Source organism: Sporotomaculum syntrophicum, assembly GCF_009932395.1.
GTDB lineage: Bacteria > Bacillota > Desulfotomaculia > Desulfotomaculales > Desulfallaceae > Sporotomaculum > Sporotomaculum syntrophicum.
Window position 1 is genome coordinate 90,173 of the sequence record NZ_LSRS01000006.1, and the last position, 57,671, is coordinate 147,843.

Consider the following 57,671-nt stretch of genomic DNA (forward strand, 5'->3'; position numbering starts at 1 on the left):
TTCTTGTTGAACCGTCTTTATTTTTAAATGTTTTTGTTCTAGCATACATGGCACCTTAATTATAGCATGGCAATCCATATATTAAAAGTTATTATATGGAAAACGTGGCACTACGCTTTTTGAATTTCTCTAATATTGACCCTTGATTCTACTGGGTTTGTTGGAGGTTAGATTCGAAAAATGATGGAAAACTGTCAAACTCGAGTATAACATATGCATATGGCTGATGCCTTATTTTACCATTGGTTGGTGGAACCATGTGGGCGGTAACGGCAGGGGTCGCAGCCTATTCAGTAAAAAAATTGCGCAGCCGGCAGCACGTCAAGAGTCCGAAGCATTGATGAAAAAATGCGGGCTGGAAATGCCCCTTGGTTTGCAGGGGTGTCCGGTCTGTGGAGCAATAAAGCCTCATAACGTTAACCCACGCCAATGAGCGTGGGTTTTGTCGTGCTTTAGGAAACTATGCTTGCCACATTTATGGCAGGCGTTAAGGATCAAAGTACTAAAAAGTGCGCGCAGAGGGAACGAAAATGGGCGAGATTAGCGAAATTCCGCAAGAACCAAACCTGCCCTGGCATAACAATCCTTGTTGCATAAGAATAACTATAGAGGCAAATAATAGAATAAATCTTTTAATCAAGGATGGGATAATGATTAAATTCATTAAGCCACGTAGGTCTTGTTTGCAAAGGCGAGGTAAAAGCAAGCGCCAGGAAGAGCGCCCGGTCAATCAACCCGAGCAAACTGGTAATACTACCGGCTCCTTAAACAAAAAAATATTAAAAACGGACCTGGATTCCAACCTTAGGGAAATCAAAGCAATTTTAAGCAATTGCAGCGATGTGGTTTACCGGGAGTTCCTTTTAGCCCAAAATAAACAGCTCAGGTTGGCCTTGATTTATACTGACGGCCTGGCGGACAAAACACAGGTAAGCGACCAAATCATGCGCGCCCTTGCCCTGGAAGTACCAATGGCAGTTTCCGGCCAGCAGATTACCAAAGCAAGGGCGCTGGAATTTATCAAGCAGCGAGGCTTATGCATTCAGCAGATCAAGGAAAGCGAGTTATTGGAGGATATTATTCACGCCATTTTATCAGGTGATACCGTTTTGCTGGTTGATGGGCATGCAACTGCTATCATTAACGGGTCCAGGGGTTGGGAGAAGCGTAGTATTGTAGAACCGGAAGCCGAACCAACGGTGAGGGGGCCGCGGGAAGCGTTCGTGGAATCCCTGCGGGTTAATACCTCGCTGCTCCGGCGTAAAATAAAAAGTCCGAATTTAAAAACTGAAGCACTGCGGTTGGGCGAGGTAACCGACACTGATGTCGTGATTATGTATGTTGAGGGCATTGTCAACGAAAAACTGGTGGCGGAAGTAAAGAGCCGGCTGAAACGAATCAAGATTGATGGTATCCTGGAAAGCGGTTATATTGAGGAACTAATCGAGGATAACCCCTGGAGTGTTTTCCCCACTATCAACCACACGGAAAGGCCGGATCGGGTGGCGGCTATGCTCCTGGAAGGGCGGGTAGCCATTCTGGTGGACGGGACCCCCTTTGTTCTGATTGTGCCCAACCTGTTTGTTGAGTACCTACATGCCGGTGAGGATTATTACGAGCGCTTTTTATTCTCCTCGGCAGTGAGGATGCTCAGGTTTCTGGCTATGTTGATTACATTAACGCTACCCGGGTTGTATGTAGCTGTGGTCAGCTTCCACCATGAGCTGTTTCCAACAGCACTACTGTTAAGTATCGCCGCGCAGCATGAAGCGGTTCCGTACCCGGTCATAATTGAGGTGCTGCTCATGGAGGTGACCTTTGAGATTTTGCGGGAAGCAGGAATTCGTCTGCCTCGTCCCATTGGGCAAGCCGTAAGCATAGTAGGTGCTCTGGTTATCGGGGAGGCTGCGGTACAGGCCGGTTTGGTAGCTGCTTCCACAGTTATTGTTGTTGCCGGCACCGGTATTGCGTCCTTTGTGATATCCTATAACGTGAGCATTTCTTTGCGTTTATTGAGGTTTTTCATTATGTTTTTGTCGGCCTTTCTCGGCCTTTTCGGGCTGATTAGCGGGCTGGCGGTTATTGGGATCCACCTGTGTACCCTGCGCTCATTTGGGGTGCCTTACCTGTCCCCGGTTGTCCCTACCACTGGCATTGACCTGGCGGATACGGTTGTCCGTGCGCCCCTGTGGAGCATGTTATCCCGTCCCCGGCTGATCGCCAGGCAGAACCAGAAGCGGCAGGGTCAAGGGCTGAAACCATCCCCGCCACCACCTCGACAGAATGGTTAAGAGATTAGATTTGGTAGGTATTGCAAAGCATGGGACGGGGAATCCGTACGTGCGAAAATTAATATTCGTTCGTGCGGGAGAACGGCCTGAAGTTTAATAATAGTGAGGATAGGGATAACATGGTTTTTTTATTAATCCTGGCATTTATCGGAATCATTTTGTTTGAGATTCCCAGTCTAATCAAAAAAAAAATGTGGCGGGAACTGGCTGCTTTTTCCCTTTACCTGTCCATCGGTATGGCCCTGAGCATCCCGCAAGCGATGGGTATAATACTACCCAATCTGAGCAAAGCCATTGAGGTACTGATTAAACCCATATCAGAACTGTTGAAGTAAAGTGCACATAGAAGATACTTAAAAGCTAAGATCTATAAGGATGCTAAAGCCTATAAGCGGGTGGCTCTATAATCAATCCTTTAAGCTGGCCGTATGCAAAGAATTTATCATATAAATCTATCTCTTTTGTTAAATTGGTTTTAAATAGCTCTCTGAGTTTAGGTGAACTAGAATCTAGAAAAGCTGACGAAGCGAGGTGTATAAAGGAAGCAATCCCAGAAAGTATCCTGGTATAAATATATTCGTCGGTAACTACTTCTGATTTATATGGACTGTCGGAACCCGCAGGCGGTCTTTTAGGTAACGGTATACCATATGTCATCAATATTTTCTCCAAATCGGCAATTTCTTGTTCCAGTATCTTTATACCCTGACCTAAAATTATATTTAAATCAGGGCTTTTAACAAAGTTTTTAAAAATATTTGTGGTTTCAATTATCTGATATCTTGATACTAGCTGGTTCCATAAGTGTGTTACTTCCGAGACATTTATTTCTTGTTGCAATTCATTTATTGTATTGCCAATATCAGAAATTTTTTCCAATTTTTCTAAAATCCTCATATTTGTCTCCTCTGTTCTAAAAATTTTAAACCTATGTATTACTATGTTTTCTTTAAATAAGGCAAATATACATAGAAAAATATACTGTTCCGTCTTACAATCAGGTTGCCTTATGGTTAAACTATGAATACCAATATCAAGGAAGCAGACACAGATTAGGAAATATTTCACAATATAAAATGTACAAACCTCGGCTTAAGGAGGTTGATTTGGTTGTCGAGGAATGATTATGTGTATAGCTTCATGGAGATAGATAAATCAAGTTTGCCCAGCGTAGGAGGAAAGGGGGCAAATTTAGGTGAATTATGCCGTGTACCTGGAATTGCGGTACCGGCAGGTTTTTGTGTCACGACAAATGCTTACCGGGATTTCATTAACTCCAGCAATGAGTTTGTCGGGTTGTTGGAAGCACTTTCAATGATTGATTTTGAAGGAATTGAAGAACTGAGGACAGCGGGAGAGCGCATGCGGGCTCACTTGATAAATCTGGACATTCCCAAATCTATCGAGCAGGAAATTATCTCGGCCTGGCAGGAGACCGGTAGTCAATATGCCTATGCCGTTCGCTCTAGCGCTACAGCGGAAGACCTGCCGGGTGCCTCTTTTGCCGGGCAGCAGGACACCTTTCTAAATATTGATGGCGAAAAGAATATTCTTGACAGTGTACGCAAGTGCTGGGCATCTCTATTTACCGACCGGGCTATTATATATCGCCAAAAGAATAGCTTCCGTCATGAGCAAGTATTACTGGCTGTGGTGGTGCAGCGGATGGTCTTTTCTGAAGTGTCCGGGATCATGTTTACCGCCGATCCGGTTACCGGTAATAGAAATACGGTAGCCATTGATGCCGGATTCGGCCTGGGAGAAGCGCTGGTGTCAGGTATCGTCTCTGCAGATCTGTACCAGGTAAAATCGGGTAAATTAATTAAAAAGCAAATCGCCAGAAAGGAAACCGCCGTTTATGCCCGGCCTGAGGGTGGAACAAACCGAGTGGAGCTTCCAGCTGGGAAGCAGACCGCTCCGGCTTTGTCGGACGAGCAAGCTATTAAGCTGGCTCGTGTGGGTAAAAGTATCGAAGCACATTTTGGTTCTCCCCAGGATATTGAGTGGTGCCTGGCTGACAATGAAATATATATTGTACAGAGCCGGCCGATAACTACTTTATATCCTGTTCCTGTTACGGCTGATGATAAACTACACTTTTTTATGTCCCTCGGCCATGTGCAGATGATGACTGAGGCCATGAAACCGCTGGGGATTTCAGTGCTCCGGACGCTGGCTCCTATTGGCAAAAGTGCGCCGGAGGCAGAAAGCGATTTGCTGCAAGAAGCCGGTTGCAGATTATATCTCGATATCACCCGGCTGTTGGAGTACCCGCAGCTAAGCAAGCGGCTACCCGGGTTGTTGGTCAATGTAGATGAATTGATCGGTCGGGCGGTGCAGACATTCACAGAGCGAGAAGATTTCCAGGCAACGGTGAGACCTGGCCAAAAGCTGGATCCCGCCCTGATAAGAAAAGCCCTGCCTACGGTTTTAGCTATGCTGAAAACTATCTTGTACCGTGACAATTATCAAGTGATCGATGAACTGAACCGGTTTATCGCAGAAACAGTGGCGGAAAACAGGCGCAAGCTGCAGGCAGTATCAGGCGTAAACGCTATCGCACAGATCCAGGAAATATCAACCACTTTAATACCGACTTTTGTTTTACGTGTAGCCCAATATATGGGGCCTGCGATTGTTAGTTATAAGCTCATTGAGCACTTGTCCCAAAGGTGGCTGGGTGACGCGGTTCAACTGGGCAGCATCAGTAAATCGCCACCTGGGAATGTAACCACAAAGATGGCTTTGGTGCTGGGAGATGTGGCCGATGAAGTGCGCAATTTCCCGGGGGTAATTAAATATCTTAACCAGGCCGTTGACGAAAAATTTTGGGTTGACTTGAAAGCTGTGCCTGGTGGAGAAGATGTTCTGCCCGTTTTCCTGAAGTTCTTTGAGCTCTACGGGATGCGTGGGACCGGGGAGATCGATATCACCCGGCCGCGCTGGCGTGAGGTGCCGACCCAGTTAATTCCCGCCATACTAAATCATGTTTATTGTGTAAAGCCCGGACAGCATCGTCGTGAATTTTTGGCCGGTAAAAGGGAGGCCGAACTAGCTGCAGACAAGCTGCTGAGGCGTCTGGGGCAGAAGTCCCTGGGGTTCTTCAAGGTCAAATGTATGCGGAGGCTGGTCGAAGTGCACCGCTCATTGATCGGGATAAGGGAACACCCCAAATATTTTATTGTACAGCATTTGGATATGTTTAAACAGATAATAATGCAGGAGGCCGGTAAACTGGTAGCAGCCGGCATTCTAGAGTATCCCGAAGAAGTTTTTTGGCTGACGCTGCCGGAAATCAAGGAAACGATAGCAACGCAGCGGATAGACCGCAGTTTGCTTACCAGGCGCCAAGAAAAATACCGGCATGATAACAAGCTTACTCCTCCGCGGGCTATGACCAGTGAAGGAGAGATTATTACTGCTAAGCCGGTTGCCGATGTTCCGCCGGGTGCTTTGCCCGGGAGCCCGGTGTCGGCAGGAATCGCCGAGGGCAGAGCACGGGTTGTCCTCAAGTTGGAGGAAGCAAGAATGGAGCGAGGGGATATATTAGTGGCGCCATTTACCGATCCTGCCTGGACTCCGTTATTTACCCTGGCGTCCGGATTGGTAACAGAGGTCGGCGGTTTGATGACCCATGGCGCGGTGGTGGCACGAGAATACGGCATGCCAGCAGTGGTGGGCGTTGAAAATGCTACCCTCCTTATTCAAGACGGGCAAAAGATACGAGTAGACGGTACCCGTGGATTTGTTGAGATTCTCGAGTAGGTAATATAACGTCTAAAGTATACTTAATGGCGAAAGATTAGATAGGCAAGCCTATTGAGCTTTAATCTTTTTATCAGCAGTGGGATACCAAACGTACCGAATAGTACCATAAATATAGCAGTTAACATACCAACAGCTCCTTTTAAGCATTTGTATAGCACCGTCAAAATATATAAATTATATTTCTAGAATAGACGACATAATGTGAGGAATGTTCCCCGGTAAATTTGTTGCAAGTCTGCTGTCATTGTTATTGTCTAGACTTCGCTAACGCATTTATTCAGCATCCCCGGATTTTCAGTCAATCGATACAAGATAAGCGGAGGTATATCCTGGGATATCTGATAGTACCATTTCTCAGCGAATTTGGGGCGCCAGTATAAACTATAAAGCTAATTAATAAACAGAAATTTCTGATTATACTGATTAGACTGTTATATACAGTAATTTGTTCCCTGATTAACAAAATAAAATTTGAAGAACTGAACTGTTTCTATTAAATATTTTTTATACTAGATTTTTAGTACAAGCAGGTATAGACAATAGAAAACCTACTGAGTGGGGAGTTCCATTATTTAAGTTATGAACTTCATTCCAATACTTGACATGGCATTATAGGCAAGATAAAATCATAAACATAATCTGAACTGCGGTTCATTGCATGGAGAGATAAATGTGTTATATCAACAAAAAGAGTTGCATTTGAAGGATGCACTTTCATTTTGGCAAAGTTTTAAGCATGAAGAACGTGTTTTTTTCTATAATCCTTTGGAACAGAAGCTTATTATCGGGGCAAGACGTTTAAAAGCCTTACATGAAGGGGCAAGCTACCTTCAATTTCCTTATGTATTTTCTACTAGAACCTTCTTCCCAACCGTCAAGGAGCAAAAATGGGCCGGGCTAGGCAATGAAACAATTGCTTTTGCCAACTATTTAGTTGTCATGGACGGAAAGCAGATTTTATATAGCTATAAAGATTGTTTCCTGGGTTGGGACAATATCCAGGAGCAGGAACCTACGTCCCGTAGCCACGTTTACGAAATGATGACGGATGATTACGGAGATTGGCAGGAGCTATTTAATAATGTACAACAAGAAATAATGCTGGGGAAGGTAAAAAAAGTTGTAATTTCCCGGGAAATGAAGATTGCCTGTAATACGAGCGTTTCCGTAGAAAGCGTTTTGAAAAATCTTCTTGAGAAAAACCCCAACAGCTTTGTCTTTGCTTATTACAAAGAGGGCAAAACCTTTATCGGTGCTACACCGGAGGTACTGGTTTGCAAAGAAAAAGAACAGGTTATCAGCCATGCTTTAGCCGGGACAATTCTACGTAGCGAACCAGGCCAAGATGAAAAACAAAAAAATCTACTGCTAAACGATCCAAAAAACCGCCATGAGCATCAAGTGGTGCTTGATTACATTACAAGTGTGATGAAGAGGTTTAGTGACGAAGTGATTGTTGGGGAGACGACCACCTTGACGCTTAAAAATTTGCATCACCTTAAGACATGTATCAAAGCTAAGTCAGATGACAACAGTTCTTTGCAGGACTGGGTAGAAAGATTACACCCGACGCCTGCTTTGGGTGGTTACCCAGTGCGGGAGGCCTTAGAGATAATCTCCCGCTATGAAACACATGAACGGGGCTTGTATGCTGCGCCCATTGGAATGATTAATGAGCACGGGGACGGCATATTTGTAGTGGGCATACGCTCGGCGCTCATAGATAAAAATATGGTTTACGCATATGCAGGTTGTGGTATCGTGGAAAAATCGGAGTGTGCCCAGGAATATTTGGAATCAAATAATAAGATGAAGTCTATTTTGGAGAGTTTATGATCGAGGGTGAAATGCGTGACCAATTATATAGCCGCATTAATTGATGAGTTATACCAGCTAGGTGTGCGCGAGGTTGTAATTAGTCCAGGGTCCCGCTCAACCCCGTTAGCTGTTTTATTTTGCGAACATGAATTTGAGGTATTTGTTAATATTGACGAGCGATCGGCCGGGTTTTTCGCGCTAGGCATAGCGAAAGAAAAAGAACGGCCGGTTGTTTTAGTTTGTACCTCGGGGTCCGCCGTGGTACATTATTTTCCTGCTATTGTAGAAGCTAATTATTCAAGTGTGCCTCTAATCATTTTAACTGCAGACCGCCCCCATGAACTACGTCAAGTTGGCGCTCCACAAACCATCGATCAAGTTAAAATTTACCATGGGTACACTAAATTTTATGAAGAATTAGCCCTACCTGAAGAAACAGAAAGCATGTACCGGTATGTACGTGCAGTGGTACAAAAAGCTTATGTTAGCACAGTGTCTGAAGTATACGGTGTAGCGCACATCAATATCCCCCTGCGTGAGCCTTTAATGCCTGATTTAGACAAGTTAGATTTTAGCCTGGGCCGTTCAAAATACCCATTTAAATGGTTGAAGAACGATAGCCGAATAGCCTTTGATGATACTGTTTTCCAAGATCGAAAAGGGATCATTATCTGTGGCGGTGATGCTTACGCCAACTACCACCAGGAAGTACTTGCGTTGGCCGAACGCTTAAAAGCGCCTGTTTTAGCCGACCCTATTTCAAATTTTCGCAATTACGATAACGATGTGATTATTGACAGTTATGATGCCTTTCTTAAAAATAACGCCGCAAAAGAGGCGCTAAAACCGGAATTTATTATTCATTTTGGCCAAATTCCGGTGTCTAAGCGTTTGCAGCAGTTTATCACAAGGCACCAGGATGTCTTATATTTTCAGGTAAACGAGACTTTTGCGTACTGCAACCCTTCCTTAACAATAAACAGGTTTATTATTGCTCAACCGTCTGTTTTTGCCGAGTCTGTTGGTGTTCAAAATGCCAACAGTGCATACTTGAACCGGTGGCAGCATTACCAACAAATCATGCGCCGGCGACTGAAGCTAGCTAACCATGAAGCTGCTTTCTTTGAAGGGAAGCTTGTACAAAGGCTACAGGATATGTTGCCCGAGGGTAGTAGTTTAGTCATTGCCAACAGCATGGCGATTCGTGATATAGATTACTTCTGGGAAGCGCGCCGGCAAAATATCAAGCTATTGTGCAACCGTGGCGCTAACGGTATAGATGGGGTGGTTTCCACTGCTTTAGGTATTTCCACACGTCAACAGCCGACGGTATTATTAACCGGCGACTTAGCCTTTTACCATGATTTAAATGGCCTGCTGGTTGGTAAGACCCACCAGCTGAATTTGGTCATTGTTGTGCTGAACAATAATGGGGGAGCAATTTTTAAGTATCTACCGCAAAGCCAGTGTAAAAATTTTGATTACTTATTTATGACCCCTCACGGCATAAATTTCGCCGGGCTGCAAGCTTTATATAATGTAACTTATTTTGAACCCTCGGATTATGCTGTCTTCGAGCAGGATTTTCAGACAGCGCTGGGTATGCCGGGGGTAAAGGTGGTGAATGTTCATATCGATGCCGAGCTTAGTAAAGCTTTGCATGATTTATATACCTGTCTATAAATTAGCTATCGAGAGAAAACCGCTTGGGAGTAATAATGCATGTTCATAACCATTGATAACATTAGATATGCTGTGGTTACCAGGGGAACCGGTCCACCTATGCTTTGTTTGCATGGTTTTGCTGAAAATTTTAGTACCTGGGATTTCATTCATCTAGAGCACTGCCAAATGGTACTGGTGGATTTGATCGGGCATGGCCACAGTGATAAGCCTGAATCTCTTGCACCCTACCGTGTATCGGCGATCATTGGGCAGCTTCATAAACTGATGCAGCTATTAGGCCATCAGAAATATGCCTTAATGGGTTACTCGATGGGGGGGCGGCTTGCCTTGGCCTATACTCTGGCATATCCCCAGGAAATCACCAGGCTTGTATTGGAGAGTTCATCGTACGGCGAGTGCGATACTCAAAATAGAGCCCGGCGTCGTAATCATGATGTCTGGCTGGCCAAGGCAATCCTGGTAAATGGAATTGAATGGTTTAATGGCTACTGGTCCGGGCTGGATTTGTTCACTTCACAGCAAAATTTGCCCCATAATATTCGCGACAAAATCAGCGAGCGACGCCTGCTGAACTTACCCCATGCGCTGGCTAATACTCTGCTGGGCAACGGTCAGGGAAATTTCCCCTGTTTGCAGGAGCAAATTACGCATTTATCCGTGCCGGTACTATATATCAATGGCGAGTACGATGATAAGTACCGGAATATAGGTGCGGAGTTTGCCCAATTAAACCCCGGCATAAGGAGAGAAACCATCCGGGACGCCGGCCATAATAACCATATTGAAAAACCCCATTTGTTTAACGAAGTAGTTAACAATTGGCTGTTATATTAAATTAATAAATGGAGGGTTAACCATGAACTTCCCTTGGGAAAATACAAACATTAATTACGAAGATATTCTTTATGAGACATACGACGGCATAGCAAAAATAACGATTAACCGGCCGGAAGTCCGCAATGCTTTCCGGCCGAAAACCGTAATAGAAATGATTGATGCTTTTACCCGAGCCCGTGAAGATAATCAAATCGGGGTGATTATTTTAACGGGAGCCAACCATGGCCGAGGTCAGGATGAAGAAGCCTTTTGTTCCGGTGGAGATCAAAGGGTGCGGGGGAATGGTGGTTATGTGGGCGATGATCAAATCCCCCGACTTAATGTTTTAGATCTGCAGCATTTAATTCGCATTATCCCCAAACCTGTCATTGCTATGGTCAATGGCTTTGCCATTGGGGGCGGGCATGTATTACATGTGGTGTGTGATTTAACCATTGCTTCAGAAAATGCTAAATTTGGTCAGACCGGGCCAAAAGTTGGTTCATTTGATGCAGGTTATGGCGCCGGCTATTTAGCTCGCATCATCGGGCATAAAAAAGCGCGGGAGATTTGGTACTTATGCCGCCAATATACCGCTAAGGATGCGTTGGAGATGGGCTTGGTTAACACGGTGGTTCCCTTTGAACAATTGGAAGAAGAAACGGTCAAATGGGCTAAAGAAATCCTGCAGCATTCCGCAACAGCCTTGCGTTTCCTGAAAGCCTCGTTTAATGCCGATACCGATGGTTTATCCGGTCTGCAACAGTTAGCCGGGGATGCTACCCTGCTGTTCTACACCACCGATGAAGGTAAAGAGGGCAGGAATGCTTTTCTGGAAAAACGCAATCCTGATTTTCAAAAGTTCCCTAAATTTCCTTGAGTAAGGTGGACTTTCCGTGAATTGGCTTAGAATGCAGGCGCTGCAAAAACCAAATAAAAAGTTCATTAATGAACTGACCTATAAAGAAATAGATGCACAGGTTACTGATCTGGCCGGAAGATTGTATCATTATGTCAAAGACCAGCGCAGGGTGGCTCTTTTTTCTCACAACTCCGAGGAAATGGCTTTATTCTTTCTGGCTCTGCAAGCCATGCAAGTTGAAGTTCTAATGCTGAATGACCACTTAGTACCTGAGGAGATAGAAAAAAAGTTAAAATCTTTAAGTATCCGGGTTGTTTTTTCCCAAGATGACTCTTTTATTTCATTTAATGAGGTGTTACAAAGTGATAACAGGGAAAACGTTCAGTTTGCTGGAGATTTTAACCTGGAACAAATCGCGGTGATTATGGATACCAGCGCCACCAGTGGTGAATTTAAGTCGGTTCCTTTGAGGTGGAAGCAGTTTTATGCTCATGTACAGGCTTCTCAAAAAAGTCTGGGCATGACGGAAGAAGATAACTGGCTGCTGGTTCTGCCAATGTATCATATAAGTGGCTTAACGATACTGCTGCGTAGCTTGTACAATGGTACAAGCGTTACCTTGATGGAAAAGTTTGATGAGAAGCGTATCCTGCAATTGATTGAAGCTGGGACGGTTAATATGCTATCGATAGTGCCCACTATGTTAAATAGAATAGTTGAACGGATCAATGAGCATCATTTGCGGGTTGTGTTGGTAGGTGGTGAATTTATTCCTAAACCTTTGGTGGAAACTTGCTTGACCAAAAAACTCCCTATTTATAAAACCTATGGCATGACAGAGACAACCAGTCAAACTACTACGTTTTGTGTCTTAGATGCTCCGCTGAAGCTTGATTCTGTAGGTTTACCCTTGCCGGGAGTAACAATCCGCATTGCTCACCCTGATGAGGCTGGTGTCGGTGAAATTTTAATTCAAAGTCCCATGCTGATGGACGGGTATCTCGGGCAGGCACCGGTGGCTGGTTTTTTTAATACCCAGGATATTGGCTATGTTGACAAAGATGGTTATTTGTATGTCCTGGACCGGCGCAAAAATATCATCATCTCCGGTGGCGAAAATATTTATCCCCAAGAAATCGAAAATGTTTTATACGCTCACCCTGCTATATCAGAATGTGCCGTCGTGGGGATGAAGGATGGGAAGTGGGGTCAGGTACCTGTGCTATTTGTTGTTTCCTTGTTGGATGAGCGTAGTATAATAAACTATCTGGCCAAAAGAATAGCCAAATATAAACTGCCCAAGAGAGTAATTCATTTAGCTGAGCTACCAAAAAGCGCCACCAACAAAATATTAAAAAAGAATTTGGTTGAACAATATGTGGATTAAAAGCATTGAACTATTTCATTTGAGTATGCCTTTAAAGTTTACCTTTAAGACCTCTCAAACCAGCCTAAATCGACGAGAGACTCTCGTAATTAAATTAATGGATGATTTGGGTAATACTGGACACGGGGAAGTTGTGGCCTTCAATGAACCGTTTTATACTAAGGAAACACTGTCGGTTGCTAAGCGGAAACTAATTAATCGCTTGCTTCCCCGTCTGCTCCGTCAAGAAATTAAACAGCCCTTTGAAGTTCATCAATGGATGGATTTAACTCACCCGATGGCAACAGCCGGCCTGGAGAATGCGGTTTTAGATTTGTTTGCCAGGCGTCAACGACAGTCCATCATGGATCTGGTGTTTCATGAAGAAACCAGTGATAAGATTTACGCGGGTATCGTTCTGGGGGATTTGGATAGCCAAAGCTTGTTAAATCAAATTGAGGAATATGTAAATGAAGGTTACGTTCGTTTTAAAATTAAAATCAAACCGGAAGATGGTTATGCCAAATTAAAGCAGATCCGGGCAAAGTACCCGGACCTGATGTTATTAGCTGATGCCAATAACAGTTTTACGCTGGAACAGATGCGAGATCTAAAGGAAATTGATGAGTTGGGTTTGCTTTGTCTTGAAGAACCAATGACTTACGGGGACTTTTCAGCCTATCAAAAACTTCAAGCACAAATGAAAACCCCACTATGCCTGGATGAAAGTATTCAATTCATAGAAGATTTAAATACCGCCATTGCGTTAAAGGCTTGTCAGGTGGTTAATATTAAAGTTGGCCGGGTGGGAGGGCTGTATTACGCAAAACAAATGATTGATTTATGCCGCCGGCATAACATTCATTATTGGGTCGGCAGTATGATGGAAAGCGGTATATCCAAAATACTGCATGTCCATTTGGCCAGCCTAAAAGATAATTATATCCCTGGTGATTTATCTTCCTCCCGGCGCTACTTTGCTAAAGATGTCATTCAACCAGAAATAACAGTTCAGCATGGCCTCATTCTAGTGCCTAAAGGACCAGGTTTAGGTGTGGAAATTGATGAAGCTGCTTTAAAATATTTTACCATCGATCATACCATCATTGACGGAAGAACTTAGTTTGGAGGCTACCATGAATCTGCTTGAGAGCTTAAATATTGAATATTTTCGCCTGGATCCTGTTAATGGGGAATTTGAGGCCAAAATGAATTTAACTTCCTTTCACAGTCAACCCTTTGGTATGCTGCATGGCGGAGCCACCATTGCTTTTGGTGAGACGGTAGCAGCCATGGCTTCTAATTGTATGATTGAAAAAGATAAAATAGCAGTAGGTCAAACCGTGGTCGCCTATCATTTTAAACCGAAAAAGATTGAAGGCTATCTCCTGGCCAAGGGTATACTCATGCACCAGGGTAAGAGATCACATGTATGGCGGATAGAAATGTATGATGAAAATGAGCTACTCATTTCCTGTGTAACAGTGACCAATACCGTTGTTAAAAAATAGCCAGTAGAAGGTTCTGGGACTTTCCGGATCCTTCTTAATTAATGTTAATCTCATTGAGTTTTTGCGGCTGTCTTTATGCAACAAAGGAAATATTAAGTATAGTTAAAAAGATGATGAAGATTAAAATTATCACAAAGGAAGGTAATTATGAAAAGTTACAGAAAAGAACTATGGTTTGAAGTTCCACGGAGACGCGAATTAATTAATATTACCCCGCAAGTGAAACAATGTTTGGCGCAAAGTGGTATTACTGAGGGACTGCTTCTATGTAACGCGATGCATATTACCGCTAGTGTCTTTATTAACGACGATGAAACCGGGCTTCATCAAGACTTTGAAGTTTGGTTGGAAGGGTTGGCTCCTGAAAAGCCATATTCGCGGTATCAACACAATGGCTTTGAGGACAACGCGGACGCCCATCTTAAGCGCACTATTATGGGAAGAGAAGTGGTCGTTGCTGTCACTGAAGGAAAACTTGATCTCGGTCCCTGGGAGCAGATTTTTTATGGTGAATTTGATGGTAAAAGGAGAAAAAGGGTGTTAGTTAAAATTATTGGCGAGTAAAGCAAACACTATATGGCAGGTACAGGCGATACAAATACAAAAAAATCGAAAGTCATGATGACTTTGATACAAAGTACTATATATTTTTCATGCATTGGTATGCTATACTAATAAAACAGACTTTTCAAGTCTCAGGACAGTTTTGGCTACTCTACCATAGTACTTTAGAGCAGTAATATTCGAAATCACTTTATCTGGAACCGTAACGGTTATGGTAACCTGACTGACCAGGTACGCGTTAGAAAGCCCTCCATTGTGATTTAATTCGCAAAGGAGGGCTTTTAATATAAAATCATGATCATATGTATAACGAATGGTTTGCTCTAACCCTAAATGGGTATTTGATGATGTCAAATTAATGTGGAATTAACAGAATTGTGGGTGTTGCTGATAAGTAAATAAGTTGGATGCCTGGCACCATGCAGAAGGAAATGGAAGTTCATTAACGTAATATTTAGAAAGAGACAGGTAATCCATTCTTGATTAATTAAAACTAAATACATTATTAAAAGGGGCGATAGTATGGCTGATGTTATAGATTACCGGATTTTTGGCGACGATATGCAGGCGGTGGAAATTGAGCTTGATCCCGGTGAAGGTGTACGTGCCGAAGCCGGCGCTATGATGCTTATGGAAGACGGAATTGAGATGCAAACCTCCACCGGCGGTGGATTATTCAAAGGATTTAAAAGAATGATCACAGGGGAAAGTTTTTTTATTACCACCTTTGCAAATAACGGTCGGGATAAAGCCAGGGTTACTTTTGGTGCTCCTTATCCGGGAAAAATTATCCCGCTGGACCTGGCCTCCCTGGGCAGAGAGTTGCTGTGTCAGAAAGACTCTTTCCTGTGTGCGGCCAGGGGTATAGAAATTGAAATCGCCTTTACCAAAAGATTGGGAGCAGGTCTATTTGGCGGTGAAGGTTTCATCCTTCAACGCTTGACCGGACAGGGTATGTCCTTTGTTCATGCCGGCGGCACGATTATTACAAAAGAGCTGATGCCCCGAGAAAACCTGAGGGTGGATACCGGTTGTATAGTGGCTATAGAACCCTCGGTTGATTACGATATCCAGTTTGTTGGCGGCTTTAAAAATGCCCTTTTTGGTGGTGAAGGCATGTTTATCGCCAAGTTGACCGGCCCCGGTAAAGTTTACCTGCAAAGCCTGCCTTTCTCCCGCCTGGCTGACCGGATTGTTGCCGCGTCACGCTTCCAACAGCGGGGCGAGCAGAGTGGCGTGGCCGGTATTGGCGGTGACATCCTGGGCAGCATTTTCGGGGGCGACAGAAAGTTTTAGTTGTCCCTCAGCTGGTCTTTCGGCAGCTTGCCGGGTAAGCGCCCCGCCCGTCGGGTCGCTTACCGGAGCAAGAACTCAATATGGGCGTTTACGCTGCGCAGCTCGTTGTTAATCATGACCACTTTGCGCTCTTCATTAAGCTTAACAACATCTTCCTGCTATAGCTGGGCAATAGCCATTTGAGCCATGCCTACAGCACCCTCGACGATCTTTTGACGTGCTGCTACTATGGCTGTGTTTTGCTGGCGCTGGAACATAGCGCTGGTAATCTCAGTGGCATAGGCCAGATGGGTTAGCCTGGCCTCCATTACTCTTACTCCCGCCACGGATAGTCGTTTCTTTAACTCCTGTCCTAATTCGCCGGCTACCTCCTCGGCGTAACCACGCAACGAGTAACCATCTTCCGCGAAGTTAACATAGGGGTATTTAGTCGCTAAACGCGCGTTTCTGTAATGGCCTTGAAATAGGGAGTTTGCGTATGGACATTAAAAGCTTCCTGATTTACATATTTCTCGAAAAAAGTTATTTATGCAAGGTTGCCTTGGGTGATATGTGGTATGTACATTACCAGTATAATACAATAAGTATAGCTAGAAATATGTTGTTTCCTGAGCTGCAGTAATTTTTGTTTCAATGTTTGCTGATTAAGACGAGTAAGTAGTAATTAAAGGTTATAGCCAGCAGGGTAATCTAGAAATAACGGGAATACTAAATTATTGTCTAAATACGATCGTAAAGGTGGTTGCAAATGACTAACGTTGACTTAATTGCTACGGCGACGTTTGGTTTGGAGGCGTTGGTAGCACAGGAAGTCAAAGCTCTGGGTTATGAAAAAGTAACGGTAGAAAACGGTAAAGTAACCTTTAACGCAGATTTAAGTGCTATCTGCCGGGCAAACTTATGGTTACGTACAGCGGATCGAGTGCGTTTGAAAGTGGGCGAGTTTAAGGCTGCCACCTTTGATGAGCTTTTTGAGCAAACTAAGGCGCTGCCGTGGCCTGAATTAATTCCGGGTAATGCTGAGTTTCCTGTAGAAGGTAAATCTGTTAAATCCACACTATTCAGTGTCTCCGACTGCCAGGCTATTGTTAAAAAGGCAGTTGTGGAAAGCATGAAACAAAAGTACAAACAGCAATGGTTTCCCGAGCAAGGACCGTTGTATAAAATTGAAGTGGCTTTATTAAAGGATATTGCTACTTTAACGATAGACACGAGCGGCGCGGGACTACATAAAAGAGGTTACCGGGGCATGGCCAGCCAGGCACCCCTTAAAGAAACGCTGGCTGCGGCTTTAATATTATTGTCGCACTGGCAGCCGGACACTGTTTTAATGGATCCTTTTTGCGGTTCCGGGACTATCCCCATTGAGGCGGCACTGATTGGGCAAAATATTGCGCCTGGGATGAACCGTGAGTTTGTATCCGAAAACTGGCCTACTATACCCAGAGAATTCTGGAGGCAGGCCAGGAAAGAAACTCATGATTTGGCCTGTTACAACCGTTCTTTAAGTATAATAGGCACCGATATCGACAATGACGTTTTAAAACTAGCACGCCAAAATGCCGGCGAGGCGGGAGTGGATGAGCTGGTTCATTTTCAGTGCCTGCCGGTTGCCCAAGTCCGGTCCAGTAAAAAATACGGCAAAATTATTTGTAACCCGCCCTACGGTGAGCGTTTGGGCGAATTGCGGGAAGTAGAACGGCTGTACAGGGAAATGGGGCAGGTCTTCAGCCGGCTGGACACCTGGTCTTTTTACATACTCGCTGCCCACCCGCAGTTTGAAAAACTGTACGGCCGGCCGGCCACGAAAAAAAGGAAGTTGTACAATGGCAATATCAAAGTAGATTACTATCAGTATTTTGGGCCCAGGCCACCCAGGAAAGCAAGTGTGGACGGTTTTAGCTATGAAAACCGGAGTATTGGTGTATAATAAATATTGGATAAAATGATGAGGAGTGATAATTTGGCAGCGCAGCAAGTAATTATTAGCACTGATAAGGGAAATATTACCATGGAGTTGTATCCGGATAAAATGCCTGTTACAGTGGAAAACTTTCTAAAATTAGCCAACGATGGTTTTTATAATGGGCTGAAATTCCACAGGGTGGAGCACTGGGTTGTGCAGGGTGGTGACCCTAAGGGCAATGGCACTGGTGGACCGGGTTGGACAATTAAGCTGGAAACACACCCCGAAGTGAAAAACGTGCGGGGTGCTGTAGCTATGGCTAGGTCAGCGCATCCAGATTCTGCCGGTTCGCAGTTTTATATTTTAAAGACAGATGCAGAATGGTTAGACGGTCAGTATGCAGTGTTTGGGAATGTCACAGATGGCATGGACGTAGTGGACAAGCTGGATATTGGCGATAAAATGAATGAGGTAATAGTGGTATAAAAAAACATACCAGTGTAATAATATAGTTACTGCACTGAGCAGTAACCAGCCTCCTAAATCTCTCTCAGCAATCCCGCCTAGTAAGGCGGGTTTTTTTTAACCTTTATTTTCACTGAAGGATTTTTCACCGGCAGAGGGAAGTATATGATACAAAAGGGGTTGGTGGCGCGTGACGAATAAAGGAAATAGATTTCAACAGCCGGTGCGCATTACACTGGCCATTGTTCTTTGGGCATTCATATTATGGGTGCTTACACTGGGTATGCCTGCCCTGGTGCCAATAGCCAAAGCAATATTTATCGTGGCGGTGCTTCCCACCGGACTGGTGGAATGGCTTAGATACAAGGGTTTGGTGGGGGAAAAAAGTGCGGTGCCGGCAAAAATATTATTAATGATTATAGCGACATTGCTCTGGTACTTTGTTTATCGTTAAAAAATGGCGGGCAACATAGTTTATGGTGCCCGCATATTTTAACTAAAATTTGCAGTGAATTTTATTTGACGATCATCATATACGTTCCGGCTGCCGCAAGAATTGATACAATTAGGCTTACTATAACCCACGTGAGGTCTTTTTTAATTCTTTGAGCCAGTTTCGAAGTGCTCATTTCTGTGGGAAAATCGTTCCCGGTTTTTGACATGGTTACTGCACCTCCTGTTAATTATTATGGCCACTGCACTGGAATGGAGACAATATCCTGGGGACTACCGTCCTTTGGACTGTAGTCAAAAACCTCCAGCACTCCTTCTCCACTTGAGGGTGGATCAAATTTTATACTCATGGCGAAGTCTCCTCGCACTGGTGCGCCTGACGTAGTTGTGTAAGTTTCTGCTAATATCTTGCCGTTGCTATCCAGTAGTCTGGCGTTAACAGTGCCTTCATATACCAGGGCGCTGCCTTTAACAAGCAGGGGCACACCAACTACCTGATGGGGCGAGGGGTGGGTTACCCAGATAGCAGGCTTGTATACCTTGGAGTAATCCTTGGTAAAGGGCTGATTATAAAGACCAACATGTCCCCACCAGTCTTGAGCCCGGCCATCCGTTCGGCCATTTACTTGAAAAGATACCTTTTCAATATTAGGTAAACCAGTTAAGGTATTGACTATGCTTTGTATACCCAGCGCTTCCCCGGACGAACCCAGGTTAGCGTTCAATACTTCTTCGGAAAAATCAACCGTAGCAAGGCCATTATTGATATTAATTCCCAAAATTTTAGTGCCGGGCGGCAAAATACTCTTTTTATCTTTAATTAGTACTTGCATAGCGGCATTGGCAACTTGTTTGGTATGGGGGATGGTATGTATCTCTCTAATAAGGTAGGCATCGTTTGAACTGAATTCCACAAAATAAACGGGCAGGTTTATATCATGTTCTTCTATATTTTTGTTGGGGATGTCATTTTTGCCTTCGTTATTTGTATCTTGATAAGAACTTGAACAGCCCATGCTGAGAATTAGCAAAAATACTATGAGTAACAATACCAGGTATGGCTTTCCTCGTGTATGCATCGTTTCATCGCTCCTTTCCGACAAATAATTAATTTTAGTATATCATTTATAGCTTGGCTTTGCCATAAACAATAAAACTGATCGTTAATTAATATTAGCAATATATTATAATTATGCTGAATAAATCCACGGTAATATGTAGTAAAGAAGCCCTGTACAAAGGCACAGGGCTTCTTTTGTTGCACTTAGTATGATGCCGGTTTATGCGATTTATGATCCATACTCTAAGTTTAATCTTGAAAAGTATTGCTTAACTAATTGTTGATGGAAGATTAACTGTAAGGTATATAAATATGGTGGTCGGTCTTTTTACCGTCTGAATAGTAATCCAACTCTTTCATCGTCTTTTTAATAGGTTTAGCAAATATTGCGGCGAAAATTGAGATAAAGGTAAAGATGGACATGAAAATGTAAAATATTACCCAGTTTTCCATCATGGGTATTCCCTCCTCTCCACATGATTAAATATGGAACTGCTTTAATTTAATTTAACATTTAAATAGCCTTTTAGTCAATGTCCGACCGCGGTTATTATTAGTTGGTGAATATGGCTCACTTTACATTTGCGTACAAGGCGGTAATTGGTTTATAATTACGTCGTGTGAATATCTAAAAAATAGACTATGACGAGCAGTCGCTGCTGCGCGGTGATAAACTGTGCGGTAGAGGAAAGTCGAGACACGCACACCAGGTACCCAAAAGGCATTTGGTGTAGTACGGTGCCCGGTGCAAGCCGGGGCAGGGCGACCTGACGACGGCTAAAGAAACCCACCGGGTTTTGAGTCGCTGTAAAGTGCCACAGAAACTAGGTCACCGGGTAACCGGTGAGTGCAAGGGTAAACTCCACCAGCGTGCAACCCAAATAGGCAGCCTTTGAGCTGCGGGTAGGGGCACCCCCGTATGGGGGAGGTGAACCGTAAGGATCGCCTAGATAGATGACTGCTTAAACAGAATCTCGCTTACAGTCATAGTCTATTCTTTATTAACAAGCAGCACGGGCTTAGCCCGTGTTTGCTAGTTAAAGCATTAATGCAATTTTAAAAGTCAATCATTGATTTATATAAAATTTTGTGAGATTATAATATTACCTACTTGGTACGTGACCCCTTGTTTTTTTAACCTACACATGTACTTCGGGAGCCCTGATCCGGTTGTCTATGTCAGGCCGTCATGAATGGAAGACAGAAGCAATTGGTCAAGCACCCACCTATGAGCAGGTGGGTCTTTAAAAAAACTGGTGGGTGACGGCCCGGTGGGAAAGTCAAATTTGATGGCCTTCGCAGTTTATATGCGAAGGCCTTTGGTATTTTAGTTTGTTTCAGGCCAAGTAAGGGGGCTGGAAGTTAGTTGTATTTGAGGTTGATTATAGGTCGTGCGGGAGCAGGTAAAACAACTGCCTGTTTACAAGAAATCGGACGGGAGCTTGAACGTAAGCCGCTGGGTACACCTTTAATTTTACTGGTGCCCGAACAGGCTTCCTTTCAAATCGAGCACGCTTTAACCCGCGTTACGTCTGTGGGTGGTTTTATGCGGGCTCAGGTCCTGGGCTTTAACCGTTTGGCCCACCGACTGCTTCAGGAGGAGGGCGGGGTACTTCGGCTGCCCTTGGGGGAAATGGGTAAGCGGATGATTTTACGGCGGCTATTGGAAAAGAAACTGGATGAACTGCGTGTATTTGGACGGGCAGCCAGGCTTCCCGGATTTGTGGACAAACTGGCCCGGGCGCTGAGAGAACTAAAAGCATATCGGTTGACTGCAGAAGAGCTGGAACACTGTCTAACCGGGCTTGAACAAGCAGGAGAAACAGGGCAGCTGCTGGATAAATTACGTGATTTACAACTGATTTTGACTGAATTTACATACTTTTTACAGGATCGCTTTATTGACCCTGATGATTATCTAACCCTTGCGGCAGAAAAAATAGTTCATTCCCAATGGCTCAGTCAGGCAAATATTTGGGTCGATGGTTTCACAGGTTTTACACCACAGGAATATACAGTGCTCGAAGCACTACTGCGCCATACAACTGGTATTAGCTTAACTTTGTGTATTGACCCCGGCTCAGCTGGACGGGTATTAACGGAGACCGAGCCCTTTTATCCGGTATGGGAAACATACAACATTTTAGTGAACATGGCCCAAAAGGTAGGTTTACCTGTTAAGCTGTGGCATATTGCAGAAAATGAAAATCTCCCCAGGTTCCTATCACCACAGCTGGCTTATTTGGAGAGTGCTTTCTTTGATTACAGGACAATGATTAAGCCGGGTAAAGAAGCAAGAATAGCATGTACAGCAAGGCAGAAAACAGCTCTAGCCCCAGCTGCTACCGGTGCGGAGCCTGTTTTAAAAACGGAAGAATGCAGCGCAGGTGCTGCTCAAGGCATCAAAGTGATAGCTGCAGCAGACCGCCGGGCAGAAGTGGAGGGTATGGCCAGGGAAATCATTAATCTGTGCCGTAGCCGGGGCTTCCGCTGGCGGGAGATTGTGGTGCTGTTGCGGGATGTCGATTTGTACAGTGAGTTAATTGAAGCAATTTTTAACGATTATGGAATTCCTTTTTTTCTGGATCACAAGCGCACGGTATTGCAGCATCCCCTGGTAGAACTGATCCGGGCTGCACTGGAAACAGTAACTGAGAACTGGGCTTTCGATCCAATATTCCGTTACCTGAAAACCGACCTTGTCCCGGTGAGCCGGGAGGAAGTCGATTTGCTGGAAAACTATGTTTTGGAGCATGGGATTCGAGGCAGCCGCTGGTACGATAACCAGCCATGGTCGTATCACCGCCGGTTAACTTTGGAAGATGATGATGAAATATCAGCGCAGGTTATACAAACTTTGACGCAAATCAACTGTATCCGGGATGTTGCCGTGGCTGCTCTGGCCCATTTCTACCGGGTTATCCAGGCTGGCGTGACAGTGGCGGATTATACCGAGGCGTTGTATGGGCTGTTGGAACAACTTGAGGTGCCAAAACAGCTAGAACACTGGGCTACTCAAGCTAGTGAAGAAGGCCGGCTGGAGGAAGCCCGGAAGCATGAGCAAATTTGGGGGGATCTGGTAACGCTGCTGGATGAAGTGGTAGAGGCTTTAGGCGAGGAGGGGCTAGCTTTAAACCAGTACACTGTTATTCTAGATGCCGGCCTTGCCGCCCTGCGCCTGGGTCTGATTCCTCCGGGGCTTGATCAGGTGGTGGTGGGCTCGCTGGACCGCTCCCGCAGTCCCCAGGTTAGAGCTGCGTTCCTTCCTGGCTTAAATGACGGGGTGTTGCCTGCCCGGCTAACCGAAGAAGGTATATTTACCGAAATTGAACGTGAACGTTTGTTGGACAGCGGTCTGCCACTGGCTCCGGGCGTTCGGCGCAGGGTTTTCGACGAGCAATTTATTGTTTATCAAGCACTTACCCGGGCATCTGAACAGTTGGTGCTTTCCTATCCACTGGCTGACGGGGAAGGGCGGGCGCTGCGACCTTCGCCCGTGGTGCACCGGGTGCGCGAAATTTTCCCCGACCTGGTCGAGGGTTTATGGCTGCAGGAACCGGGTGCGGAACAGGTCACTGACCTGGACTTTGTTGCTCGGCCAGGACGGTGCTTGACCTACCTTGCCGGCCGTTTGCGTGATGCTGGGGCCGGACGTGAAATTAATCCGCTGTGGTGGGACGTATATAACTGGTTTGTACGTAACAAGAAGGATGATCCCTTGTTTGCCCGGGTGGTCGGAAGCTTATTTTACCGCAACCGGGAAGAACGTTTGCCCCGTGCTTTAAGCCGGCAGTTGTACGGACAGCCTTTTAAGACCGGGGTATCCGGTTTGGAGAAATTCCGTTCCTGTCCCTTTGCTCATTTTTTGTCCAACGGTTTGCGGTTAAAAGACCGGGCAGTGTTCCGGCTGCAAGCGCCGGGCACTGGACAGTTTTTTCACGCCGCACTCAAGCTGTTTGCCCAGCGGCTGCAGGCAGAGGGATTGGATTGGGGAAAAGTGGAAGCTGACCGGTGCCGCGAACTGGCTGGTGAGGTAGTGGATACACTAGCTCCGCGCCTGCAAAGTGAAATATTGCTAAGCTCTGCCCGGCACTTTTACTTAACGGGCAGATTAAAACGCATTGTGCAGCGTTCGGCACTGGTGCTGGCTGAGCATGCTCGGCGCGGGCGCTTCCGCCCTGTGGGACTGGAACTGGCCTTTGGTCCCGGGGGTGATTTACCAGGCGTAATATTTACTCTATCCGGCGGCGGGGAAATGCTGCTTACCGGTCGTATAGACCGCCTGGATGCGGCGCAAACTGAAGAAGGTAATCTGTACCTGAGGGTGATTGATTACAAATCCGGAGCGACCACCATCAATCTGAGTGATATTTGGCATGGTCTCAATCTGCAACTGCTTACCTATTTAGAGGTGGCGCTGGAGTATTCCCAACAGCTGCTGGGCAGCCAGGGCTTACCCGGTGCCGTATTGTATTTCCGTATAGCCGAGCCGCTACTGCAAACGGATGGCACGCCGCTGCAGAGTGATGAAACCGAACAGCTGCTACTTAAAGAGTTGAAAATGAAAGGCTTGCTGTTGGCCGAGTCTGACTTGGTAAGATTGATGGACAGTATGGCCGGGATAGCCCCGGACATTTTACCTGTGAGTATTAAAAAGGACGGCAGCTTTGCCGCTCGCTCCTCAGTACTGGATCGGGAACAGTTTGCTATGCTGAGGGCTTACCTGAGGCAGCAGCTGATCAGCGCGGGAGAGGATATTCTGGCCGGAGTTAAAGAGATCAGTCCCTACCGGCAGGGGGAGTTTCGCTATTGCCGCTATTGCTCCTATAAACCGGTATGCCAGTTCGACCTGCTGTTGCCTGATAATTCTTTTAGAATTATCACACCGGAAAAAGACGCCCTTATTTGGCTGCGTATCCAACAACATTTGGAGGCAAATGGAGACTTGGTAATAGAAAGGCGGGCGGATGATAATGACTGAAACTTGGACTCCAGAGCAGATAAATGCAATTACCAGCCGGGATGACCGGCTATTGGTAGCGGCGGCGGCCGGGGCCGGTAAAACTGCTGTACTGGTGGAGCGCATTATCAGGCGAATTACCGACCATGCAGACCCGGTGGATGTGGATCGCTTGCTGGTGGTTACTTTTACCAATGCGGCGGCTGCGGAAATGCGGGAGCGTATTGGCCAAGCCATTAACCGTGCTTTGGAAAGAGAGCCGGGCTCAGTGCTCCTGCACCGCCAGCTAGCCCTGCTGCAGCGGGCCAGCATCAGCACTCTGCACTCTTTTTGTCTGGAACTAGTCCGGCAGCATTTTTATCAACTGGAACTGGACCCGGCGTTCCGGGTAGCTGATGATGCTGAAGCTGCTTTGATTCAGCTGGATGCACTGGAGGAGGTTTTTGAGAACCGGTTTGCTGCGGAGGAACAGTCTTTCCTGGCCTTGGCAGATTGTTATGGCGGGCAACAGGATGACACGGGCTTGCAGGAACTGGTGCTGGAGTTGTATAAATTTTCCCGCAGCACTCCCCAGCCCGGAGCATGGCTAAGCCGGCTGCCGGAGTGGTTTAACCTGCCCGAGGAGACTGCAGTTGATGATTTGCCCTGGTTTATAATAATAAAAGAAAGTATTCAAAACGAACTGAACGGTGTGCGGGACATGTTAAAACAGGCCATGCAAATAGCCGGTTGCTCAGGAGGGCCACAGCCCTACCTGGTGGCCCTGGAGGAGGACATACTGCTGCTTGATGATTTAGTTAAGGCCTGTGCCGTTGGCTGGGATAAGCTTTACCGGCAGTTTAACGCAATAGTGTTTAGTAAACTGGCTAATTGTAAAAAGGGGACTGCTGATGAAGACTTGAAAAAAACCGTTCAGAAGTTGCGCAATACAGCCAAAGAACGGATACAAAAAATACGCAGGCGCTATTTTAACCGTCCCGCTGAGATGCTGCTGAATGAACTACGGCAAATGACCCCGCTCATGGGTACACTGGCCGGGTTGGTGGGGCAGTTTGCCGTTCAATACCAGCAGGCTAAAAAGGCTCGCGGAGTGGTTGATTTCAGTGACCTGGAGCATTATGCACTGCAAATTTTGCAGGAGATGCCCGCTGCTGCAGGCGGCGGTGGTTCTGTGGAAACTGACAGTACCACCTCTGGTGACATACGCCCCTCCACTGTGGCCTTAGAACTGCGGGGGCGTTTTGCTGAGGTGCTGGTAGACGAGTACCAGGACATTAATGCCGTGCAGGAAACTATTTTAAGCCTGCTGGCTGGTTCTGGCGGTCGGAGCGACCCCTGTTTGTTTATGGTAGGTGATGTTAAGCAAAGCATTTACCGGTTCCGGCTATCCGAGCCTGGCTTGTTCATGCACAAGTATCAACGCTTTGCCGCCGCCGACGGTGAGGGAAGACTGATCACCCTGACGCGCAACTATCGCAGCCATCAGAGTGTGGTAGATGGAGTTAATTATATATTTCGACAGATCATGAGCTTTGCAGTGGGAGAAATGGATTACAATACCCGGGACGAGCTGGTTTGTGCTGCAGAGTACCCTGCCAGTCCCGGAGCGGCTGAAGAGAATGCCGTAGTAATTGATGTTGACACAGGTGGTTTCGTTAGACAGGCCAGCCGACTAAAAGGGAGTGCAATTACGGGTGAAGCTGTGGAATTGCACTTGATTGACTTATCGGCCGGGCAGGGAGCGATTCCCGGTGCGGATGAGAATGATTCAACTGCAGATGAGGAAGATGTGTCAAACCAGGGCACCGAGCCCGAGGAGGATTTGGATGCCCTGCAGCTCGAGGCACGCATTGTGGCCCGGCAAATTATCCGGCTATTTGAAGAGGGCTTTCAAGTTTATGACAATCGGGAGGGGCAAAAGGGGTACCGCCGGCTGACCTACCGGGATGTGGTTGTACTGCTCAGAGCAACCATTGGACGGGCAAATGTATTTGTTGAAGAGTTCGGCAGGTTAGGCATACCTGCCTATGCTGAGCTTAATACAGGATATTTTGAAGCCACTGAGGTTGAAACCATGCTGGCACTGCTAAAAATTATTGATAACCCGCGTCAGGATGTACCGCTAGCAGCAGTGCTGCGCTCGCCTCTGGCGGGTTTTGACTCGGAGGCTTTAGCTCAAATAAGGCTGTACGGCGGACCGGGAGATTTTTATGATGCTGTGGTCCTGAGTACTATGAAAGGCCCGGAGGAACTGGCCGGGCCGCTGACGCAGTTTCTTAAAAGATTGGAACGCTGGCGTACTATGGCCCGCAGGTGCAGCTTAGCAGAGCTTGTTTGGTCCTTGTACCGGGAAACTGGTTACTATGATTTTGTGGGTGGTTTGCCGGGAGGCAGCCAGCGCCAGGCTAATTTGCGGGCACTTTACAGCCGGGTTCGGCAGTACGAAGCTACCGCTTATCGCGGTTTATTTCGCTTCATGCGTTTTATTGAGCGTATCCGGGACAACAGCGGTGATATGGGTGCGGCTCGTTCCCTGGGGGAAAGTGAAAATGTAGTGCGCATTATGAGTATTCATAAGAGCAAGGGATTGGAATTCCCGGTAGTGATTGTGGCCGGGCTGGGCAAAAGGTTCAACCTTAAGGATTTAAATAAAAGTGTATTGATGCACAGAAATCTGGGGCTTGGTCCCCAGCTTGTGGATACTAAGCAGCGCGTTGCCTACCCTACGGTAGCTAAGCTGGCGGTGCGTGATAAGCTGCGAGCAGAGACACTTGCCGAGGAGATGCGAGTGCTATATGTGGCTATGACCAGGGCACGGGAAAAATTGATTTTAGTTGGTGGGGTACGCCGGTTGCGGGATTGCTCCACCCAGTGGTGTGCCGCTGTGGGGCAAACCCAGATACAGTTGCCGGCCTGGCTGACCTCCGGAGCCAGGCACTGTCTGGACTGGCTTGGCCCGGCGCTTGCCAGGCACCGCGACGGTGCTCCGCTGCGAGAACTGGCTGGTGCTGTTACACCGTCTGTGCCGCTTGAAGACCCGGCAATGGCCAATAACGGAGCGCTGCCCGGGGGAGCTGCTGTTTGGGGTGATTCTTCGAGCTGGCGTTTGTTTATCTGGGATAGCACCATCCGGCAGCAGCAGGCTGATGCGTTGCCTTCTGCTACTTATATGGAGCAGCTGCGCCGGCTTGAGCCGGTATCCGAAGCTAGCCCGCTGGCCAAGCAGGTGGAGTCCCGTTTGAACTGGCGCTACCCGTATCAGCTTTACCAGAGCCTGCCGGCCAGGGCTACCGTTACCGATCTAAAATATATGACTCAGCTGCTGGCTGATACAGCTGGCGATGTGCAACAGCAGCCAAGCATGGATTTTCAGCGCAGCCTGGCTTCCAGGCCGCTGTTTATGCAAAAAAAATCCAAGCTAACAGCTGCTGAGCGGGGGCAAGCCCTGCACCTGGTGATGCAGTTGCTGGACTTAAAGGGTAACCTTGAGACAGACGGGATAAGCGAGCAGATAGACCTGATGGTGGAGCAGGAAAAGCTCAGTCGGGACCAGGCTGCAGTGGTGCAGCCTGAGACAGTGGCTCGTTTTTGGAGCAGTAGCCTGGGACAAAGGATATTGCAGAGTAGCCAGGTTTATCGTGAGCTACCCTTTACGCTAGCACTACCCATAAAGCAGGTCTACCCTGAGGTGACGGGAAGTGGTTCAAGTGATGAAACCGTGCTGGTGCAGGGGATTATTGACTGCCTGGCGGACGAGAAGGAAGGTCTGCTATTGGTAGATTATAAAACCGACCGATATACACCAGACACACTGCTTCAGACAGCCTCGCGTTACTATAGTCAACTTGCTCTGTATATCAGAGCAGCTGAGCGGATCACCGGACGCGGAGTCACAGCTGCCTATTTTTACATGTTTTATGGTGGAGATACCCTGACTTACAAAAATGAGGAAGTACTGGGGCGAGTTATCAATTTTAACAAATTAATCTAATTAGGTGCAGGATTGCACAAGTTTGTACAGAAATACTTCATATAAATCAAACATTTTTGAATGAAGGAGATGTGTAAATTGCCCCATAGTGTAAAATGGCTTGGACACTCCGCGTGTCAAATAACCAGTGCCAGCGGCTGCGTAATTTTAATTGATCCATGGATTACCGATAATCCAAGTTGCCCGGTTAGTAAGGAAGATATCGGCAAAGTAGATATTATTCTATTAACCCATGACCACTTTGACCATATGGGAACGGATATACCGTATTTGGTAAACGGTACTAATGCAGTGGTAATAGCTCAGCCGGAATTAGCTGATGTCCTGCAGGAAAGCGGGGTAAGCGCTGAAAATATTATTTTCGGTATGGGTATGAATATAGGCGGTCAGGTGGAAGTAGCCGGTGTTAAAATTACTATGACCCAGGCATTTCATTCCGGCACGGCGGGTAGTGCCGTTGGTTTTATTATTATTCTTGAAGACGGCAAGACCATATACCACGCAGGTGATACAGGTATTTTTGCCGGCATGGAGTTGCTAGGGAAGATTTATCCTATCGACCTGGCTCTTTTGCCCATCGGCAGTGTATTTGTCATGGATCCACTGCAGGCCGCTTATAGCTTGACTTTGCTTAAACCGGACAAGGTGATACCAATCCATTATAAAACTTTCCCCATTTTAGTACAGGATGCAAGTGAGTTTATAGAATTGGCCGGGGATAAAGCTCCCGAGGTGCAAGTGGAAGCTTTGGAGCCAGGCCAGGAGTTATTACTATAATTTCTAACAGCAATTAACCGGTAGTGAAATACTTGCTTCCCTGGAAAATACATAACCTCCGGTCAGCAGATATGTAGTTACTACTCAGGGATAATAATGCTAAGCTTCCGGTGAACTAGACTGTATCAAGAAAAAGATTTAAGAACCCGGTCTAGTTTGGCTGGGTTCTTTTATTCGCTTGCTTCAATTATATGCAGCGGTATCGCTTGAACTTCTCGATAGCGGGATTCCTCCTCCACAAAATCTCGGATGCGCGTGTCTTGCAGCATCACTTGCCAGGCGGCAGCTACAGTTTTGATGAATGTGTTTTGTAACGGCAGGTTATCGGTGATTAGCGGGCAGCCGTAGGGAGTGTCCAGCGTTTCATATATTAGCCATAGATTACCGTCCCGCTGGAGGTGAGGTGTCAGGGGGAAAAAACGGCAGGCGAGAGGCCGTGCCTTCCGAGGGCATGAACCTGTGCAGCGCACAAAATACACCGGAGTGGGCCAGGATGCCGGGAATAATTGTTCTATGGGATCCTGAGCCTCCCAAATAAGCCAACTTTCCCTGTGGTTGAACATAACTTCTTCTCCCGGGAATAAATATATGCCCAGGTCATTATCTCTGCCTGGTTGACAACATGCACGACCGCAAAGGGCGCCGCAGTCTTCCCGCAGCGGCGTGGACTCAGCGGTAAGGTAATAAAGATATTGGTAATCCTTTGGTGTAAGTATTGTGCCGGGTGTATTACGAATTATGGCATTGAACACTCTAGCAAATTCTCCCTTAAGTGCAAACATTGTAATATGCTCGCTGCGCCAAAAACGGAACGTCATCGTTACAGGTATATCCCCAATAGAATCTACGGGTGGGTCTTAAGCCTAACCCGTACGGAACCTTCCCTATGGCGTGGCGTACCTTAAATTAAGTTGTAGTATTAGCTACCTCGAATGATTTATGATACTGCAGTTTTAACCTCTTGAGACGCCTCCTGGCTTTCAAAAACCTGATGGTACATTTCCATCGTCATCAGTACTGCACGAGGCTTACTGCCTTCAAAGCCACCTACAATGCCACGCTGTTCCATGATATCCACCAGCCTGGCAGCCCGGGAATAACCGATGTGCAAGCGGCGCTGCAGCATAGAGATCGAAGCAGTGCCGCTTTCAATGAATATTTTGGCAGCCTGGGGCAATAAATCATCATTATCCTCAAATGATACCGCATCACCCTCAGGATGTGCTTCGAGCACTGCATCATTGTAAACCGGGCGCGCCTGGTCCTTGAGAAAGTCCACCAGGTTTTCCACATCTTTATCTGAAATGAACGCACCCTGAACCCGTACCGGCTTGGCTGCACCCACCGGGTAAAACAGCATGTCCCCTTTACCCAGTAGTTTTTCTGCTCCGCCCATATCCAAGATGGTGCGAGAGTCGGTCTGGCTGGAGACCGCAAAGGAGATTCGGGAGGGTATGTTGGCTTTGATCAGGCCGGTGATTACATCCACCGAAGGGCGCTGGGTGGCTACTACCAGGTGAATGCCTGCTGCCCTGGCCATTTGGGCCAAACGGCAAATGGCATCTTCTACATCTGCCGGTGCCACCATCATTAAATCAGCCAGTTCATCAATAATAACTACGATATAAGGAAGTGGGGTTTGTCCCGGCTCCTGCTCAAATTCTCCGAACAAGGCATTATATCGTGTGATGTCCCGTACTCCTGCTGCCGCAAATAGGTCGTAACGGGTCTCCATTTCCCGTACTGCCCAGCGCAATGCTCCGGCAGCTTTTTTGGCATTAGTGACTACTGGGCTGACCAGGTGGGGGATGCCGTTATAGTTGGTTAATTCTACCATTTTTGGATCCACCATTAAAAATTTAACCTCACCCGGGGTGGCTTTGTAAAGGATACTGCAGATTATAGTGTTCACGCACACACTCTTGCCCGAGCCTGTAGCGCCAGCAATCAGCAGGTGTGGCATTTTGGCCAGGTCTGCGGTCACTGCCGCTCCTGCGATATCTTTGCCCAATGCGATAGTCAACCGGGAACTTGAGCCGGCAAATGTTTTATCCTCCAGCAATTCACGCAGTGCTACGGAGGCGGTTTCACCGTTGGGCACTTCAATGCCTACCGCTGCTTTGCCTGGTATGGGGGCTTCAATGCGTACTCCAGCGGATGCCATACCTAGTGCTATATCGTCCGCTAAGCCCACTATTTTACTTACTTTGACACCCGGTGGCGGCTGCAATTCATATCTGGTAATGGAAGGACCTACGGATACATGAGTAACCCTGGCCTTGATGCCAAAACTGTCCAGGATTTGTTCCAGTACTTTAATACGTTGATTAACGTCCCGGCCGGCCTGGTAATCTGCCACGTTTGGCAGGGGAGACAGCAGACTGAGCGGTGGCAGGAGATATTCCTGGCCTTCGGCCTGTGTTTTAGACTGCAGAGCGGGTACGTCATCAGAATGTCCGCCGGGTGAAGCTTCCGGAGACAGCAAGGTTTCAGATACCGCAGCTTCAAGCGTATCGTTATTGTTAGTTTGTTCAGCCAGGGTACTGGAAGACCGGGAAAGATCAATAATCGGCGGTGTGAACTCTCTGACCAGTCCCTTTTCATCTGCAGTCTGTGCAGTATCATCGACTTCGGTAAATAAAAAATTAATAATCATGTTGCTTAACCCGGTCGCCATGGCTTTAATCCTGAACCAGCTTTTTAATACCAGTTCCCTGAGTGATCCTTCAGTGCAAAGGGTTAGACCTACTAAAATAAACAACACGATAAAAACATATGTACCTATGGTGCCAAAACAGTATTTTAACACGTAACTTAAAATGGCTCCGGATAACCCGCCGCCCTGGCCTGCCAATCCGGCGCTAAATGAATCAGGCATGGGTATGTGCCGGTGCAGGAATATTTGCAGACTGCCGAAAAGAAATAGTAGTCCCCAAAAACGGCTGTTTACCCGCCACCGGTTGCGGCTCATCAGTTTCAAGCCAATCGGTATCATTAGCAGCAATAGCACCACATAGCCCGACCCGGCCAGCGTTTGCATACCTTTTTTAATTAGTAATCCAACTGTACCAATGGAGCCTACGGTACTTGTAAACAAGCCGGCTATGCCAATTAATGATAAGGCAATAAGAGTAAGTCCGGCTATATCCAGCATAATGCCGGGGCCGACTTTGGCTGGCTCAGGTTTGTTTTTTGCTGATTTTGTCAAAACCGGCTCCTCCTTTGGTGCATTATCGAGGAATATCTACTTATGAAGCTTACCATAAAATGGTCAACGGGGCAAGTAAAGTAGCGTAGTGTGGTTAATCAGCTGTAATCCAAAAGTGAGGGTAAAAATTATTGCATATAATTTTTACATAAAATAATGGCTACTATTAGTTTTTTTGCAGGATATTGACGAAGCATGTCGAAATATATATTTGTTCATTAGTTACCCCTAATTGATATACTTATTTTTTCGTTTTAAATCCCGCTTGGGATTTTTTTTTGCTTTGACGCAGCATAGATATACCCACCGTACCAATAATAATTAAAGTTACGCTAACTAACTGGGCTACTCGAAATGGGCCGAGCATAAGACTGTCGGTGCGCAATGCTTCTATAAAGAAACGCCCGGTTGAGTAAAGTATCAGGTATAAAAAGGCAATCTCTCCATCTGTTTTTTTTCGTGGCCATCTCCAGGTTAGGATGGCAAATACCATAAGATCCCACATCGATTCGTAAAGAAATGTGGGATGGTAATACTGACCTTCGATAAACATTTGATTTTTTATTAAGGCGGGAAAATGACTAATGAACTGCTCTGTTACCTGTCTGCCATGGGCTTCCTGGTTGATAAAGTTACCCCAGCGCCCGATGGCCTGTCCTAATATTAAACTAGGCGCAAAAATATCGGCGGTAAGCCAGGGAGAAAGCTTATTCCGGCGTACATAAAACAATCCGGCCAATAGCCCACCAATAATGCCGCCATGAATGGCAAGCCCGCCATGCCAGATGGCCAGCACTTCCAGCGGCTCAAGCCGGTAGTTTTCCCAAGTAAACAATACATAATAAAGCCGGGCACCGATAATGGAAGCCGGTATAATTAGGATAACCATATTCAGTATGTGGTTTGGGTCGATCTTGTTTTGCTGTGCCTTGCGGTAGGCCAGCCATATTCCCAGCATGAAGGCGGTGGCTATAATTACACCGTACCAGCGAATTGCTAGCGGGCCGAATTGCACGGCGATGGGATTAATCATCAAATAAGCCTCCAACTAAATTTTTTCGTGTATTTTATCATAATGAAGCAAAAAAGGATAATTTGCGGCCAAAATTAAATCACTGGGTAAGACCAGCGACTTTTGTAAATATTTTTATTTTATAAATAAGCATGGCTATAATAATAAAGTAAAATCTGCACCAGCATTAGAACTGGTATGCCGATGGTAAATTGCAGGTGCTTGGTCTTATGATGCCAGATGTACATGCCCACTAGTGAACCGACGGTTCCTCCAGCTAAGGCAATTAAAAAAAGAATTTTTTCTGAAACGCGGTAAAGTTGATGCCGGGCGCAGTGCTTATCCCAGCCGAAAAGAATAAATGCTATTATGTTGATAACCAGCAAGTATGTATTCAAGATATATCACCTTAATTACTAATTAGTCATTCCCTGGATATTTCCTTTTAACAGAATTAAAGTAAACAATGCATTTTGGCACATAACCATTTGGGTAGTCCGCTTGCCAGGTTGAATCTTATATGGCATACTGATAATAATTATGCAGGTAAATAATGGTGGTGGAAAACCTGTTAGAGTAAACATGATATAGCTGTATAAATAAGGGAGAAATTATTCTTTATGATAAGATTAAAAGACATTGTTTTAGTAAGGGATAAAAAGACTATTTTGCAAGTAAAAGACTTCCATTTGGCTGAAGGGGAGCGTTTGGCGGTGATTGGCCCTAACGGGTCGGGCAAAAGCACTTTAGTAAAGGTGCTTGCGTTGCTGGAACCCCCTACATCCGGAGAAGTTTTTTTCCGTGGGGAGAAGGTAACGAGCAAGAACAACCTGGCTATTCGAAGACGTATGGCCGTTGTATTTCAGGAACCGCTGCTGCTTAATATCACGGTGTTTAATAACGTGGCCCAAGGTATGCGTTTCCGGGGTATAGATGCAGAGGAGATACAGCGACGGGTAGAGTATTGGCTTGACCGGTTTGGTATAACGGCTTTGCGTAATCGCAAGCCTCTAAATTTGTCGGGAGGCGAGGCGCAGCGAGTTAGCCTGGCGCGGGCCTTTGCTTTGGAGCCGGAGGTTATCTTTATGGACGAACCTTTTTCGGCATTGGATTTCTACACCCGGATGGAACTTTTGGAGAGCCTGGGCGCACGCTTGGCTGAAACAGGTGCTACTACTGTTTTCGTAACTCATGATATTAATGAAATTCCTTATTTAACTGATAATGTGGCGGCAATAGACGGGGGCATGATTGCTTATAAAGGCAGATTAGATAGCTTGCTTGCGGGTGAAGTCGCAACCCCGTCGGTACAGCGACTGTTGCAACCATTTAAAAAGAGTATGCTGCACCTATTATAGCACTTAGCATGCATGCATCATATTCACTACATAGTAAGTCTGCCGTCTCTAAAAATCTGCTGCTTCAGGTCATACCCGGTTTTGTAAGTAATCTTTATTGACTGCAAGATATAATCATATATAATAGAGAAAATAGAATAATATCTAGGGGAGCTCATTATATGTGCTGAGAAAGGGCTGTAAGCACCTGACCCATGAACCTGATCGGGGTAATGCCCGCGTAGGGAAGGTATAACGGAAATATAAGCGCACCTGACCTGCAGGGTGCGTCTTTTATTTCTTCATAATAAAACTTAAAGCGGATGAAGGTGAGTTAATGCGATGTGTAATATTAACCGGTGGTACAGTAGCTAATGCACAGTGGCTAGCCGGCATGCTTGCTCAAGCTGACCGGCTGATTTGTGTGGACAGCGGGGCTGAGCATGCTGCTGCTTTGGGATTTGTTCCTCAAGCTATTGTTGGGGATATGGATTCTGTCGACCGCTCCGTATTGACCAATTTTCGCCGGCAGGGGGTGGAAATTAAGGAATACCCAACCGAGAAAAATGACACGGACACTGCCCTGGGTTTGGCTGCGGCGCTGGCCTATGCTCCTGATGAAGTTATCATCCTGGGGGCTACAGGCACTCGATTTGACCATACTCTGGCAAATGTACACCTGTTGCGAGTCGCTTTGGAGCATCATGTTTCGGCCAGGATTATCAATGAGTACAATGAAATTAGCCTGGTTGCACCGCAGCAGCCCGGCTTAGTTGAGGGTTTACCAGGAGATGTATTCTCATTGTTGCCGCTAACTGAAAAAGTTATCGGCGTGTGTGTACAGGGTGCCTATTGGCCTTTACAGAATGCTGTATTTACCATTGGCAATCCGTATGGTGTTAGCAACCGGCTGGCAGGGGATGTTGCAAGCATTACCATTGCCTCAGGATTAATGTTGTTGATTAAAGTGACTAATCCTGCTTAAATACCGGTTTAGCTGGCGTAAATGAAAGGAACTGTTACATATGCCCGTGATTAATGTTAGTTTTCAAGTTTTGCCCCAGGTGCCTGATGGGGATATTTATAAAGTTGTAGATAAAGCCATTGAAGTGGTGCAGCAATCAGGTGTTCCTTATGAGGTGGGTCCTATGGAAACTACCATGGAAGGTGAGCTGGATGAACTGCTGGAGATAGTAAAAAGGGCTCAGCAAGCCTGCGTTGACGCGGGGGCAAGCAGGGTGGTCACATTAGTTAAAATTGATTATAAGCCTGAAGGAGTAACTATGGCGGAAAAAGTAGCCAAGTACAGGCTATGCCTCGACTAAACCGGTTTAGCGGACCGGTCAATACAGGTGGCAGAATATGGCCTGCGAACTTACTCCCCGGCTTGCGAAGGTGTGTATGCACTTGACGGTAAGCCTGCCTAGACCGCGATGCGCTGCATTATTAACTGACCCCGCTTTTCTGGCTTTGAAAAAGAAGATTATGCTAGCTTTACAGGTTTAGTGATAAATCGCTTTTTTAATCAGCATCCGCAAGTTAGCGGCAAACCGTTCATCATCCTCCGGCGTGCGCTTGCGCGGTCCCCTGGTGTGTCTGCCGCCACGGCGCAGCTTAGCTTTGGTTTCCCTTTCCTCCAGCAGAAACACAATCGTTTCTTCATGAAATACTTTGCCTATTGGTGATAGAGCTGCAGCTCCCTTACCCAGCACCATAGCGGCCAGGCCACCATCCTGAGTTATTACAATATCGCCCTTAATGGTCATATTCATGACAGCTAAATCGGTTTCCTGGGAAGCATTACCCACAGTGGTATGGTGAGCGGAACTAATATTGTGGTTGAAGCTGGAAATGGTGTGCAGGTCGATTTGGTATTCCGTAGCCAAACGCGAACATATGAGCAGCGCATTTTTGGGGCAAGCATCCGCATCAACTATAATTTTCATGTTCCAAGTCTTTCTTATCTCCTCATGTTTATTTAATGGTTTTTTTTCACTATAGCATATAAATATTTTTTTAAAAAGATATTGAAATTATCACTTAATTATTATAAAAGATGTAATTATTTTATTCAAAATGGAAGGAAAAGGCAAATTTATATAGAATAGGAAATTATTATAAACATAACGAGGGGGGATTGGCTGTGCTAGTAGAAGGGGCAATGATTTTGACCTGGCTGGGTGCGGGCGCGGCAGTAGGTTCACTTACAACCTACCGTCTGGTCAATGGTGCGATGAGCCAAGAGAGAGAAGAAAAATTACGCAATAGTATCGTAGAAAACGAAGCATTGAGCCGGACCAACAGTATCTACCGGGAACGCATAGAACAGTTGGAAAATGCTTTGTTTAGCAATGATAAATACTTGGAAATGGCCAGAGAGATTGAGCGGCTGAGCGCTGATAATTTTAAGCTTCGAGGCAGGCTCAGAGATTTGGCCTGTCTGGTAGAGGCAGAAAAGAAGAAAACTGCCTGGGAACGTGTTGAACGTCTGGAAAAATCCATATTGGATATGCGCCGCCGCTTGGACCACGAACATTACCGCCAGGAGGTAGTTTACCCCGCTGAATTTATGCCGGCAAGAACTGAAATTGCCGTAACAGCTATGGAACCAACTCCAGTTGAACAGCCAGGCTCAGAAAAACCTAAAAAATGGGCATCAATACTGAGAGCTAGAAAAATATAAAAGTGCTTATTGTAATTTAGCTTGTTTTCTCATATTATAGTATTAGGTGCTCATGGAATTGTTTGCGGTGTTTGTCTTTCCTCTTATGAATAGGCGAAGCAACTGTTAAATGTTCCATCGGGTAACAATAATTCATAAGGGGGACAATTTCAGGGTATGGTTTTTTCGGATAAGAATCTGGTTTGTAAAGACTGCGGTGAAGAGTTTGTATTTACAGCTGGCGAGCAGGAGTTTTTTGCTGAAAAGGGCTTCGAAAATGCTCCATCCCGCTGCCCGGAATGCCGTAGGGCACGTCGCCAGAATAATAACTTCCGTGCTGGTGGTGCCAGGGAAAGGCAGATGTACGAAGTAGTTTGTGATGAGTGTGGTGCTATGACCAGCGTTCCTTTCAAACCAAACGGCAGCAGGCCAGTATATTGCAAAGATTGTTACCAGTCCAAACGGTCGAGTTCCTGGGCATAAGTCGTTTATGTATTGGGCAAAGGCTATTTAGTTTAAATAACCGGCAGAAGGGGTTTATCCCTTCTTGGCCGGTTTTTTAATTTTTTTCTTGTGCATGTGAATCCTTAATAAGGATAAAATAATAAAAACCTACACCAGATAACGGAGGTCATCACATGTTTTATTTCCGCACTATTACAGTAAACCCGCCACTGCCCGAGCGCATTGAACGCCTGCGTGAGTTGTCCTATAACCTCTGGTTTAGCTGGAACAGCCAAGCCTGGGAACTGTACAAGGGTATTAACCCGGGACTTTGGGAGCGAGTGAACCACAATCCGGTTAAATTTTTGCTCCGGGTACGCCGGGAAGAACTGGAACGGGCAGCTGCCGATAAAAACTATTTAAAAAATTACGAGGCGGTTATGGCCAGTTATGACCGCTATATGAGTGGAGAAAAATGGTATTCGCAAGTCCACCCCCGCTATAAGGATAAAACTATTGCTTATTTTTCTGCTGAATTCGGACTACATGAATCCTGCCCGATTTATTCTGGTGGTCTTGGCGTGCTGGCCGGAGATCATACCAAGTCGGCCAGTGATCTCGGTTTACCGTTTGTGGGAGTAGGTTTGTTGTATAGACATGGTTACTTTAGGCAGATCATCAACCCGGATGGCTACCAGGAAAACCATTACCCAGATTTAAATTTTAATGAGATGCCAATTACACCGGAGGTTGGAGAAAACGGTCTGGATTTCACTGTATCGGTGGAGTTACCTGGAAGAACGGTATATATCAAGATGTGGAAGGCCCAGGTAGGGCTGGCTAAGTTAATTCTCCTGGATACCGACCTGCCCGAGAATATGGAAGAAGACCGCAAAATTACCGGACAACTGTACGGTGGCGGTAGGGAAATGCGTATAGCCCAGGAGATCGTACTTGGTGTTGGGGGAGTTAGAGCATTAAAAGCACTGGACATCACGCCTGCTATCTGGCACATTAATGAAGGACATTCGGCCTTTTTAACATTGGAGCGGTTACGGGAGATGGTTAGCAATGGGGTTCCTGCTGCTACGGCTAGGGAGGCTATCCGTGCTAATACGATCTTTACTACTCATACCCCCGTTCCTGCCGGGCATGATGTATTTGACCGGCATTTGGCAGAAATACATTTGGCTGAGTTGTGTCATGATACTGGTATGGATTGTGATACCTTATTGGAACTAGGATGGGACGCCGAGCAAAACGAGTTTAATATGACGGTTTTAGCTATACGCATGGCCGGTTTTTGTAACGGGGTCAGCATACTACATGGAGAAGTGACCCGTCAAATGATGCACAGGTTCTATCCTACCATACCAGTTGAAGAGGTACCTGTTACCTCTGTTACTAATGGGGTACATACTTGTTCATGGATTGCTGAACCCTGGAAAAATGTTTTTAGCAAGTACCTGGGGGAAGATTGGATCGAAAAAGTGACCGATACCGCGTTTTGGCAGCGGATTAGTGAAATTCCCGACCAAATAATTTGGGACACCCATGTACAGTTAAAAAATCAGGCAATTGCCTATATCAGGGACAGAATACAGGAAAAATACCGGCGCAATCATGAGACCGATGCAGTTATTACCGATGCTGGGGAGGTCTTACAACCGGATGCTCTGACTATTGGGTTTGCTCGACGTTTTGCCACTTACAAACGAGCGGCGTTAATTTTTAGTGACCCGGAACGACTAGCCACGATACTAAATGATTTGGAGCGACCGGTGCAGATAGTATTTGCCGGTAAAGCTCATCCAAAGGATGTTGCCGGTCAGGAATTAATCAAAAAAATCATCGACTACTCCCATGAGGAACCATTTAGAGGCAAAATATTGTTTCTGGAGAATTACGATATCAATGTAGCCCGGCATTTGGTGCATGGTGTGGATGTGTGGATGAATACCCCGCGTTGGCCTATGGAGGCTAGCGGTACCAGTGGTATGAAAGCAGGTATGAATGGTGTACTGCACTGTAGCGTGCTTGACGGATGGTGGCCTGAGGCTTATAACGGCCAAAACGGTTTTGCTATAGGTAATCCAGGTGATATGCAATTAAATGAGCATCAGCAGGATCGAAATGATCTTTATTATTTATACAAGGTTCTTGAGGAAAAAGTGATTCCGCTTTATTACGAACGTAAAAACAATATACCCGTCCATTGGGTTGCCAGGATGCGCAATTCCATACGTACAATAATTCCACATTTTAGTACAGCCCGGATGGTCATGGAATATGCTGAAAGGCTTTATCTACCGGCAATTGACCGCGGGATTGCCTTTATGGAATCAAATTACGCTGCGGCTGAACAGACCTGCCGGTTTAAACGGTTTATTCAGGAGAACTGGCATCATGTAAGAGTGGAGCACACCCAGAGCAACGGCAGATGGGATATGAAGGCCGGTGAGGAACTGGTGGTGGAGTCGGTGGTGAGGCTCGGCCCGATAAATCCGTCGGAAGTGGCAGTGGAAATTACCCTGGGGAACGATAAAGGACCTTATATCAGCAATTTAAATACTATTGTAATGGAACTAAAAGAAAAGCTGGGGGAAGGCAGCTACCGGTTTGCAGGCAAAGTTCCTCTATCCCAGGGAACTTATGGGTACACTGTACGGGTAAGGCCTGTACACGAGTATATGACCTTTAAATTTGAAATTCCGCTGGTGCGGTGGGCGGAAAATTTTTAATTGTGACATAAACATCTATATCATACTTTAGGTGGTTTTATGCTGCTGATTATTATTAGAACACTAATCCTTTATATTGCTGTTGTTGCCGTTATGCGGATTATGGGTAAGCAGGAAATAGGTCAGCTGCAACCATTTGAGCTGGTAGTGGCATTGATGATCGCTGACTTGGCTGCCATACCCATGCAAGATACAGGTATACCTTTGCTCAGCGGTATTATTCCTATTATTGTTTTAATGGTGGCCCAGGTAGCATTATCTTTTATTTCTATGAAAAGTATGAAGGCGAGAAATGTAATTTGTGGCTGTCCCAGCGTGGTAGTTGCCAATGGCAAACTGGTGGAATCCGAGCTAAGGTATTTGCGGTATAATATCAATGACTTGCTGGAACAGCTGAGAGTAAAAAACTACCCCAATCTTGCTGATGTGGAGTTTGCCATCTTAGAAACCAATGGCCAGTTAAGTGTGATACCAAAGTCGCAAAAGCGGGCTTTGCAGCCGGATGATTTAAATATTAATACAACGTATGAAGGAATACCTATAACTTTAATCACTGATGGTCAATTAAACGAAAAAAACCTGCGCAAAGTTAACTTAACCAGGGAGTGGCTGAGGACGGAACTGCTCAAATTTGGCGTTGATGACTTTAGAAAAGTTTTTTTTGCTAGCCTTGATACAGCGGGACAACTATTTTACCAGCTGAAAACCAAGCCGGGCGGTGGCCGTGTATGAGGATTTATGTAACTGTGTTAGTTGCGTTGTTGATGGTGTTGACGGTTAGCATTATTACACCATACAGGCTGGATGCTTCTGCAGGTGAAATTTTGGCAGGGTTTGGTGAAATGGAAAAAGCTATTAATCGTGGTAATTGGGAAGAAGCCAGTGCTGGTATAGACATAACGGAAAAATTGTGGAACAAGGACAAAGGTTGGTGGGCAGTCGTGATTGACCACCAGGAAATTGACCATATTGACATGTCTCTGCTCCGGACCAAGGAGTATATCAGCAAGCAAGACCGTACCATGGCATCAGGAGAACTGGCGGTGCTCAGGCAAATGTTGGAGCATATCCCTCAAAAGGAACAGGTGAACTTAAAAAATATTTTTTAAACATTATTACGTCTGTTATTAAAGCCCCAGAGAATGGGGCTTTTTGCATTGTACATCGAATTAGCCAGCTGTTTTATTATGATCGCCATAGGGATTAGCTTTCTAAGCGCTCAAAGTACATTTTAAGGTATAGAGAATAGAAACCGAAACGTTGGAAACGCCGTAGCTGAGGACAGTTGCACCAAAACCGGCGAGCGCTATTACTATTAAGGAGGCTGCAGCTGATATGACAATGAGTTTATAAATACCTTGTTTAGTAATAGGGTACAAAGAAAGAGCAGTAGGACGTATTAATAGAATAAAACCGCAGTAACGTAACATAACACCAGAATTTCACTGCGAGCAAGGCGAAGTATTAGTACCAGGCAAATAGTACTATATATTTTTCTTCATCAAGACCGGTGATGGAACAGGCTTTACATGTTTTAGATACTTTCTTGATACAACATTCCAAATCATGGTTTAGCCGCACATATTCGCTCACGGAATGCAATATATTTTTCTTATTTAAAAGTGCAATTGACAGTTAAACAGGCAAAAATTGTATGTTATAGTATAGGACAGAGGTGAAACAAATGAATGATATCTGGTATCTTGATGAAGGTGTTTGGATGGTTTATGTTGAAGAGCTGCAGGTAGCTGAAGATTTTAAGTCTATACCTGCCATGCAATTTATTACTGCTTACTATGATAACCGTGGCAGGCAGAAGGCTGCACAGTTCAGGTTTTTTCAAGGGGACGATTTGCGCCCAGGGTCATGTTTGTTACATTATGTAAGCCGCTTAGCCCGTTTGGATTATTACAAGGTGCTGGACTTGGCTAAGCACTTGCCGGGTTTAACCTATAGGGAATTTTATCAGCAGCGCAGCTACCAACCGGAATTGTTTGAGGTGTTAAATTCTTATGAACCGGTACGTAAACATACAGGTAAGAAGTATAAATCTAAATAATTAAAGGTGGGGTGATAATTGTTAACCTGGTTTGCTAAGGGCTGGCAGGAAATTAGAAATTATCGGCAGGAGGGCTTGCTTTGTCTGGCCATATTTGCGCTGGCGGCCTTTACCGGCCATCTTATGGCCTTGCTTGTTTCTGAAAATATCGAAGAGTATTATGATATGTTGAGGGAAATGATTTTGGCTAACCCTTTCGGCGGGGGTTTGCCGGATAATTTATTTCTGTATATTTTAACCAGGAATAGCGCGGTTAGTTTAACTGTGCTTGTGCTGGGCATTATTACCTATAATGTTTGGCCGGTGTTTATTTTATTGCTTAACGGCGCTATTGGCGGTTTTGTCGTGCAGATGCAGGCGGCTTTATTAAATCATCCAAGTTGGCAAATTTGGCTGATTGGACTTTTGCCCCATGGTGTGCCTGAACTGGGAGCTCTTTTTCTAGCCGCGGGAGCCAGCTTTTACTACCGCCGCTTGCGTAGTCAGGGTGAACGTGTTTCCGGGCGTGTATTAACAACTTATTTGGTTGTGGTCTTGCCTTTGCTGGTACTGGCAGCAGCTATAGAAACCTATATTACGCCGCTTTTGCTGCATAGGTTTTTGTTCTAAAATATGTGCTGAGCATTAAAGGAATTTTAACGCCGAGATAAGAAATATATTACTAAAACTGGAGGCTCCGGTGTACTGATAGCCAGGAAAGATAATATGTTTGCAGGGAAAGGAACAGATGACTGTGATACTTGTAACCGGTGGTACGGGCCTGGTGGGGAGCCATCTGGTGCGCGCTTTGGTGGAAAAAGGTTATGCAGTGCGCTGTTTGGTTCGGACACCGCAAAAAGCCGGTGAGGTTTTACCTGCTGGTGTTGAATTGTTCAGTGGGGAAATTAACGATCCGGTACTCGTAAGGAAAGCTTGCCAGGGTGCAGACCAGGTTATTCATTTAGTAGCTATTATCAGAGAACATGGAAATCAAACCTTTGAATGTGTTAACGTTGAAGGTACCTTGAATCTAGTGATTGCAGCCGGTCAGGCCGGGGTAAAGCAATTTATTCATATGAGCGCCTTGGGTGCCTGTGACGATGCCCGCTATATATATGCTTATTCCAAATGGCGTGGTGAGGAAGCAGTCCGGCAAAGCGGCTTAAATTGGACTATCCTTCGCCCTTCGATAGTGTATGGGCGAGGATTTAATTTTTTTAATCGCTTGCGCCAAGCGCTAAAGATGTTCCCTAAGCCTTTTGTGCCTGTTCCTGGGCGGGGAGATACTTTATTTCAGCCTATCGCGGTAGAAGATGTGGTGAAATGTCTGGTGCAGGTATGTGATAACCCCGGTATGCTGGGTCGGATTATTGAAATCGGTGGACCCGAGCATTTAAGCTATGTACAAATGCTGGATGCATTATTAGCGTGTTTAGGGGAAAAGCGCTATAAGCTTTATGTGCCCATGCCGATGATGCGCTTGGTTGTGTTGCTGATGAGCATTATTTTGCAGGACCCTCCGGTTACTCCAATTGAGTTAAAACAGTTGGATATGGATAATACTACAGCTCTTAACGCTGTGGCAGATATTTTTGGCTTCGAGCCCATGCCTTTGCATGAAGGCTTAAAATATCTGAGTAATTAATTGAATCCGGTGGCTATTCCTTGTGGATGCTATCCAGCCAGGCAAAAAAAGTGTCCCACACTATCTTGTGATGGCCGATAAAACGGTGATCTGCCTTAGGAATATAAACCAATTCTTTGGGTTCCCCTGAGCTTGCATAAATAAGCTGAGCGTCAGCAGGGTTAACCACCTCGTCTTTTTCCCCGTGAATAATTAGTAAAGGTCGAGGTGCTATAAGGCCGGCCATTGCAGGTATATCAAAGACGTCCCGGTCGTCAAAAAACTTTTTACTTTTATATATTTCCCCTTCCTTATTAGCTTCCACCTGTTGCTCTGCATAACTATTAAATAGCACCTTTAACCTGGCTGGTGCCGCCCAGGTGCATACTCCCTCAACTCGCGAGTCACTGGCGGCGTGGCAGAGCGCTGTGGTGCCGCCAAAACTGCGCCCTGTTGTGTATACCGGGCCCAGACCTGCCGCTATACACCAGTCAACTGCGCATTTCAAATCGTCGATTTGGTCTGAAAGGGTGATTTGCTCAAATAACCCTTCACTTTCCCCAATGCCGCTAAAATCAAAGAGCAACACATTAAAGCCCCGTTGCCCCAATTCTTCGCCCATTAGCAGGGCCATACCACCGCCTTCTTTACTGCCGACGAACCCGTGGCAGACGACTACTACCGGGCCTTGTGCTGTACCCGGGGTGTGCAAAAGACCAACCAAGTTAAGACCGGAGGAATTTTTAAAATTTATTCTTTGCCAGTTTAATTTATTTAGCATAGTGAGCACCTCATTTATACCGTTTAATGGGAGCTTAATCATTCCTGGGTAATGTTCCTATTCTAATGTTTTCAATAATGGCGCGGGCTCCCAAATTGTCATTAGGTTCAATTTTAACCAACCAGCCTAAAAGTTGTTGCGCGCTTTTTATATCGCCAAGGCGCAGCTTGACCAGTGCCAGCCCGTGTATAGTGCGCAGGAAGGGGCGATTCTCTACCCAGTTCCAGGGTAATTGGCCTTTAAAATTAGCTGGCAGCACTGAACAACCAATAGTGTAAGCCCGGCTATAGTGTTTTTCGGTTTGAATTAAGTCTCCAGACTTCCATTCTATCGTGGCCAGGTGATTGTAAGCGTCGATGAAATATGGACATATATTGATGAGGCTGGTAAAGATGCGCTTGGCGTTATATAAATCCCCGTTTTCCGATTGTTCACAAGCCAGGTTGAATATACTCATTAAATTTAAAACTTCACTTGGCCAGGCAAATTCCCACTCTTTGCGTCCCCTTTTTTCCAGCCTGATGGGATAATAAAGCTCCGGGTTTTTTTTATGGTGGCTTTCCGGTTGTACAATTGCAGGAAGATTAAAGGCGTTATTGGACTGCAACCAGTATTTGTATTGTTCCCAGGCTTCAAGCAGGCATTCTTCATGCCACTTCATCTGCCTGGAATGGTAGGACCGTCGCAATAATTCATACATCAACCTGGTTTCCCGCTCACCTTTGGCACCGTGAGTGACAAGTAAAACATCGGCTAGTACATGTTTGGCTATATTCTTTTCCAAGCCATCATCTCCAATTCACCTGGCTCTGTTCAAAGAGAATATTTTTAACATAGGAAGTTAATTTCCTGCTATTATATAGTATACATCAATAAATATATGAGCGGGTTAAGCAGAAAGCTCACAAATAGCCCTTGCTAATACTGTGCCCTAGTGGTATACTTTCAATTAACTTAAAGATTTGAATAAATTCCATGAAGGAGAAAAGTAAGCTGGGAACAGACCCCCCAGGGAGGGAGCGCCACCGACTGGAAGCGTTCCTGGGTTATGACCAACTGAAGTTCCCTCCGGAGAAGCCGGCTGAAACCAATCAGGCAAGTAGGCCGGGACGTATTCTACCCACGTTACAGGGTAGGGGGTATCGGATTATTCCTGTGCTCTAACTAAGTGGATCTGGTTGCTTAACCGGATCAATTAGGGTGGTAACGCGGTGGCAACGCCTCTCGTCCCTTAGGGATGAGAGGCTTTTTTGATTGCTTCTGCCATGGATTCTCCCGTACCTTGATATGAGGGGGCCTGCTTTTTGGCGGGTCAACCAGGGTGGTACCGCGGAAGCAGCCCGTCGCTTTCGTCCCTGCGGGGACGTGCGACGGGCTTTTATTTATTTCTTATTTGGAGGGATAAAGATGGTAGTTGTTATGAAAATTAATACCAGCGCGGAACAAATTGCCACCCTGGATAAACGGTTAAAAGCTAGCGGTTATCAAACACACTTAATTAGAGGTGCGAAGCGCATAGTGATTGGGGCCGTCGGGGACAGACGACCTGTTGAGCCGGCTGAGCTGGAATCCATGCCTGGTGTAGAAAAAGTGCTGCGCATTATGAAGCCCTATAAACTGGTTAGCCGTGAAGTGCAGGAGACAGATACAATAATTAAAATCGGCGGCCTTGAGATTGGAGGCAAAAAGCTAACAGTTATTGCCGGCCCGTGCGCTGTGGAGAGCCGTGAACAATTGCTGTCTGCCGCCCAGGCAGTGCGCCGGTCCGGAGCCAATGTGCTGCGGGGCGGTGCCTACAAGCCCAGGACCTCCCCTTATAGTTTCCAGGGGCTGGAGAAGGAAGGGCTGCGTTTGCTGGCGGAGGTAGGTGCGCAAACCGAATTAGCTACAATTACCGAAGTGGTGGATGAAGAAAGCTTGCTTACGGCTGTCCGGTACGTTGATATGGTACAAATAGGTGCAAGAAATATGCAGAACTTCCGTTTGCTGCGTGCAGCCGGAAAATCCGGTAAACCAGTTTTGTTAAAGAGGGGACTCTCGGCGACTGTTGAGGAATGGCTTATGGCTGCGGAATATATCGTTTCCTCTGGTAACAGGGAGGTAATATTGTGTGAACGTGGTATTCGCACCTTTGAGGACAGCACTCGCAATACACTGGACTTAAGTGCCGTAGCTTTGGCTAAACAGCTTACGCACCTGCCGGTAATCGTTGATCCCAGCCATGCTACCGGTAAGCGTGAACTGGTGGGTGCCATGTCCAGGGCAGCGGTGGCGGCCGGGGCCGACGGGCTGATTATCGAAGTGCATCCAGACCCTGCTGTCGCGTTGTGTGACGGCCCCCAGTCGCTGGATCCTGGTGAGTTCGATGCTCTAATGTCCGGGCTGCGTCCTTTGGGTGCGGCAGTGGGGAGGGAACTGTAATGTATACATTAGGTTACCTGGGACCCCAGGGCACCTTTTCACATACTGCTGCGCTGCACTATGCCGGTCGGCACGGGTATACACCCGTGTGCTGTTCAAGTTTGGATGCGGTGATGCAAAAGCTCGCTTCCCAAAAGTTGACCTGCGGTATTGTACCGGTTGAGAATTCTCTGGGTGGTTCGGTGGGAGAAACGCTGGATTTGTTAACCAGAGCGGAGGGAATATGGGTAACCGCGGAATTTCTACTTCCGGTAAAGCAGCACCTGTTGGCGCGTCCCGGGGTGGTATTGGCGGATATATCGAAAGTATACTCGCACCCCCAGGCCTTGGCCCAGTGCCGTAGCTTTTTGAAGCAGCAATTACCGAATACACCTGTTGTGGAAACGGTCAGTACCGCATCGGCGGCACTTATGGTGGCTGGTGCTGAAGCTGCAACGGCGGCAGTAGGCTCGCAAAGCGCCGCGGTTACCTACGGGCTGCAGATACTGTATGCTGATATACAGGATAAGGCTGATAACACGACCAGGTTTTGGGTGCTGGGCAGAGAAAAACCTTCCTTCTCTGGGAAAGCTAAAACGTCGCTGGTGCTGGCCCTGCAAGATTCTCCCGGTGCTCTATGCCGCATTTTAAGTCCGCTGGCGCAGCGGGGAATAAACCTGACGCGCATAGAATCAAGACCGTCCGGCAGCAAACTAGGCGAATATATCTTTTTTATTGATTTTGAGGGGCACAGTAACAACCGTGAGGTATGTGACGCCGTCAGGGAACTGAGAGAAAATACCTTCTGGCTTAAAATGTTAGGCTGTTACCCTGTTGCTACCGGAGATGGGGATATGCCCAGTCGCTGGGAACCGGTGCAGCCGGTTGGTTTACCAGGCCTGCGTAAAGAGATTGATAAGATAGATGATAATATATTACGTTTATTAACCAGACGCCAGGAACTGGTTGAACAAGTAGCTGCTTTTAAAAGCAAAGACATGGTAGTCGACAGCAGCAGGGAAGAGGAAATATTATGCAGGGTAAAAGAAATGGCTTGTCAGAGTGGAATCGACCCGGATATAGTGGAGGGAATATACAGGCAGATTTTTATAGGGGCTGTACGCAGGCAGGTGGATTTGCTCGCAAGCTGTGGTAATTGACCAGAGGCTGTTGCACAATGAGTGAATGGTCATTGTGCAACAGCCTATAATCTTGCTTTTTGAAGTTTTAAAGGCAATCTTTAGGCAATTATAGAAAGGAGCTTTTTGTGAGAATCAAAGACTTTGTAACTATGCCGGCACTATTCTGATTGGAAGTGATGCAACCCATCTTGCAATGAACAGCGAAAAAACAATTGAAGAAAAGAAGCTGGACGCTTCTGAAACGCCAAGTCTAGATGCTTCTGCAATACCAGGTCCAAGTTCTTTAATTGATTTAAATAACGCAACCATAAAGGACCTTCCAATTACTGGGATATTAATGTAGTGATTTCTTATATTCTTCAAGTGATTCACCAGATAGTTCCTCAAGAGACCTTTTAACATCATCATCCATTATTTCCTGAATATCCAGCATTTGTCCCTGTAAGGACTGGGAAATATTTATGGGTATCTCAGCCCTTAACGCCAGAGCTATGGCATCGCTGGGGCGAACATCAATTAAATATTTATCTTTTCCAGATGCTAGATATAGCTCGGCAAAGTAAGTGTTATCCTTTAAATCGGATATTTCTACGGCAGTGATACTGGCTCCTAGAGTTTGGCAAATGGTTAGAGTTAGATCATGGGTCAGAGGGCGATCTAAGGGAACGCCCTCCATAGCTAAAGCGATGGAATGAGCCTCTAAAAGCCCTACCCAGATAGGCAGTACCCGGTTCCCTGAGGCATCGGTGAGTAAAATTATTGGGCTGCCTGACATATCGTAAGCAATTCCTTTGACTTTTACAATCATAAGAATATACCTCCCGAAGAAGTATATAGTGTTGGCTAATCTGTTGGACCGACAATGAAACAATTACCTGTATATAGCTACAATGATTTGTGGCTATTCTATCACTTAATTGTATGTTGTCAAACGTAGATAACTAATATTTATTTTTTTTCGAGGAGCAGCAAGCTAAGCAGCCAGCTGATGATGCCGGTAATTATTGCTCCCCAAAAAGCGCCGCCGAAACTAAGTACATCAAATCCTGGTACCAGCCAGGCAGCAACAACGAAGGTAATAGCATTAATTATTAAGATAAACAGGCCTAGACTAATAACTGTTAAGGGAAAGGTCAACAGCATGAGCACCGGGCGCAGAAATGTGTTGACAATACCCAGTGCAGCCCCGGCCAACAGTGCCGGGAGGATACCGGAAATGCGAATGCCTGCCAGTAAATGATCAGCCAGTACTAAGGCCAATGCGTTAAGTAAAAAAGTCAACAACCAGTTCATATAATTTTCCCTCCGGTTTATTAGTTACAATATAACATTTTTCCACGTATAAATGAAACAAAAAAAAAGCAATATAAAAATAGTTCCCAATTTTAATATATGAAAAAAACGGAGGTGTTGTTATGCAAAGTTGGCATGATATAGAAAAGGGCGTAGAAGTTAAACCCACCTATGGGAATCAAGTTAACATTTGCTATTCCGGATTGCTAAGTAAATGTGGTGCGGACCAGGTGTACCTGCATTGTGGTTACAGTGACCCTAATAAGTGGCAGGAACCTATGACCACGAATATGGACCGCACGTCTAGAGGGTGGGAGAAAAATGTGCCGATGAAAAACCATACTTTAACTTTTTGCTTTAAGGATAGTGCGAACAACTGGGATAATAACTGCGGCTATAACTGGATAGCCAGAGCATAATTTAGCTTAAAGAGCAGGCTCCATAACTAATGTGCCTAAAGGAGCCTGCTTTTTGTATTGTAATGTTTTATCACATTCATGGTATAATAATCCTATTGTCTGTCAAAATATTATGTTCACAAGATAGGGTGTTAAAGCTTGCAAGATGCTTATTTAAGATGGTTTAAGGGCAAAGTGAAAAAAGCGATGACTCATTATCAGATGATTTGTGATGGTGACCGGGTGGCCGTAGGACTGTCTGGTGGCAAAGATAGCATGGCGCTTTTGCAGGTGCTCCATATGATCCGTCGGGAAGTCCCTGTGCGCTATGACTTGCATGCTATATTCATCAATCCCGGCTGGCCTATGGATGTTGACATAATGGCTGATTTTTGCCGGCAAAGGGATATACCGTTCACTAATAAATTAACCGATATCGGCGAGGTTGTTTTCATAGAGCGGCAGGAGAAAAATCCCTGTGCGTTGTGTGCTAACCTTCGTCGGGGAGCGATCAATAACACAGCCCGGGCTTTGGGCTTAAATAAACTAGCTTTAGGTCATCATCTAGATGATGCTATTGAGACTTTTATGATGAGTTTGATTTATACCGGACAATTTAGGACGTTCTCTCCGGTGACTTACATGGATCGCAGTAATATCACCTTGATTCGCCCCCTGATTTATATAACTGGACAAACCGTGGAAACTTTTGTGGAGCGCTACGGACTGCCGGTAGTGAAAAGCCTGTGCCCGGTGAACGGTAAAACCAAAAGAGAAGAAATGAAAAAGCTGGTGGAAATGCTGGATGAACGCTATCCTGACCTAAAAACTCGGTTTTTAACTGCTTTTCAAACCTTTGACCCGCAAAATTTGTGGCCGCCTATGGTTAGCCGCCATCCGGCCAGGGGTGACATATGTAAAGGGGAAGGAGTTAAAAACAAAATTGAATAATAAGTTTAGATATGCTGCCGGACAGGCCATAATTGGTATTGCGATATTTTTGCTAATTTATACTTATTTTTTTTATAATATGTATCAACCGTTACCTGGTTTGGCGGAAAGTTGGGGTAAGGCGTTGTTATTGTCCCTAACGGCTGTGTTGGTTGGTTTGTTGATAGAATTGGGACGGTTTTGGGGACAAGTTTTAGAAGTAAAAATAAATACTGATTTGCTTATCCTCCAGGGTTGGCCAGCAGCTGTGCTCAGTCTGGTTCCGGAACCTCTTTGGCTGCAGGCCGGAGCTCATACTTTCCCATATATTTTTTTTGGGGACCCAGTCGTTACCGGAATATCCGGGGTATGGCTGGGAGTCGTTTTGTTCCGTTCCATATTCACTAATAAAAATGTTAAAGAAGATGTATGCAACAAAAAAAAAGAATAATTTTTTTTACTCTTAGCAGGAAATTTATGGAAAGCATGCAATATTTTATAAGTGGAGGTGACACCAAAAAAAATGTACAAAAGATATGGTGAAGTTCTGCTAAGGCTGGAAGAACTAGGTGCACGTGCTGGTAAACTAAATAACAGTGACCGGAATGAACTCCAGAGTTTACTCGAGGAACAGGTGTGGCTCGGTACTACGATGATTAAAAAAGCTAAATCCAATTTAGAAGAAATCGATGGGACTTTTGAAAAAATCTTTGATTGGATGATTGATGTTTCTGATTTAATTGACCGTGCCGCCGGTGAAGCCGGTACACCAGAAGATTTGTTGGAATTGGAAAATATCATGGATGATGTGGTTAAATTAAAGGAGCAATTGAAACAGCTAAAACTGGACAGACGACTTACCCACGCTGCAACCAAGCAGGCTGGGAATTCACTGCAGGATGCACGCCTTGAAGCGGCACCGGCTACGGCTCAGGTGCGAGTAGACACTTCATCTGTATCAAAGGCAAAACCGGTTGAAGTTGCAGAGTCAAACCAATCACCAAGGCAAAATACTGCAATAAATGATACTCCGACGTCGGTAGAGTCACTGATGGTGGTTCCGGCTAAAACAGATAGGCAGGCACAAAAGAAATCAAATAAAAAAAGTAATAAATCCAAATATATGCCTGGCAATCAATATCAGCCACCTCAGGAATTGCTAGTATCGATAGCTGAAAAAATATCACCGGCAACTCAGCTTAGACTATTAGAAGATGCCAAGCAATTCATTGGGTTTAATTTGCCGGGGCCTATAAAGTAAGAAAGATAAACTGTACAACAAAAGAGGAATATCCCAATTAAGGAAAGGGGACACACCTTTTTTAGAGGAATGTCCCCAATAATGTCCATCGGGTGGGGTTTAAGCCCCACCCCTACTGTGGTTTATGCCCCAGGTGCATTGCAGCTACTCCCCCGGTGTATGCTTTTACTTCAATATCAACAAGACCGGCCTGTCGAAACATTTCCGCCAGTTCCCGGCGACCTGGGAAATCCTTGGCTGATTCCTGCAGCCAGGAGTATTGCTGATAGCTTTTTGCCAGCAGTTTACCGAGAAACGGCATAACATAGCCGAAATAAGTATAATAAAGCTGCCTAAATACTGGCAGGGTAGGCTGGGAAGTTTCTAGACACACTACTTGGCCACCCGGCTTGGTAACTCGAGTCATTTCCTGCAGCACGCGCAGGTAGTCTGGAACATTGCGCAGGCCAAAGCCAATGGTCACATGGTCAAAGTAATTATCATCAAATGGTAAATCCATAGCGTTACCGTGCAGCAGTTGCACCTGCTGTAAGTTCTGGGCCTGCACTTTGTCCCGGCCTATTTGGAGCATATTTTGGCTGAAGTCCAGCCCGCAGACTGTGCCGTCCGGCCCGACAGCTTCGGCTAGAGCGATAGTCCAGTCAGCTGTACCACAGCATACGTCTAATGCCCTTTGGCCTTTTTGTACCTGCATGCGTTTCATGGTATCCTTGCGCCAGGCTTTGTGACGTTGAAAGCTGATCACCGAGTTCATAAAGTCATATTTACCAGAAATAGATTCAAATACATCATGTACTCGCTCTTCTTTGGATTGATACATTGCTTTCCCCTTCTAACTTAACTCTTTAGCTGTCGCTCGAAAAACTACAATATTATTACCGTAGCCTGGCGATAATGCTGGTCTATCATCAGTATATCATTGCAGTATAGATCTTAACAGGGCAGAGGTATTGTATATTTTGACGTTTTTTATTTAGATTATATTTTTTAATGATAATGCTCAAAATAAGTTGAACACGGCCGGTTAGCATGGGGCTATGTGCTTTTCAGGTGGTCTGGTGGGAGTGCCACTAACTTTATTAAATGGAGGGCAAGCAATGTCTAAGAATGAAGCCAATAAAATATTTGCTAATCAGAAATATGTAAGTCCTATAATTAAGGAAAAAGCTGCTGAAAATGATAACCAAGCAAAAATGATTAATGCCTCCCGGGCTTTTCGGAACCTTCCGCCTGAATTGGTGATGGGTAGCAATGAACATGCAGGTGAGAAGTGAAAAGGGATTAACCTATGGTTAACCTGCACTGTTTTAGGTTAGATAACGACTTTACTGCTGCTGCTTCTGAGTTATTTCCTCCCGGTTGGGCAGTAGTAACGCTAGCAGCAGGCCAATTACTGGAAAAATAATTAATGTTTCAAACACCGCCGGTAATTCCCACCTATCAGCCACCCAGCCCAGCATGGTTGCACCTACTCCTCCCATACCAATACCAAAACCCAGCAGCAGTCCCGAGGCCAGACCAACGTTGTTGGGCATCATTTCTTGTCCCAGGACTACCGTTGCGGAAAAAGTGGAAATAATTACAAAACCCATCAAGGCGACTAAAATGGTGGTCCAGAAGCCGTGCAGGTGGACAAATAAATACAGCAATGGGATTAGCGAGGCCATTGAAATGACGATGATATTTTTCAGCCCCCAGCGGTCTGCTGCCGGGCCACCTACCATTGTACCGAAAACACCGGCAAATAGAAACAGTGAAGTAATGGCTGCGGCATATTTTTCACTTTGCTGCAAGTACTGCACGTAATATTGGGGTAAAAATGTAACCAGGCCAACGTGTACAAAAGAGCGCATGATGACCACTGCTACCAGCAGTAAAACCGGCAATACAAACCAAGGCCTATCCTTGCTTGCCGAGCGGGCGGCGTGTGGAGCAGTCTTTGCTGTCCCGGCCGTATCACCTGAAACGCCATGAATAGCGGTTACCCTGGGCAGGAAAATCCAGAGCAACAGAGCCATTAAGCTGTTTAGGATAAAAAATCCCGCCGACCCGTGTAGACCGGCCAGTCCGAAGAAATAAGTGGCCAGTACCGGGCCGGCGGCAAAGCCCAAGTTACCACCCATGGAAAATATAGACATCCCTGTTGCCTTGCGCGGCCCGCTGGCCAAACGGGCATATTTAGAGCCTTCGGGGTGATAGGCCGCCACACCAAGCCCGCTAACTAGTGCAATGAACAGCAGTACCGGGTAATTTGTACTAAACCCGGTTAAGGCCAAACCTGCACCAGACACCAGACATCCCATGGGAATCAGCCAGGCTGCTCGGAAACGGTCGCTAAAAATACCGAAAACCGGTTGTATAACCGAGGAGCTTAAATTAAAAGCCAGCATCACCATGCCTATCTGTACCTGGCTAAGAACAAAAGCGGGCTGTAAAAAAACCAGCATCATGGATAGAGCACCCTGGCTGATATCAGTTATAGCATGGCCTGTGCCCAGCAGGGTAAGTATTTTTTTGTTCATTTTCATGGGCCGGTTCCTTTCCTAACAAGCTACGCCTGTGATTATATTAGTTGCTTTATATTTTCTGTTGTTGTTATTATTCCTTTCCTTGAGAAAATAACCTATTAGGCCTTGGATAAAAAAGCAAAATGGTGTTTAATTAAACTTGAACATTGTTGCACTTGCTGTGTAATTATGGAAGGAGTTTAAACCAGATGCCAAACGAATTGTCCAACGAGATGTTGCAAATAGTGGCTGTGGAAACCGCTGGCTGAATTAGTAAAGATTGAACCCCGGGCAGTGGGCGTGGGACAGTACCAGCATGACGTAGCACCCAAACAGTTGAATGATAGCCTGGCCAAGGTAGTGGAGTCGGCCGTTAATTATGTGGGGGTCGATTTAAATACTGCTTCGGCGTCTATTCAAAGGGGTATTCATCAAATTCAAAAATGGTAGTACGGGTGTAAACTTCATAGCGTCAGCTAGTAAGAACTCAAACAAGGCTTTTCGAGATAAGATAAAAACGCTGGAGATACACAGGAAAACAGGGTGCAAAATTGATATGATTGCTGAAGTAATAAATCCTACCATTAGAGGATGGACTAATTATTTTTGTAAATATAATCCCCAGGCAATCAAGTATTCATTAGACTGTGTAGACAGGCGATTGGTCAAATGGGCAATGTGCAAATTCAAAAGGTTTCGAGGACACAGAAAGAGAGCGGAAGTATGGCTATCTGAAGTGAAGAAGAGAGAGCCTAATTTATTTGCACACTGGCAATATGACTCATTCCCACTTTGACGGACACCGAATCGTGATTATATAATCAAATCATGAAAGGGTGTTAAAAGTGGGTAGCCATAATAATAGGTATGATGATGAATTCAAGACTAGTGCTGTAAAATTGGTACTAGAAAAAGATCGAACAATAAGTGCAGTGGCCAAAGACTTAGGAATCTCACAACCGGCCCTTAGGCTATGGGTAAAAGCAAGTACTGAACCAGAAGATGCTACTACTAAAAGACTCGCCGAGCTTGAAGCTGAGAATAAAAAGCTTAAAAAACAACTAGATAATGCTAATGATACAGTTGAAATATTAAAAAAATCGGTAGCCATTTTCGTAAAACCACAGAATTAGCTACAACAACCAGTGAGCTATATAAATTTATAAAAGCTCATACCTCGGGCATTCTGTGGAGAAAATGTGCAAACTATTAGAAGTATCCCGGAGCGGTTTCTATGACTGGGTAGATAGGCCACCATCAAAGCGAGAGAAAAAGCACAAAAAAATACTTAAGATAATTAAAAAAATCCACAAAAAGCATCCCGTATGGGGAGTTGATCCTACCTGGGCAGAAGTTAAAGAAACCATACCATGCAGTCGTGGGACAGTTTATAAGTTGAAGAAAAATGGCATAAGCTCCAAACGCAAAGCTAAATGGAAAGCAACCACCAACAGCAAACACAACTTACCTATAGCGCCAAATCTATTAGAGCAAAATTTTAATGTAGAAATCCCCGATACCGTATGGGTAGGGGATATAACCTATAATTGGACAGCAGAAGGCTGGCTTTACACAGCCATAGTCAAAGATCTATGCACCAAAGATGTTGTGGGCTATGCCATGGGCGATAGAATAAATAAAGAGCTTGTAATAAAGGCAATGAAAATGGCCATAAGAAAAGAAAGACCAAAACCAGGGCTAATATTTCATTCTGACAGAGGAAGTCAATATTGTTCAAATGACTTCAAAGACCTATTAATAAACAATCATATCCGCCAAAGCATGAGCCGTAAAGGTAATCCCTATGATAATGCTTGTGCAGAAAATTTCTTCAGCTGCTTAAAATGTGAATGCACTAATTTTTATTATTTTAAAAATAGAGATGAAGCTAAACTAGCTATTTTTGAATATATCGAAATCTATTATAACCGTCAAAGGCGGCATGCAGCTTTAGGGTGGATGACTCCTGCTCAATATAAGAAGCTTTTATTTTCGGATCTTGCAGCATAAGGTCGTTAAGAGCCGCACAGCTTTTATGCCGCGAAAGCCTATTGATATGGGGTGGCACCCTCTGGTACAATCTCGAAGGCGGAATCGCCGTAACAATTTATTTCCGCCTAATAGAAGGGAGTCCAGAGGGTGCAGGGGCCCCCATGTCAATAGGACCGTGGAATAAATCCGGAATTAGGAGCAAGTTTACAGAACCTTATGTAAATCTAAGTTATGTTCACGAAACAGTGTCCAGAAAACAGAAAATGGCTCAACGATAATTGTTCCCGCATTACCGGTGCCGTCGTCTTAAT

The 57,671-nt window shown here is 45.5% G+C and carries 58 protein-coding genes, 2 other RNA genes, 1 pseudogene, 1 riboswitch and 1 other annotated feature (1 of these 63 cut by a window edge); of the genes and pseudogenes, 43 read left to right on the forward strand and 18 right to left on the reverse strand.

Annotated elements, in window-relative coordinates; genetic code table 11:
- Positions 1-259 precede the first annotated feature (259 nt).
- From SPSYN_RS15790 to SPSYN_RS12920, 3 genes are all read left to right on the forward strand, one after another.
- Positions 260-433: a hypothetical protein gene (locus SPSYN_RS15790; RefSeq protein ID WP_202623833.1), complete on the forward strand. Its 174-nt coding sequence runs from the start codon at positions 260-262 to the stop codon at positions 431-433.
- Positions 434-530: 97 nt separating this feature from the next.
- On the forward strand, positions 531-2,291 hold the full coding sequence (locus SPSYN_RS12915) for a spore germination protein (protein WP_243153052.1): 1,761 nt from the start codon (positions 531-533) through the stop codon (positions 2,289-2,291).
- A gap of 119 nt (positions 2,292-2,410) precedes the next feature.
- Positions 2,411-2,626, forward strand: coding sequence for a hypothetical protein (locus SPSYN_RS12920; protein WP_161822910.1), 216 nt, complete (start codon positions 2,411-2,413; stop codon positions 2,624-2,626).
- 43 nt (positions 2,627-2,669) lie between these two features.
- Here the strand turns inward: SPSYN_RS12920 and SPSYN_RS12925 are convergent, their stop codons facing one another.
- The gene (locus tag SPSYN_RS12925) at positions 2,670-3,188 is read right to left on the reverse strand and encodes a DUF3231 family protein (protein ID WP_161822911.1); all 519 of its coding nucleotides are present in this window, start codon (positions 3,186-3,188) and stop codon (positions 2,670-2,672) included.
- Positions 3,189-3,401: 213 nt separating this feature from the next.
- On the opposite strand from SPSYN_RS12925, the gene SPSYN_RS12930 reads away from it, so the two are divergent.
- The 10 genes from SPSYN_RS12930 to SPSYN_RS12975 all read left to right on the forward strand — a co-directional run bounded on the left by SPSYN_RS12930 (position 3,402) and on the right by SPSYN_RS12975 (position 15,978).
- On the forward strand, positions 3,402-6,056 hold the full coding sequence (locus SPSYN_RS12930) for a phosphoenolpyruvate synthase (protein WP_243153053.1): 2,655 nt from the start codon (positions 3,402-3,404) through the stop codon (positions 6,054-6,056).
- A 675-nt stretch (positions 6,057-6,731) separates the two neighbouring features.
- On the forward strand, positions 6,732-7,895 hold the full coding sequence (locus tag SPSYN_RS12935; protein ID WP_161822912.1) for an isochorismate synthase: 1,164 nt from the start codon (positions 6,732-6,734) through the stop codon (positions 7,893-7,895).
- A 15-nt stretch (positions 7,896-7,910) separates the two neighbouring features.
- Positions 7,911-9,560: a 2-succinyl-5-enolpyruvyl-6-hydroxy-3-cyclohexene-1-carboxylic-acid synthase gene (menD, locus tag SPSYN_RS12940; RefSeq protein WP_161822913.1), complete on the forward strand. Its 1,650-nt coding sequence runs from the start codon at positions 7,911-7,913 to the stop codon at positions 9,558-9,560.
- A 39-nt stretch (positions 9,561-9,599) separates the two neighbouring features.
- Positions 9,600-10,397 (forward strand): 2-succinyl-6-hydroxy-2,4-cyclohexadiene-1-carboxylate synthase, encoded by a 798-nt coding sequence (gene menH, locus SPSYN_RS12945; protein WP_161822914.1) that lies wholly within the window; start codon positions 9,600-9,602, stop codon positions 10,395-10,397.
- A gap of 22 nt (positions 10,398-10,419) precedes the next feature.
- Positions 10,420-11,259: a 1,4-dihydroxy-2-naphthoyl-CoA synthase gene (gene menB / locus SPSYN_RS12950; RefSeq protein WP_161822915.1), complete on the forward strand. Its 840-nt coding sequence runs from the start codon at positions 10,420-10,422 to the stop codon at positions 11,257-11,259.
- Between the two features lie 16 nt (positions 11,260-11,275).
- The gene (menE, locus tag SPSYN_RS12955; RefSeq protein ID WP_243153054.1) at positions 11,276-12,628 is read left to right on the forward strand and encodes an o-succinylbenzoate--CoA ligase; all 1,353 of its coding nucleotides are present in this window, start codon (positions 11,276-11,278) and stop codon (positions 12,626-12,628) included.
- Entirely contained in the window at positions 12,618-13,730 is a 1,113-nt protein-coding gene (menC, locus tag SPSYN_RS12960) for an o-succinylbenzoate synthase (protein WP_161822916.1), read from the forward strand. The genes menE and menC overlap by 11 nt, the downstream gene beginning before the upstream one ends.
- 13 nt (positions 13,731-13,743) lie before the next feature.
- Positions 13,744-14,118, forward strand: coding sequence for a PaaI family thioesterase (locus SPSYN_RS12965; protein ID WP_161822917.1), 375 nt, complete (start codon positions 13,744-13,746; stop codon positions 14,116-14,118).
- 147 nt (positions 14,119-14,265) lie between these two features.
- Complete coding sequence (locus SPSYN_RS12970) at positions 14,266-14,682, forward strand: secondary thiamine-phosphate synthase enzyme YjbQ (protein ID WP_161822918.1); 417 nt, start codon at positions 14,266-14,268, stop codon at positions 14,680-14,682.
- A 522-nt stretch (positions 14,683-15,204) separates the two neighbouring features.
- Positions 15,205-15,978, forward strand: coding sequence for a TIGR00266 family protein (locus SPSYN_RS12975; RefSeq protein ID WP_161822919.1), 774 nt, complete (start codon positions 15,205-15,207; stop codon positions 15,976-15,978).
- Positions 15,979-16,037: 59 nt separating this feature from the next.
- Here the strand turns inward: SPSYN_RS12975 and SPSYN_RS16065 are convergent.
- A pseudogene (locus SPSYN_RS16065) lies at positions 16,038-16,415 on the reverse strand (SPFH domain-containing protein); the annotation flags it as partial.
- Positions 16,416-16,726: 311 nt separating this feature from the next.
- Between SPSYN_RS16065 and SPSYN_RS12985 the strand changes: the two are divergent.
- From SPSYN_RS12985 to SPSYN_RS12995, 3 genes are all read left to right on the forward strand, one after another.
- Complete coding sequence (locus SPSYN_RS12985) at positions 16,727-17,908, forward strand: THUMP domain-containing class I SAM-dependent RNA methyltransferase (protein ID WP_161822920.1); 1,182 nt, start codon at positions 16,727-16,729, stop codon at positions 17,906-17,908.
- A gap of 33 nt (positions 17,909-17,941) precedes the next feature.
- Positions 17,942-18,370 carry a peptidylprolyl isomerase gene (locus tag SPSYN_RS12990; RefSeq protein ID WP_161822921.1) on the forward strand — a complete coding sequence of 143 codons (429 nt, stop codon included), beginning with the start codon at positions 17,942-17,944 and terminating at the stop codon, positions 18,368-18,370.
- A gap of 169 nt (positions 18,371-18,539) precedes the next feature.
- Positions 18,540-18,803 carry a hypothetical protein gene (locus SPSYN_RS12995; protein WP_161822922.1) on the forward strand — a complete coding sequence of 88 codons (264 nt, stop codon included), beginning with the start codon at positions 18,540-18,542 and terminating at the stop codon, positions 18,801-18,803.
- 61 nt (positions 18,804-18,864) lie between these two features.
- On the opposite strand, the gene SPSYN_RS13000 is transcribed toward SPSYN_RS12995, so the two are convergent.
- The 3 genes from SPSYN_RS13000 to SPSYN_RS13010 form a co-directional block, all read right to left on the reverse strand.
- A complete protein-coding gene (locus SPSYN_RS13000) occupies positions 18,865-19,011 on the reverse strand; it encodes a hypothetical protein (protein ID WP_161822923.1) in 147 nt (48 codons plus the stop codon).
- 24 nt (positions 19,012-19,035) lie between these two features.
- Positions 19,036-19,881 carry a Gmad2 immunoglobulin-like domain-containing protein gene (locus SPSYN_RS13005; RefSeq protein ID WP_161822924.1) on the reverse strand — a complete coding sequence of 282 codons (846 nt, stop codon included), beginning with the start codon at positions 19,879-19,881 and terminating at the stop codon, positions 19,036-19,038.
- A 272-nt stretch (positions 19,882-20,153) separates the two neighbouring features.
- Complete coding sequence (locus SPSYN_RS13010) at positions 20,154-20,318, reverse strand: hypothetical protein (RefSeq protein ID WP_161822925.1); 165 nt, start codon at positions 20,316-20,318, stop codon at positions 20,154-20,156.
- Positions 20,319-20,503: 185 nt separating this feature from the next.
- Here SPSYN_RS13010 and rnpB point away from each other — a divergent pair.
- The 5 genes from rnpB (at position 20,504) to SPSYN_RS13035 (ending at position 29,590) form a co-directional block, all read left to right on the forward strand.
- Positions 20,504-20,848, forward strand: an RNA gene (rnpB, locus tag SPSYN_RS13015) — RNase P RNA component class B.
- Between the two features lie 115 nt (positions 20,849-20,963).
- Positions 20,964-21,144, forward strand: a non-coding RNA gene (gene ssrS / locus SPSYN_RS13020) — 6S RNA.
- 84 nt (positions 21,145-21,228) lie between these two features.
- Positions 21,229-24,843, forward strand: coding sequence for a helicase-exonuclease AddAB subunit AddB (gene addB / locus SPSYN_RS13025; RefSeq protein ID WP_161822926.1), 3,615 nt, complete (start codon positions 21,229-21,231; stop codon positions 24,841-24,843).
- Complete coding sequence (locus SPSYN_RS13030; protein WP_161822927.1) at positions 24,836-28,813, forward strand: UvrD-helicase domain-containing protein; 3,978 nt, start codon at positions 24,836-24,838, stop codon at positions 28,811-28,813. The genes addB and SPSYN_RS13030 overlap by 8 nt, the downstream gene beginning before the upstream one ends.
- Before the next feature lie 69 nt (positions 28,814-28,882).
- Positions 28,883-29,590 carry a metal-dependent hydrolase gene (locus SPSYN_RS13035; RefSeq protein WP_243153055.1) on the forward strand — a complete coding sequence of 236 codons (708 nt, stop codon included), beginning with the start codon at positions 28,883-28,885 and terminating at the stop codon, positions 29,588-29,590.
- A gap of 170 nt (positions 29,591-29,760) precedes the next feature.
- Here SPSYN_RS13035 and SPSYN_RS13040 read toward each other — a convergent pair whose 3' ends face one another.
- The 4 genes from SPSYN_RS13040 to SPSYN_RS13055 all read right to left on the reverse strand — a co-directional run bounded on the left by SPSYN_RS13040 (position 29,761) and on the right by SPSYN_RS13055 (position 34,208).
- Positions 29,761-30,342 carry a hypothetical protein gene (locus tag SPSYN_RS13040; protein ID WP_161822929.1) on the reverse strand — a complete coding sequence of 194 codons (582 nt, stop codon included), beginning with the start codon at positions 30,340-30,342 and terminating at the stop codon, positions 29,761-29,763.
- Between the two features lie 185 nt (positions 30,343-30,527).
- On the reverse strand, positions 30,528-32,744 hold the full coding sequence (locus tag SPSYN_RS13045) for a DNA translocase FtsK (protein ID WP_161822979.1): 2,217 nt from the start codon (positions 32,742-32,744) through the stop codon (positions 30,528-30,530).
- A 295-nt stretch (positions 32,745-33,039) separates the two neighbouring features.
- Positions 33,040-33,831 carry a prolipoprotein diacylglyceryl transferase gene (lgt, locus tag SPSYN_RS13050; RefSeq protein ID WP_161822930.1) on the reverse strand — a complete coding sequence of 264 codons (792 nt, stop codon included), beginning with the start codon at positions 33,829-33,831 and terminating at the stop codon, positions 33,040-33,042.
- A gap of 119 nt (positions 33,832-33,950) precedes the next feature.
- A complete protein-coding gene (locus SPSYN_RS13055) occupies positions 33,951-34,208 on the reverse strand; it encodes a DUF1294 domain-containing protein (RefSeq protein WP_341478888.1) in 258 nt (85 codons plus the stop codon).
- 222 nt (positions 34,209-34,430) lie between these two features.
- On the opposite strand from SPSYN_RS13055, the gene SPSYN_RS13060 reads away from it, so the two are divergent.
- The 3 genes from SPSYN_RS13060 to SPSYN_RS13070 all read left to right on the forward strand — a co-directional run bounded on the left by SPSYN_RS13060 (position 34,431) and on the right by SPSYN_RS13070 (position 36,472).
- Entirely contained in the window at positions 34,431-35,168 is a 738-nt protein-coding gene (locus SPSYN_RS13060) for an energy-coupling factor ABC transporter ATP-binding protein (RefSeq protein WP_161822931.1), read from the forward strand.
- 136 nt (positions 35,169-35,304) lie between these two features.
- Positions 35,305-35,412: riboswitch (TPP riboswitch) on the forward strand.
- A 72-nt stretch (positions 35,413-35,484) separates the two neighbouring features.
- Positions 35,485-36,132 (forward strand): thiamine diphosphokinase, encoded by a 648-nt coding sequence (locus SPSYN_RS13065; RefSeq protein WP_161822932.1) that lies wholly within the window; start codon positions 35,485-35,487, stop codon positions 36,130-36,132.
- A 40-nt stretch (positions 36,133-36,172) separates the two neighbouring features.
- Positions 36,173-36,472 carry a thiamine-binding protein gene (locus SPSYN_RS13070; RefSeq protein ID WP_161822933.1) on the forward strand — a complete coding sequence of 100 codons (300 nt, stop codon included), beginning with the start codon at positions 36,173-36,175 and terminating at the stop codon, positions 36,470-36,472.
- 177 nt (positions 36,473-36,649) lie between these two features.
- Here SPSYN_RS13070 and SPSYN_RS13075 read toward each other — a convergent pair whose 3' ends face one another.
- Positions 36,650-37,093 (reverse strand): YaiI/YqxD family protein, encoded by a 444-nt coding sequence (locus SPSYN_RS13075; protein ID WP_161822934.1) that lies wholly within the window; start codon positions 37,091-37,093, stop codon positions 36,650-36,652.
- 197 nt (positions 37,094-37,290) lie between these two features.
- Here SPSYN_RS13075 and SPSYN_RS13080 point away from each other — a divergent pair, with 197 nt between their 5' ends.
- From SPSYN_RS13080 to SPSYN_RS13115, 8 genes are all read left to right on the forward strand, one after another.
- Positions 37,291-37,830, forward strand: coding sequence for a hypothetical protein (locus SPSYN_RS13080; protein ID WP_161822935.1), 540 nt, complete (start codon positions 37,291-37,293; stop codon positions 37,828-37,830).
- Positions 37,831-37,986: 156 nt separating this feature from the next.
- Positions 37,987-38,292 carry a zinc-ribbon domain containing protein gene (locus SPSYN_RS13085; RefSeq protein ID WP_161822936.1) on the forward strand — a complete coding sequence of 102 codons (306 nt, stop codon included), beginning with the start codon at positions 37,987-37,989 and terminating at the stop codon, positions 38,290-38,292.
- Positions 38,293-38,447: 155 nt separating this feature from the next.
- Entirely contained in the window at positions 38,448-40,994 is a 2,547-nt protein-coding gene (glgP, locus tag SPSYN_RS13090) for an alpha-glucan family phosphorylase (protein ID WP_161822937.1), read from the forward strand.
- A gap of 39 nt (positions 40,995-41,033) precedes the next feature.
- Complete coding sequence (locus tag SPSYN_RS13095) at positions 41,034-41,726, forward strand: YetF domain-containing protein (RefSeq protein ID WP_161822938.1); 693 nt, start codon at positions 41,034-41,036, stop codon at positions 41,724-41,726.
- A complete protein-coding gene (locus tag SPSYN_RS13100; RefSeq protein WP_161822939.1) occupies positions 41,723-42,103 on the forward strand; it encodes a DUF4363 family protein in 381 nt (126 codons plus the stop codon). Before SPSYN_RS13095 ends, SPSYN_RS13100 begins: the two co-directional genes overlap by 4 nt.
- Positions 42,104-42,678: 575 nt before the next feature.
- Entirely contained in the window at positions 42,679-43,053 is a 375-nt protein-coding gene (locus SPSYN_RS13105; protein ID WP_161822940.1) for a hypothetical protein, read from the forward strand.
- Positions 43,054-43,071: 18 nt separating this feature from the next.
- A complete protein-coding gene (locus tag SPSYN_RS13110; protein ID WP_161822941.1) occupies positions 43,072-43,662 on the forward strand; it encodes a stage II sporulation protein M in 591 nt (196 codons plus the stop codon).
- Positions 43,663-43,780: 118 nt separating this feature from the next.
- Entirely contained in the window at positions 43,781-44,677 is an 897-nt protein-coding gene (locus tag SPSYN_RS13115; RefSeq protein ID WP_161822942.1) for an SDR family oxidoreductase, read from the forward strand.
- Positions 44,678-44,690: 13 nt separating this feature from the next.
- On the opposite strand, the gene SPSYN_RS13120 is transcribed toward SPSYN_RS13115, so the two are convergent.
- Together SPSYN_RS13120 and SPSYN_RS13125 are read right to left on the reverse strand one after the other, a co-directional pair.
- Positions 44,691-45,437: an alpha/beta hydrolase gene (locus tag SPSYN_RS13120; protein WP_161822943.1), complete on the reverse strand. Its 747-nt coding sequence runs from the start codon at positions 45,435-45,437 to the stop codon at positions 44,691-44,693.
- 34 nt (positions 45,438-45,471) lie between these two features.
- Positions 45,472-46,221 (reverse strand): tetratricopeptide repeat protein, encoded by a 750-nt coding sequence (locus SPSYN_RS13125; RefSeq protein ID WP_161822944.1) that lies wholly within the window; start codon positions 46,219-46,221, stop codon positions 45,472-45,474.
- A 182-nt stretch (positions 46,222-46,403) separates the two neighbouring features.
- Positions 46,404-46,672, forward strand: a binding site (T-box leader).
- Between the two features lie 172 nt (positions 46,673-46,844).
- Between SPSYN_RS13125 and aroF the strand changes: the two genes are divergently transcribed.
- On the forward strand, positions 46,845-47,858 hold the full coding sequence (gene aroF, locus SPSYN_RS13130; protein WP_161822981.1) for a 3-deoxy-7-phosphoheptulonate synthase: 1,014 nt from the start codon (positions 46,845-46,847) through the stop codon (positions 47,856-47,858).
- Entirely contained in the window at positions 47,858-48,997 is a 1,140-nt protein-coding gene (gene pheA, locus SPSYN_RS13135) for a prephenate dehydratase (protein WP_161822945.1), read from the forward strand. Before aroF ends, pheA begins: the two co-directional genes overlap by 1 nt.
- A gap of 129 nt (positions 48,998-49,126) precedes the next feature.
- Here the strand turns inward: pheA and SPSYN_RS13140 are convergent, their stop codons facing one another.
- The 3 genes from SPSYN_RS13140 to SPSYN_RS13150 all read right to left on the reverse strand — a co-directional run bounded on the left by SPSYN_RS13140 (position 49,127) and on the right by SPSYN_RS13150 (position 50,272).
- Entirely contained in the window at positions 49,127-49,288 is a 162-nt protein-coding gene (locus SPSYN_RS13140; protein ID WP_161822946.1) for a hypothetical protein, read from the reverse strand.
- Between the two features lie 25 nt (positions 49,289-49,313).
- Positions 49,314-49,787, reverse strand: a complete 474-nt coding sequence (locus SPSYN_RS13145; protein ID WP_161822947.1) for a bifunctional nuclease family protein — start codon at positions 49,785-49,787, stop codon at positions 49,314-49,316.
- Between the two features lie 140 nt (positions 49,788-49,927).
- Positions 49,928-50,272 carry a phage holin family protein gene (locus SPSYN_RS13150; RefSeq protein ID WP_161822948.1) on the reverse strand — a complete coding sequence of 115 codons (345 nt, stop codon included), beginning with the start codon at positions 50,270-50,272 and terminating at the stop codon, positions 49,928-49,930.
- 122 nt (positions 50,273-50,394) lie between these two features.
- Between SPSYN_RS13150 and SPSYN_RS13155 the strand changes: the two genes are divergently transcribed.
- From SPSYN_RS13155 to SPSYN_RS13170, 4 genes are all read left to right on the forward strand, one after another.
- Entirely contained in the window at positions 50,395-50,691 is a 297-nt protein-coding gene (locus SPSYN_RS13155) for a carbohydrate-binding protein (protein WP_161822949.1), read from the forward strand.
- A 138-nt stretch (positions 50,692-50,829) separates the two neighbouring features.
- Positions 50,830-51,621 carry a tRNA lysidine(34) synthetase gene (locus SPSYN_RS13160; protein WP_202623835.1) on the forward strand — a complete coding sequence of 264 codons (792 nt, stop codon included), beginning with the start codon at positions 50,830-50,832 and terminating at the stop codon, positions 51,619-51,621.
- Positions 51,614-52,051 carry a hypothetical protein gene (locus SPSYN_RS13165; protein WP_161822950.1) on the forward strand — a complete coding sequence of 146 codons (438 nt, stop codon included), beginning with the start codon at positions 51,614-51,616 and terminating at the stop codon, positions 52,049-52,051. Before SPSYN_RS13160 ends, SPSYN_RS13165 begins: the two co-directional genes overlap by 8 nt.
- A gap of 72 nt (positions 52,052-52,123) precedes the next feature.
- On the forward strand, positions 52,124-52,861 hold the full coding sequence (locus SPSYN_RS13170) for a hypothetical protein (protein ID WP_161822951.1): 738 nt from the start codon (positions 52,124-52,126) through the stop codon (positions 52,859-52,861).
- Between the two features lie 112 nt (positions 52,862-52,973).
- On the opposite strand, the gene SPSYN_RS13175 is transcribed toward SPSYN_RS13170, so the two are convergent.
- On the reverse strand, positions 52,974-53,681 hold the full coding sequence (locus tag SPSYN_RS13175) for a demethylmenaquinone methyltransferase (protein WP_161822952.1): 708 nt from the start codon (positions 53,679-53,681) through the stop codon (positions 52,974-52,976).
- A 277-nt stretch (positions 53,682-53,958) separates the two neighbouring features.
- Between SPSYN_RS13175 and SPSYN_RS13180 the strand changes: the two genes are divergently transcribed.
- The gene (locus SPSYN_RS13180; protein WP_161822953.1) at positions 53,959-54,135 is read left to right on the forward strand and encodes a hypothetical protein; all 177 of its coding nucleotides are present in this window, start codon (positions 53,959-53,961) and stop codon (positions 54,133-54,135) included.
- A gap of 51 nt (positions 54,136-54,186) precedes the next feature.
- Here SPSYN_RS13180 and SPSYN_RS13185 read toward each other — a convergent pair whose 3' ends face one another.
- Positions 54,187-55,389, reverse strand: a complete 1,203-nt coding sequence (locus SPSYN_RS13185; protein WP_161822954.1) for an MFS transporter — start codon at positions 55,387-55,389, stop codon at positions 54,187-54,189.
- A gap of 279 nt (positions 55,390-55,668) precedes the next feature.
- Between SPSYN_RS13185 and SPSYN_RS15795 the strand changes: the two genes are divergently transcribed.
- From SPSYN_RS15795 to SPSYN_RS13200, 4 genes are read left to right on the forward strand one after another with little or no spacing between them, the layout of a single operon-like run.
- On the forward strand, positions 55,669-55,818 hold the full coding sequence (locus SPSYN_RS15795) for a hypothetical protein (RefSeq protein WP_207708559.1): 150 nt from the start codon (positions 55,669-55,671) through the stop codon (positions 55,816-55,818).
- Between the two features lie 16 nt (positions 55,819-55,834).
- Entirely contained in the window at positions 55,835-56,164 is a 330-nt protein-coding gene (locus tag SPSYN_RS16070; protein WP_279279296.1) for a group II intron maturase-specific domain-containing protein, read from the forward strand.
- Between the two features lie 49 nt (positions 56,165-56,213).
- Positions 56,214-56,501, forward strand: coding sequence for a transposase (locus SPSYN_RS13195; protein WP_161822955.1), 288 nt, complete (start codon positions 56,214-56,216; stop codon positions 56,499-56,501).
- A gap of 55 nt (positions 56,502-56,556) precedes the next feature.
- Positions 56,557-57,378 (forward strand): IS3 family transposase, encoded by an 822-nt coding sequence (locus SPSYN_RS13200; protein ID WP_279279294.1) that lies wholly within the window; start codon positions 56,557-56,559, stop codon positions 57,376-57,378.
- Positions 57,379-57,666: 288 nt separating this feature from the next.
- On the opposite strand, the gene SPSYN_RS13205 is transcribed toward SPSYN_RS13200, so the two are convergent.
- Positions 57,667-57,671, reverse strand: the 3' end of a protein-coding gene (locus SPSYN_RS13205; RefSeq protein ID WP_161822957.1) for a hypothetical protein. Its footprint extends 382 nt past the window's final position; only the last 5 of its 387 coding nucleotides appear in the window; the start codon falls outside the window, past its right edge; its stop codon occupies positions 57,667-57,669.

Excerpts from the sequence above, each read along its gene's own strand:
- SPSYN_RS12915 (WP_243153052.1), top strand. The coding sequence starts at position 531 with ATGGGCGAGATTAGCGAAATTCCGCAAGAACCAAACCTGCCCTGGCAT.
- SPSYN_RS12920 (WP_161822910.1), top strand. The coding sequence starts at position 2,411 with ATGGTTTTTTTATTAATCCTGGCATTTATCGGAATCATTTTGTTTGAG.
- SPSYN_RS12925 (WP_161822911.1), bottom strand. The coding sequence starts at position 3,188 with ATGAGGATTTTAGAAAAATTGGAAAAAATTTCTGATATTGGCAATACA.
- menH (WP_161822914.1), top strand. The coding sequence starts at position 9,600 with ATGTTCATAACCATTGATAACATTAGATATGCTGTGGTTACCAGGGGA.
- menB (WP_161822915.1), top strand. The coding sequence starts at position 10,420 with ATGAACTTCCCTTGGGAAAATACAAACATTAATTACGAAGATATTCTT.
- menC (WP_161822916.1), top strand. The coding sequence starts at position 12,618 with ATGTGGATTAAAAGCATTGAACTATTTCATTTGAGTATGCCTTTAAAG.
- SPSYN_RS12965 (WP_161822917.1), top strand. The coding sequence starts at position 13,744 with ATGAATCTGCTTGAGAGCTTAAATATTGAATATTTTCGCCTGGATCCT.
- SPSYN_RS12970 (WP_161822918.1), top strand. The coding sequence starts at position 14,266 with ATGAAAAGTTACAGAAAAGAACTATGGTTTGAAGTTCCACGGAGACGC.
- SPSYN_RS12975 (WP_161822919.1), top strand. The coding sequence starts at position 15,205 with ATGGCTGATGTTATAGATTACCGGATTTTTGGCGACGATATGCAGGCG.
- SPSYN_RS12985 (WP_161822920.1), top strand. The coding sequence starts at position 16,727 with ATGACTAACGTTGACTTAATTGCTACGGCGACGTTTGGTTTGGAGGCG.
- SPSYN_RS13000 (WP_161822923.1), bottom strand. The coding sequence starts at position 19,011 with ATGTCAAAAACCGGGAACGATTTTCCCACAGAAATGAGCACTTCGAAA.
- SPSYN_RS13005 (WP_161822924.1), bottom strand. The coding sequence starts at position 19,881 with ATGCATACACGAGGAAAGCCATACCTGGTATTGTTACTCATAGTATTT.
- SPSYN_RS13010 (WP_161822925.1), bottom strand. The coding sequence starts at position 20,318 with ATGATGGAAAACTGGGTAATATTTTACATTTTCATGTCCATCTTTACC.
- SPSYN_RS13030 (WP_161822927.1), top strand. The coding sequence starts at position 24,836 with ATGACTGAAACTTGGACTCCAGAGCAGATAAATGCAATTACCAGCCGG.
- SPSYN_RS13035 (WP_243153055.1), top strand. The coding sequence starts at position 28,883 with ATGTGTAAATTGCCCCATAGTGTAAAATGGCTTGGACACTCCGCGTGT.
- SPSYN_RS13045 (WP_161822979.1), bottom strand. The coding sequence starts at position 32,744 with ATGCTGGATATAGCCGGACTTACTCTTATTGCCTTATCATTAATTGGC.
- lgt (WP_161822930.1), bottom strand. The coding sequence starts at position 33,831 with ATGATTAATCCCATCGCCGTGCAATTCGGCCCGCTAGCAATTCGCTGG.
- SPSYN_RS13060 (WP_161822931.1), top strand. The coding sequence starts at position 34,431 with ATGATAAGATTAAAAGACATTGTTTTAGTAAGGGATAAAAAGACTATT.
- SPSYN_RS13065 (WP_161822932.1), top strand. The coding sequence starts at position 35,485 with ATGCGATGTGTAATATTAACCGGTGGTACAGTAGCTAATGCACAGTGG.
- SPSYN_RS13070 (WP_161822933.1), top strand. The coding sequence starts at position 36,173 with ATGCCCGTGATTAATGTTAGTTTTCAAGTTTTGCCCCAGGTGCCTGAT.
- SPSYN_RS13075 (WP_161822934.1), bottom strand. The coding sequence starts at position 37,093 with ATGAAAATTATAGTTGATGCGGATGCTTGCCCCAAAAATGCGCTGCTC.
- SPSYN_RS13085 (WP_161822936.1), top strand. The coding sequence starts at position 37,987 with ATGGTTTTTTCGGATAAGAATCTGGTTTGTAAAGACTGCGGTGAAGAG.
- glgP (WP_161822937.1), top strand. The coding sequence starts at position 38,448 with ATGTTTTATTTCCGCACTATTACAGTAAACCCGCCACTGCCCGAGCGC.
- SPSYN_RS13095 (WP_161822938.1), top strand. The coding sequence starts at position 41,034 with ATGCTGCTGATTATTATTAGAACACTAATCCTTTATATTGCTGTTGTT.
- SPSYN_RS13100 (WP_161822939.1), top strand. The coding sequence starts at position 41,723 with ATGAGGATTTATGTAACTGTGTTAGTTGCGTTGTTGATGGTGTTGACG.
- SPSYN_RS13105 (WP_161822940.1), top strand. The coding sequence starts at position 42,679 with ATGAATGATATCTGGTATCTTGATGAAGGTGTTTGGATGGTTTATGTT.
- SPSYN_RS13115 (WP_161822942.1), top strand. The coding sequence starts at position 43,781 with ATGACTGTGATACTTGTAACCGGTGGTACGGGCCTGGTGGGGAGCCAT.
- SPSYN_RS13120 (WP_161822943.1), bottom strand. The coding sequence starts at position 45,437 with ATGCTAAATAAATTAAACTGGCAAAGAATAAATTTTAAAAATTCCTCC.
- aroF (WP_161822981.1), top strand. The coding sequence starts at position 46,845 with ATGGTAGTTGTTATGAAAATTAATACCAGCGCGGAACAAATTGCCACC.
- pheA (WP_161822945.1), top strand. The coding sequence starts at position 47,858 with ATGTATACATTAGGTTACCTGGGACCCCAGGGCACCTTTTCACATACT.
- SPSYN_RS13140 (WP_161822946.1), bottom strand. The coding sequence starts at position 49,288 with ATGGTTGCGTTATTTAAATCAATTAAAGAACTTGGACCTGGTATTGCA.
- SPSYN_RS13145 (WP_161822947.1), bottom strand. The coding sequence starts at position 49,787 with ATGATTGTAAAAGTCAAAGGAATTGCTTACGATATGTCAGGCAGCCCA.
- SPSYN_RS13150 (WP_161822948.1), bottom strand. The coding sequence starts at position 50,272 with ATGAACTGGTTGTTGACTTTTTTACTTAACGCATTGGCCTTAGTACTG.
- SPSYN_RS13155 (WP_161822949.1), top strand. The coding sequence starts at position 50,395 with ATGCAAAGTTGGCATGATATAGAAAAGGGCGTAGAAGTTAAACCCACC.
- SPSYN_RS13170 (WP_161822951.1), top strand. The coding sequence starts at position 52,124 with ATGTACAAAAGATATGGTGAAGTTCTGCTAAGGCTGGAAGAACTAGGT.
- SPSYN_RS13175 (WP_161822952.1), bottom strand. The coding sequence starts at position 53,681 with ATGTATCAATCCAAAGAAGAGCGAGTACATGATGTATTTGAATCTATT.
- SPSYN_RS13180 (WP_161822953.1), top strand. The coding sequence starts at position 53,959 with ATGTCTAAGAATGAAGCCAATAAAATATTTGCTAATCAGAAATATGTA.
- SPSYN_RS13185 (WP_161822954.1), bottom strand. The coding sequence starts at position 55,389 with ATGAAAATGAACAAAAAAATACTTACCCTGCTGGGCACAGGCCATGCT.